This is a genomic window from Adlercreutzia muris, from assembly GCF_008831045.1.
Taxonomy (GTDB): domain Bacteria; phylum Actinomycetota; class Coriobacteriia; order Coriobacteriales; family Eggerthellaceae; genus Adlercreutzia; species Adlercreutzia muris.
Genome location: NZ_WAJS01000022.1, coordinates 1 through 48,555, shown reverse-complemented (window position 1 = coordinate 48,555; position 48,555 = coordinate 1). Strand labels below are relative to the sequence as shown.

Here is a 48,555-nt window from a genome sequence, read left to right as displayed (position 1 = left end):
ACCGCATCCCCATGCCGCAGTGTCGGTCCTGCAAGGGCCATTCTCATACTCAGCTGAACTGTTCAGCTGAGTGCGGAGGAATCCTCGCTCTGGAAGGGGCCGTTCGGCTAACCTCGCAAATTGACTCTGGCAATACCAGCAGAGGGCCTGGGCCGAGCGACTGAGAGAGCATGGCATCGTGCAGAGCATGTCGAGAAAGGGCAACTGCATCGACAACGGGGCTACCGAGCAGATCTTCGGTCATATCAAAGATGAGTTCTTCAAGGGTCGGAAATGGGCTACCTTCGAAGAGTTCAAGAAAGATCTGGACGCTTACATCGTTCATTGGAATACGAGGAGACGACAGGTTAAACTGAAAGGACTGACTCCGGAGGAATTCCGAAATCAGTCCTTAGCAGCTTAGTCCTTACTAATTCGTCCAAGTTTTGGGACGCAGTTCAGTTCGGCAGCTACGGGTCTTTTCCAAAGGGCGAAGACACCGAGGGAAAGGACCTGGCCGCACATGAGGGGAAGCCCGAGGGAAGCGTCGGGACGACAGGGGCGCCGCACAGCAGCGGACGGGTTCTACAAATCGATGATCACGGTCGAGCAGTCGGCCTGCTTGGCGGCCTTCTTCAGAACCCGCACCACCTCTGGGTGGCAGGTGAACAGAATGACCTGGCGGGTTCGGGCCAGTTCCACCAACGCCTGGGCGGCGCCGATGCGGCGGCGATCGTCGAAGTTCACGAGAATGTCGTCGGCGAGAATGGGGATAGCGCGGCCGACATTGTCGGCGCTCGTGAGCAGGGCGATGCGCAGAGCCAAGTACAGCTGCTGACATGTTCCAAGGGACAGATGGACAGGCTCGCGCGTGCATCGAGCCGCATCGGCCACCAACAGGGTTCCCCCAGAAGAGAGCTCCACCGCCGTCCAACGACCCTCGGTCATGAGAGACAGGAGACGGCTCGCCTTCGCGTACACCTCCGGCTGCTGCTTCGATTCCCAGGTGGCGATGGCCGCTTGGAGCATGCGCTTAGCGAGGAGCAGGCGGGCAAAGTCGGCCCGGGCCTCGTCAAGGCGCGTGGATACCTGCTGCACCTCGATCTTGTAGCGATCGAACGAGCCCTCAGCCTCGGCCTGGGAGAGGATGGTCGCCAACTCGCCGGCTCGCTGGTTCATGGACTCGAAGGCCTCTAGCAGCCCGGCCCGTTGACGCAAGCGGCGCTCGAGTTCGGCCTCTACCTCGGAGAGGTGGGCCTCGGGAGGAAGGCCCGCCCGAGCCGTGGCCGCCGCCCGTTCCCGGCGGATCTCGGCCAAGCGGACGCTGGCTTGAGCCGCCCGAGCTGCCGCCGCCTGCTGGCGCTGACGGCACAGCGCCGCATCGGCGCGGGCATCGCGCGCCTCGTCCAAGAGCACCCGAGCCTGGCGCAGAGAGCCATCGGCGGCCCCAAGTCCAAGCTCTTCCAGCTCCTCTGCGAGACGAATCTGAGCCTGCCGCTCCTCCGCCTGGCACGCCTCGAGCTTCTTCTTATCCTGCACCATGACCCAGTGGGCATCCTGGAAACGCTCCTTGAGCGCAGTGTCGTGCTTGCTGGGGCGGAAGAGCAAAGCGAAGCCGCCGAGGGCCAGCAATGCGGCAAATACCGTGAGCAGGAAGCCGATGGCCATATAGCTGAGGGCTCCGCGATCGCGGCCCTCGATGAACAGGGGCACGCCCAGCAGGAATAGCACGGCGGGGATGACCACGCAGAAAGCCACTTGAATGCGCCGATCTGTCCGTAAGCGCTGCTGCTCGTCGCGACCGTTCTCCGTCTCCAGCAGAGCCTCGTACACCGCTGCCGACGAGGTGTAATTCGCCCGAGCGACATCGGTGCCGTGGGCAAGACGGGCCTGCTGGGCCGCGAGGGCGTCGAGACGGTCGCGCAGGGCGCGGTCCTCGTTGGAGCTCAGACGAGCCAAGGACGCCCCCGCCCCGCACTCGCGTTCTCGCTGCTCAGAGGTTGCGGCGGCCTGAACCCCCTCAAGCCGTTCGATCTCCTGCTCCAGCTTGTCCCGTTCCCCGTCGAGAGCCTCCAGGGCCGCCCGGGCCGAGGAGAGCGATTCGATGAGCCGATTGCTCTCGTCAACCCGCTCGGCCATGGCCGCGCGTTCCGGCTCCAGCTCGTGCAGCTCGCGGTCTTGGGCGCGCCAGCGGTCGGCCTGGTCGGCGGCTTCATTCTGTCGCTCGCGCAGCTCGTTGCGCAGGGCGATCAACTGCGGAATGGACTGCGTGGCCCCAGCCGCGCGGGAGGTGAACGCCGCCAAGCGCTCGCTCACTTGGGCAAGAGCATGGGCTGGCGACGACGAGGTGCCCGAGCCGGCCGTGAGCAGCTTCGCCGTAGTGTCGGTCGTATTCCGCAAACTGCGCAACTCGTCGCTGTTCAAGGAGAACATTGTGCGGAAGGTGTCCCTGTCGATATCCTCCACCAGGGCTGCGTCCCCGTCGATACCATCGACATTGCGCGTGCGCGAGAGCGTGCGGCCGTCGGAGAAGATCAGGCTCCCGCTCCGCTCGGCACCGGCGGGCTTGTAGGTGTTCCGCCGGCCGCGGGCCTCCTCCCATCCGAACAGCACGCCGCCGACGAAGGCGGCCAGGGTGGTTTTGCCCGCTTCGTTGCCACCGTAGACGATGTTCAGATGCTCATCGAAAGGACCCACGGTCTTGTCATGGAAGCGACCAAAGCGCTCGATGCGCAGATAGCGCAGAAAGGGGGTCGTCCGCGCCATCACGCATCGCCTCCCTGCACGAGCAGGTCGAGCACCAGATCGGCGGCCTCGGCGGCGAGGCATCGAGCTTTCTTTTCGGAAAGCGCCGCTGTGAGCGGGATGTTCCGCGCGAGAAACTCCTCCTGGATGTAATCGATCTGGCCTGTCACATCAGCGGCCATGGCGTCGGCCGTGCGCAGGAATACCGCCGGGAACATGCCCTCGGCCCGCAGGGCTTCCTCGTTGAGGGGCGCTCGCGTGCGGTCGATGAGCGCATCGCAGAAGAATTCACTATAGGCATCGTTAACAGAGGACCGCACATCGTCGAGCACGCCGGGGCGGCCGAGCACCTCATGCAGACCCGAAGATCCGGTCAGCGTAATGCGAGACACCATCATCTCGCAGGAGACAGTGCCGTTCACGGCGAACAATTCCCGCATCACCTTGTCAACCAAGGCCGGAATGTTGGCGCAGTCGGACACGTCGACCTCAAGCTGCTCCCATACTACCGAGGCCGTGGGGATGAACGTCAGAGCTGGAGGACGCTGTTCAGCCAGCGTAACGACGTAGACGCCCCGCGGACCCGTTTCCCTCACATCGCGCCCTTGGATGCAGCCGGAGAACACGATGCGCGGATCGGAATCGTCGTTCGCGTAGCGACGATGGATGTGGCCGAGGGCCCAATAGTCCATGCCAGCGCGCAGTAAGGCCGCCGGGTCAGTGGGCGCTTTCACAGGATCGAGCGTCAGCCCCGTGTGCAGCACGCCCACGGCAAAAGGAGCTGCTGCGGCGCGGGGGCCGAGGGCCTTCTCGGCAGCGTCACGGGTGACGCCTGCGGCAATGTCCTCCTGGGGCGACCACACCTTGTTCGGATATCCCCGGCCGCCGATGATGGCAAGGGGTTCGCCTCCCCGCTCATAGAGAGCGAAGTCGGGCCGATCGGCGGCGAGCATCGTGGCCGATGCCGGCAATGCGAAGAAGTCCCTCTGCCACAGGCTCAGCGGATCGTGGTTTCCCGTGCATAGATAGGAGGGAATACCTGCGGCGTCGAGTTTCTTGAGGCCGTCGAAGAAGCGCAGGTAATCGCGGTAGGAGGCACGGGTGGAATCGAAGATGTCGCCGGCCACCACTACAAAGTCCACCTTGCGGGACAGCGCCGCTTCCACCACCCGATCCCAGGCGGCGGGAATGGCATCGGAAAGCCGCCGCGCCCACTCCTCCGACAGCTCCCTTAAACCGCGAAAGGGGGCACCGATATGCAAATCGGAGGCATGGATGAATGTCAGCGACGGATTCAATGGCGCTTCCTAGAAGGAGGAATCGAAACGGGAATCGTCCACGAAATCCATGAACTTGGTGAATTCCGGATTGAAGGCGAGGTCGATATCGCGCGTGGCACCATTGCGGTGCTTTGCCACGATGAGCTTTGCCGTGCCCAGATCGGGGCGGCTCTCGCTCTCGGCCTCGATTTCACTCATGGACCGATCGATGAACATGACGATGTCGGCATCCTGCTCGATGGAACCGGAGTCGCGCAGGTCGGAGAGCATGGGGCGCTTGTCCTTGCCGCGCTGCTCCACGGCGCGCGACAACTGGGACAAGGCAATGACCGGCATGTTCATTTCCTTCGCGAGAATCTTCAGTCCACGGGAGATCTCGCCAACCTGGTCGTTAGTGCTCTTGTTACGCGTGTTGGGGCCAGGCTCCATGAGCTGCAGGTAGTCTACGACGATAAGGCCCTTCTGACCCTCCTTTACGTTGCGCAGTTCCCGGCGGGCTTTGGCGCGGGCCTCCAAGATGGACAGGCCCGGTGTGTCGTCGATGTACATGTCCAATGCGGCGAGCCTCCCCGAATGCTCGGCCAGGGCGCCCCAGTCGCCGTCGGCGATCTGGCCGCTGCGCAGCTTCGAGAGCGACACGCGGGCCTCGGAGCACAAGATACGCTGCACCAGCTGTTCGGCACCCATCTCCAACGAGAAGAATGTGACGGCCACGCCGGCCTTTGCGGCATTGGTGGCCAGATTCAGAGCGAAGGACGTCTTGCCCACACCGGGACGAGCAGCCAAGATCACCAGGTCTCCCCCGCGGAACCCGTGGATCAGGTCGTCAACATCCTTGAAGCCCGTGGGAACGCCCACCACATGATTGCGCTGGTTCGCCAAAAGGGTGATCTGCTCATAGGCCTCGGCTACGAGCTCGTCCATCTTGCGGAACGTGGAGGAAACGCGCTTCTCGGTTACCTCAAGCAACATCTTCTCCGCTTCCTCAACGACTTCGTTCACATCATCGGGGGCGTCGTAGGCCAGGGCGTTGATCTGAGCGGAGGCGAACACCAAGTCGCGCAGAATGGCCTGGCGCTTCACGATCTCCACATGGCGCTCCCAGCTTGTGAGCGAGAACGTGTTGTCGGCAAGTTCCGCCAAATAGGCGCGCCCTCCCACGGCCTCCAACTGGCCCAGGGCCTTCAGGGTGTCGGCGAGGGAGATGGGGTCCACGGGAATGCGGCGACCGATCAAATTCTGGATACCCTCGAAGATGACCCGATGAGCGGGACGGAAGAAGTTCTCGGGCCGAATACGCATGACCACTTCTTCGGTCACCTCGTGATTGAGAATACAAGCAGCCAGCACCGACTGCTCGGCCTCAATATTCTGAGGAAGCTGCGCACGGGGTGCGATGACGCCTTGGCTCTGCGGGTCCTGGTCCTGGGGGGCAAACGACATAAAAAACTCTTTCTCTTAGGTCTCCTCTATTGTAGCGTGAATCTCCCCGCCCCTCTTGCGCTCTATTGTTTCACGGGAAACAAACAGGCCCCAACGATGGGTCTCAGGATAGAAAAAGGCCCTCGCGAACGAGGGCCTTTGCAGGGATCGATCAGAAAGGAGCTTACTCCTCGATCTCGGTCACCTCAGCCTCGACGGTGCCGTCCTCGGAAACCTGGCCGTCGATCTCAACGGTCTCGGGAGCCGGGGTCTCAGCAATCCCGAGAGCCTCATCAAAGGCCTCGACGGTCTCAGCGGACTCCTCATCCATGCCCTCGCCTCCGACGATCACGGTCACAATGCCCTTGATGTCGCGGTACAGGGAGACGGGAACCTCGTAGGTACCCACCATCTTGATCGGCTTGCCCAGCTCGACACGGCGCTTGTCGATCTCGACCTCGAGCTGCTCGGCGATGGCGTCGGCCACGGCCGGAGCCGTGACGGAGCCGAAGAGCACGCCCTCTTCGCCCACCTGGGCGATAACGCGCACGGTGGCGTCGTTGAGCTTCGCAGCCAGAGCGTTGGCATCGGCAATGCGGGTCTCCTCGCGCTTGGCGATGTTCTTCTTACGCTCCTCCAGCTGCTTCAGATTGCCCGGGGTAGCCTTCACAGCGTAGCCCTGAGTGAGCAGGAAGTTGTTGGCATAGCCACGGTTGACGTCGATGACGTCGCCCTCGCCGCCCTTGCCGTGGAGTTCCTTCAGAAGAATAACTTTCATGGTTCCTCCTTCGCCTAGCGGTTGCGGCGGTCGCCACGACCGCTCACCGCGGGAACGGCATAGGGCATGAGAGCCATGACGCGGGCGCGCTTGACGGCCTCCGCGATGTCGCGCTGGTGCTGAGTGCAGGCACCAGTGACGCGACGGGGCTTGATCTTGCCACGATCGGTAACATACTTGCGCAGCGTTTGAGTATCTTTGTAATCGATATACTCCACGTCGTCCTTGCAGAACTGGCAATACTTACGACGAGGCTGCTTAGCGTAATCGGCCATGTTAACCTCTTTCGTTTCGCTTAAAACGGAATGTCATCATCGTACACAGAAGAGGAGGCATCAATGACGGGGGCCGCGGGGGCAGGGACGCTATATGCAGGCGCCGGAGCAGCGTAGCTCTGGCCTCCGCCGTAGGAATCTCCGCCATAGGACGGGGCACCACCGTTGCTGTTGCGGCTCGACATGAACTCGAGCTCGTCAACGATGACCTCCAGCTTGCTGCGCTTCTGGCCATCACGCTCCCATTGGCTCCAGCGAAGCTTGCCCTCGATGGACACCTTGGTGCCCTTGGACAGATACTGGGCCAAGCTGTTGGCGCGGGCACCGAACATCGTGCAGTCCACGAAGTTCGGATAATCCTCCCATTCGCCCGTGGAGGGGTTCTTGCGGCGGTCGTTAACCGCCACGCCGAAGCTCAGCACGGCCATACCCGACTGGGTCTGGCGCAGCTCAGGATCGCGGGTCAGATTGCCGCTGATGATCACACGGTTGATGCTCATTTCTACCTCTTCTCACAGTGAGCAGCCCAGTCGGACTGCCCGGTTTCCAAACTAGTCGCGATCGGCGCGGGCCACGACCATGTGACGCATAACGGCATCGTTAATGCGCAGCACGCGATCGAGCTCGGCAATGCTCTGCGGATCAGCATGGAAATCGATGAGAGTGTAGTCGCCGTCGGACAGACCGTTGATCTCATAAGCGAGTTTGCGCTTGCCCCAGTTGTCGACGTTGTCCACAACACCGTTGCTCTCAGCGAGAGTGGTCTCGATGCGCTTCATCACGCCAGCGCGAGTCTCGTCATCGATCGTGGGGGGCACAATAAACAGCAGTTCATAAGCCTTCATCCAGCTCACCTCCTTTGGACTTTACGGCTCCGGGCTGGTGAAGGCACACGCCGGAGCAGGAATAGCCTGATTAGTCTATCAGAACACCCCGCCCCGGCCTCAAGCCGCTCGCGTCCATCACGGTAATCACACATTGCTTCGGTCGCAGTCATATCCTACCAGCCCAAAACCGCACTTATGTCGCAAGAAAGCCGCATCTCAGTCCCACCGCACACCGCCCCGCCGTCCCCGAAGACCGCCAGCAAACCGCTGCAACGACCCGACACGAACTGTCTGCATCGCCTCTTCACCAAGTAAAAGCCGCCGCCAGCAAAAGCTAGCGGCGGCCCAAGGAAATCTCTGGCGCCCCCGAGAGGACTCGAACCTCCGACGCACGGTTTAGGAAACCGACGCTCTATCCGCTGAGCTACGGGGGCGGATGCGGGCCATCATATCATGGCTGAGAGATATATCAGATTTGCTTCAGCAGTTCCATAACGAAATCGCTGTTGAGAGCCAGCTGATCGCCGTCGACATTCTCCAGTACGTCATCGGCCTCGCCGAAGAACGTCGGCTTCTTGCCCTCCATGCCCGCAAGGTGCATGGCCTGCTGGCCGTGCTTCATGGCATAGGCCGAAGCACTATCGCGCCATTCCATGGTACCATCGCCCACGGACAGCCCCACGGCCTGGCCGGCTTTGCGCACGAGGCGCTTCATACGACTCGACGCCTTCTTCGGCAGGTAGGTGCCCTCTCTGTCCATCAAGGTCAGCTCGCCGGCGCCAAGGGCCTCCAGCTCGATGATAATAGAGCCTTTGAGCTCGGCCTCGTGAGTCTCCATGAAGGCGCGCATGCCGCCATTACCGGCAAGCTCAGAGCCCAGGGCAACGAACCACACTTCCATATCGATGCGTTTGCTGTGAAACTGCTCGATGGCCGCTGCCTCGGGGGCATCGTCAAACACGAAGCCTGCGGGAAGCCCATCGGCGAAGCTGGAAACGGCCTCACGACGGGGCCGGGACTCCTCCTCATCGAACGGTTCTTCGCCGTCGGCGGTGCCTCGCGAGAAGGCTCCGCCCTCGAAGTGACGGCCGCGGCGGTGGAGAGGAGCGGCCGCGTTGGACTGGTTCTCTCCAAAGTCGGGAGAGAAGGCCGTGGTCTGCCGAGGATCGAAGTCCTCATCGTAGCCATCGAATTCATCTTCCTCGCGGAAGCTCTCCCAGCCGCCTCGCGCGGCACCCGCCTCGCGGGCATCGAAGGTGTCCTCGACGTCGAGCCATTCCTGAGGAGTGGAAGCCTCAACCTGAGCGTGGCGCCGGCGCTTGCCGAAGATGCGACCAAAGCGGCTCTTGGGCATCTCCACATAGCCGGGGCCAGCCATGGCGCCCGTCTCGGTGACCTGCTCCATGTAAGCCGAATCGTCCACGTCCTCGATATAGAGGTCATCCTCGCTGGCGGCCTCGAACATGTCGTCAGTCAGAGGGGCCGCCGCGCCCGTGGCGCCCATGGCCGAGAAAGATCCGGCCAAGTTGATGCTACCCGACAGTCCCGGGTCGGCCGCCGCCGGGACCTGGGAAAGAGACGGCAGGGCGTCGCGCAGGGCGGCCGAGTGAGGAGCAGCAGGGGGAGTCGCCGGAGAAGCGACAGAGGGCACGATCGCCGAAAGGTCGCGTACCCGGCCATCGTGGGCCGGACGCTCCTCCGCCAAAGGGGCGGCCTGGAGATGATCGTCCATGGAGATACGAGGGAGCTCCTGGGAAATGCCGATATTCGGCAGGGAGATGGCGCGGCGCTTGCGCGGAGACGAATCCGACGCTCCCTCGACCACCGGGGGAATCTCCCCCACCGAGGGAATGACGAGGCGGCGGGAACCTTCCGCAGCCTGATCAGCCGGAGTGGGAATGCCCGCCAGCGGCGAAGCACCGACGGGAGGCGCTGCGACGGTGGCGCCCGTCAACGGCCGCTGGCCCTCGCGGAGAACCACATCGGGATCATCGGCCGCCACTGCCGGAACCTGGGACAGATCCACTGCCGCGCTACGATCAAGGGGAGAAGGAATATCTGCCGGAGAGGGAGTCAGCACTTCCTCCGGCACTGCGGCGGCAACCGCAGGCGGGACGGGAGCCTCTTCGGTGGCGGGAATAGGCGTATCCGCCAAAACGGGCGCTACCGGGGCAACCTGAGGCTCCACCGACGGGGCGGCCACAGCAGCTGGGCTCTCTTCCAGCGGCGGCAGGTCAGCAATCACACCGGTCGGCTGGGCGCCGGCTGCCGCCGAAGCGGCCTGCACCGAAGCACGCATCCCGCGCATGCGGGCGCTCAACTCCTCTGTGGCGCTCTTCTGAGATTCCTCGCGGGCAGTTATCTCTTCTTCGGCGCGCTCCAAAGCGGCGGCATAGCGCGAGCGCTGCACTGGCTTCTCCACCTTCGGCTTCTTCGCCTGCTCTTGCCCCTTCTTGAACCAGTCGGGCACCGCGGGCTCGATAGCCGGCGCCGGAGCCTGAACGGGAACGATAACCGGAGAAGCGGTCGGGGGCTCTGCCTCCAAGGCCGGGGCCGGGTCGGGGCAGGCCGGTGCCGGAGCCTCCTCCTCAGGATCAGAGGCGGGAGAGGTCACAGCTTCGGTTTCGGCCACCGGCTTGCCGGAGAGCGCCGCGACCGCTGCCTTGGCAGCGGCGAGACGTTCGGCCGCCGATTCCATGGAAGAGTCCAGCTCGTCGGTGTTCGAGGGAACATCGTACACAAGCTCAGCGCCCTCGGGCACCAACCCCGCCGAGGCCGCTGCGGCAGCACCGTGGATCAGTGGTTCGTCCCCGTCGGGAATATCGCGGGAAGCAGCCACGCGAGCGGCCACATCCAGCAGCACCGCCACACCCGAGGCGTTGCAGTTCGCCCCGTCGTTGTAGGTGCTCAGCTTCTCCAGAGCGAAAGAGAGAGTCGGCAGCACCGCCACAGCCATAGCGACGGCCAGGGCAACGTTGAAGGCGATGAGGGCGCCATCGGCGGGGGTCACGATCATGCGAACGAGCAGCAGCACGGGCATGAGCACCATAGCAGCAAATTCAACCCAATACAGAAGGGGAAGCGCCGTAATGACGGCGCTGTTCAAATCGCGGCGGATCTTGCCACTGTCATAATGGGCGACGATGATGACCTTGCGCCGGCGACTCGCCTGCTTCGCCGACTTCAAGGGAACGTACTTCGCCACGACGTTCTGGCTCGCTCCCCGATTGAGCAGGCGTGAAAGTACAGGCTTGTCGAAAATCTCAGCAGCCAGGAGGAGCACACACAGAAACCCGATCACAATAGAGGCAACCGAGACTACGGAGAAGATAGTGGCCACCAGGGTCATGAGCACCGCGACTCCGCCCACAAGGGCCCGTGGAAGGGTGCTGTCGGGGTTGCACTGGAAGTCTTCCATGGTGGTGGGCAGGCCCGTTTCGGCAGAGAGCGTCTCGCTGATATAGAGAGCCGCACGCTGCTCTTCCTCGGTTCCCGCCGGACGCGGGCCGATTTCCTGAGACAAGTATGCGACGCATTCGTTTAGCTCGGCCATGTACGTTGCCTTTCCTCGTTCAAAGAGGTCTGTTGACACAATTATTACTAGTATACGCTATTGGACGCTCTGGCCCAAATAATCACGGAGAAACGTATCAGCATTACCCGCTTTGAGCCGTTCGGCCTCATAAACTGTCACCTGATCCTCAATCGATTCATAGAATCGATTGGCCACGCGTTGATCGGGATCGTCGCCCAGATCCTGGGCCAGCGCCGCGGCCTCGGCCTCAAGGGCGTTGTAGCGGTCGTTCTCCTCGGCCAGAGCCTCCTTATCGCGATCGAGATAGGCCTGGTCGGAGGCGAGGGCGGCCTGCTGCGCCTCAAGGCGCTTCTCCACATAGGCGATGAAAGAGTCCAGATCGAGGCCGGGATAAGCACCTTGAGCCTTGGTGAAGAGCTCTCGGGCGTCATTCAGCTGCGTTACGGCCTCGTCGCTCTCCTCCATCGAGGCGCGCACATTGGCCTCGGACATCTCGCGCAGCAGTGCCGTCGCCTCCCGAGCAGCAGCGTCAGCGTTGATGACGGCCCTCCATCCTCCCTGGCAATCGAGGAACGCCTCGGTGGCCATGAGAGATTGCTCGATGATAGCCACGCCAGCATCGAGCATGTTCAGGCGCGCCCGGGCCGCGGTCACAGCCTGATGGGCTGCCTCCTCGGCATTGTTATCGGCGAGGGTCGGGCGCATCGATTCAATGGCGGCCAACGACTCTTCCAACTGAGCCCGCGAAGGGGCAATATCGGTGACGACGCGGCGGTAGCCCTCCGACAGATCCTCGAAAGAAGGGGCATGCTGGCCGGCGGCTGACGGAGAAAGGCGCTTTCTGTCGTATTGGGCCATGACCAACTCGTCGAAGGGAATCAATGTCTCATCGCAACTGGTGATAACGCTGATGTTATCGTTCAGCGAGGAGCGAAAGCCCTGCTGCTGGGTGCGCATAGAGATGAGCGTTTGCCCGAGGGTGAGGGCCAGGGCCAAGAGCACACAAACGACCACGACCACGGGAACGATGCGAAAAGCCCGGCGATCCACCTCTGCCGCGGCAGCCGAGGCGAACGATGATGCCGAGGACCGCGCGGGGGCCGCACCTTCGGGAATGACGATGGACTGGCTTCGGGCCGGGGTGGCGCGGGGCTTCTTCCCCCGCCCGAGCGTAAACAGCGGAACCCTCCCCGCGCCGGCGCCCTCTCGTCGATCCCGTTCGGCGGCATCCCGGGCCTCGCGGGCCGCATCAAGCACGCTGAAGGAAATCTCGTTCGAGGAGCCGTGGGTGTGACTCTTGATATGAAGCGCGTGCTGGGCCTTCTTCTTCGCCATGGGTAAAGCTCCACTAGTGGGCACTGCGCTCAATTTCGGCCACGATTTCGGCGGCCGAGCAGAAACGGATGTTCTGACTGGGAAGCGAGCGAAGGAAGGTCTTGCCGTAACCCTTGGTCACGAGGCGCTTGTCCGCCAGGATGAGGATGCCGCTATCCGTGGCCTTGCGAATGAGGCGGCCTGCAGCCTGCTTGGTCTCTAAGACGGCGGCGGGCAGAACATAGCGGCGCCACGCGGCGTCATCGCGAGCGGCCCGTTCGCAGGAGAGGGGGTCAGTGGGCTTGGAAAACGGCAGCTTGGGGATGACGACCCCCTTAAGCGTCGCGCCCGGGGCATCAAAACCTTCCCAGAAGCTCTTGAGAGCGAACAGCGACAGATGCTCATCGGCAAGGAAATCGTCGCGCAGGCCCTTCACGGAAACGCCCCACTTCTGGCAGACCAGGCGCAGATCGTCCTCCTTCAGGGCCGGTTGCACTTCTTCGAAGCACCGCTCCATCTCGCGACGATTGGTGAACAGCGTGAGCATGGACCCCCGTTGAGCTTTATGAGCAGCGACAAGCAGGTTCTGAAGAGCACCAAGATAGGAGGCTTCGTTGGGCTCTGGCATGTCGTTAACGACATAGACAATCATGCGGTTGTCGAAATCATAGCTCGAGGGAAGCATGAGTTCGTCAGTGCGGGAGCAATCACTCGTGTTGAGGCCCATGGCGCTGGCGAAACTGGTAAAGCCCCCGTCTACGGTCAATGTGGCCGAAGCGTAGACCACCGCATGGGTGTTCGCGTAGAACGTCTCATCTAGGGTGCTGCCCACATTGAGCAGCAGGGCCTCCAGCTTGTCCTGGGGACGATCGTTTTTCCGCGTGAGACTGGCGGCATACACGTACTGGGGCGGACACTGGACGCAGATCACGTCCACAGCGGCGATAATCTCCTTCAATTCCATGGCGATGGAGGCGATCTCCCGCTGAATGACCGCAGCTCCCTCGATGTCATCCAGGTAACCCACCAGTTCCTGACAGGCCGTGACCATCTTCTCGGCCTCCGCGGCCATAGCCTTCCCCAACCGCGAAATGTTCTGGAAGACAGAGCCGGCACGGATCTCGTCGTTGAGCCAAAGATCCACTGTCTCATAGCCCTTCGAGCGGCGGTTCGCATCGTAGAACAGCAGTTCGGGCAGGGCGGCGCAGAAGGCCTCGGCTGCCGATCCGAAAGCCTGCCCCGCGCTGCGGGCTTTGGCGGTGAGAGCATAGAACAGCGTTGCGGAGGATTCGTTCCCCGGCATAATGACCGTGCGCTCCGCCCGCACGAACACGTTGCGGCGCGCCTCGTCGGTGGCTACGCGGCGGACAAGCGAAAGGATGTCCTCCTCGGCCAGGTCCATGGAGAAGGCGCGGCGGGCCTCGTTCTCGGCCCCATGGGCCTCGTCCACCACCCAGTAGCGAATGGGCGGCAACAATCCTCCGTCGGCGGCGAGATCGCAGAACAGGAGGCTGTGGTTGGTCACGACGATGTTCGATGCCTCAGCCCGGCGCCTGGCACCGTGGACGAAGCAGCTCGTTCCGAAGAACGGGCACTTGCGGCGAAGGCAATCGTGGCTCGTCGTGGTGATGGACCATCGCGGCAGGAGGCGATAATCGATCTTGAGGTTGTCGATATCGTCGTAGGTCGTCTGGCTGATGAACGAGAGCAGGCCGGCAAGGGCCGGAGCTTGATGCTGCTCTCCCTTCCCCACCGTGCGCATGCGCGGGCCGTCCACAACAATGCGCTCCACCTTGCGCAGGCAGGGGTAATGGGAGAAACCCTTGAGCGATGCATAGGTGAGGCCGCCGCCGAGGGCCTCGGCCAAGGCCGGCAACTCGTGGTAGACGAGCTGGTCGAGCAGGGCGTTGGTCTTCGTAGCCACGCCGATGTTGATATCGTTATCCCGCGCCATGATAGCGGCGGGCAGCAGGTAGGCCATGGATTTTCCCACGCCCGTACCCGCTTCTACCATAAGGTTAGTAGAACGGGCAAACGAGCTGCGCACCGCCTCGGCCATGGACACCTGCTCATTGCGCTGCTCGTAGTCGTCGTACAGCGAGCCGATAAGCCCCGTCTCGGTGAACGCCTGCGCTACGGCTTCGGCCGTGGGGAACACCAGGGAACGGGCGGGATCGGCAACAATATCCGCCGCATCTACGAGGGGTCGGTGGTCGATGGCTCCGACTCGATCGCGCCGCAGGCTCCTCAGGGAAAACGGCAGGGGCTTTTCTCCTCCTGAAGCGCATTGCTCGGCGAAGTACTGGAACACCACAACTGTGGGCCACTGTTCCGGCGTGGCCATGGAGGCAATCTCGCGCAGCAACATGGGAGGCATGGCCTCCACACCGGCCAGGAGGATGCGCAGCAGCGCGCACGTGGCGGCCACATCCTCATCGGCTCGGTGGGTAGAGCGCGGGGCGCCGAACGCCTTCACCAAGTCGATGAGACGATGGGATTTCATACGGGGCAGAGCAATGCGCGATAGGTCAAGGGAGTCGACCCAAGTATTCTCAAGCAGCGGGTAACCAGCAGGATGTTTCGTCGTGAAGTTGCGATCAAACTCCGCATTGTGGGCTACCACCACGGCGTCTCCCACAAACTCCACGAGCGATGCCAGGGCTTCGGCGGGGGTGGGGGCCTCGGCCACATCCTCATCGTGAATATCGGTCAAATGGGCGACTTCATCGGGAATGGGCTTGCCAGGGTTCACGAAGGTGATGAACCACTCGACGATCTGGCCGCCTTCCATGCGGGCGGCGGCAATTTGGGTGAGCTCGTCATGGTTAAGAGAGAAACCAGTGGTCTCGGTATCGAGCACTACCACATTACCGTCGAAGGGGCCAAAATGGCCAGTACGGGCCCGCTCCGGCAGGCTCTCGTAGAGGGCGACCACCTCAGGGGGCGTTCCATCGGTAATGAAGTTCTTCAGCTGGCCCTCAAGAGGAGTAGTGTCTCGTGTCATAGCGTTGCCCTACCTTCGCGGCGCACCCCTGATGCCGAAAAAAAGGAACCTCGTCCAAGCGAGCGTTCCACAGATGATCGGCCTCGGTTATGGTGTGTACTCAATAGCTTTCGGTATTGTAGCAGCCAGCGCAGGGAGAACGTCATGGAACGGTATTTTGGTACATATCAAACATTTCAAACGGCGTCCCGCAAGGACGCCGCGGCCCTGCTCGGCTCGGACAATCTCGTCGGGGATCAGTACGCTATCGAGTGCACCATCGAAAGCGGGGTCCAGAAAGCCTGGCTCGTCAATCGCTTCGGATCTCGCATCGGGTACTTCGGCCCCGACTTCTCGCGCCAGCTGAGCCTTCTGCGCGCCCAGGATCTCACCTTGGTCGGCATCCTCTCCTTCGTGGCCTTCTCCGAGCAGCCAGAGCCCGGTGAGTACTGGGGGGAGGCGGCGGTCATCGCCTACGATGCCCGCGATCAGAAGGCCTTCACCTGCTTTGTGGAAGGTGTCGGAATCCTTATAGGCAAGGGGATTCGCCCCGCACTGGCCTTCGATGGGGCCGCCGTTGAGCGAATTGTCGAAACCCAGGGCGCATGGCTCCCCACGGATCGCGTTCCCTTGCCAGAAAAAAAGAAGGGTATGGCCATTCTCAAGCGGCAAAGATCGATAACCGATAGCCTCGTCGAAAAGGGCCGCCAGGGAAACAAGGGCTGCTACCTTCTCAGTTGGGCGTTCCTCCTTGCCCTGGTGGGCTCCCTCATCTTCGGGTTGAAGGCCTGCGGGCTCTTCTAGCGGGTCGCCGCCTCAAGGGCACTGACGATCAGGCGTGTGCACAGCTCGGGAAACTCGATGCCGGCGGCGCGGGCCGCATCAGGGAGCAGCGAGGTGCTCGTCATGCCGGGGATGGTATTCGTCTCCAAAATCCATGGCGTTCCCTCCTCATCGAGGATGAAGTCGGAGCGAGAGACGCCAGTGCACTCAAGGGCGCGATGGGCGGCCACGGCCATGGCCTGAACACGCTGGGTCAGGGCCTCGTCGAGAGGCGCGGGGCAAATGTGCTGAGAGCCGCCCGGGGCGTACTTGGAATCAAAATCGTAGAACTCGCCCCGGGGCACAATCTCAATGATCGGCAGCGCATAGGGCTCATCGTTGCCGAGAACCGCCACGGTCAGCTCGGTGCCCTTGATGAAGCGCTCCACAACCACCAGGCTATCAATCTTGAACACCTCTTCGATGGCCTCTCGGATAGACTCCTCCCCCTCAACGATATAAATACCGAGGGCACTTCCCTCAGTTGCGGGCTTGACAACACAGGTGCCGTCCATAACTTGGGCGATTGTCTCAACATCATAGGAGCACCCCCGCTCAAGAGAGAAGAATGGGGCCGTCGCAATACCCTCACGGGCATAGAAGACCTTCGATTTCGCCTTGTTCATAGCCGTAGCGCTCGACCACACGCCTGGGCCTGTATAGGGAAGGCCGATCACCTCCAGAAACCCTTGAAGCTGGCCGTCCTCCCCTCCTTTACCATGGAGGCAGAGAAAGGCCACATCGAAGTTGCCGTCAATGAGCGCCTTCAAATCATCTTTGGAGGCAGGGTCCAATTCCGTCACCGCAAACCCTGCCTGGCGCAGCGCTTCGCCAGCCCCTTTGCCGGACGCGAGGGAGATCTCGCGCTCGCCACTCGTTCCTCCTGCAAGCAGAGCGACGCGACAAGTAGCCGGATCCAAAGTAACAGCCATGATCGGACACCTTTCAAGACGATGAATATCTGAGGGGAAGTATATCAGAGCAGGTGCATTGTCTATAATGGCCCCTATGAATAACGAACTTATGACACTCACCCTTCCCGAGCTCACCGGTCTCATTGAAGCCTGGGGGTTCCCCCGATTCCGAGCCAAACAGGTACACGAATGGATTCATCGGCACCATTGCACTTCTTTTGACGCCATGAGCAATGTGCCGGCCCCCCTTCGCCAGCGGCTGGCACAGGAATATCCCTTTGAGGAATTCTCCCCTGTCGACCGACAGGTCTCCATTGATGGAACGCGCAAATACGTGTTCAAACTTAACGACGGATGTCTTGTCGAAACTGTCGGCATGCCAACCCATCGCCAAGACGGAATCATCGAGCGGTTATCGGTTTGCGTCTCCTCTCAGGTGGGCTGTCCCATGGCCTGCGCATTCTGTGCAACAGGGCGCGAGGGGCTCACCCGCAACCTGCAAGCAGGGGAGATTGTCCAGCAAATTGCTACCGTTCAAAAGGACTTCGAAGCCCGCGTGAGCAACGTTGTTGTCATGGGCCAGGGAGAACCATTTCTGAACTACGATGAAGTGCTTTCAGCACTGCGTATGGTTAACAGCGCTGACGACCTTCATATCGGCGCGCGCCATATCACGATTTCCACCTGCGGCATCATCTCCGGCATCGAGCGCCTCAGCGACGAGCCTGAGCAATTCACTCTAGCTATTTCGCTTCACTCGGCAGTACAGTCAACCCGCGACGAACTCATGCCGAAAGTCTCCCAACAACCCCTGCCGCTGCTCAAAACGGCCCTTAAGAACTATACCCAGAAAACCGGGCGGCGCGTCTCCCTCGAATACCTCCTCATTAAGAACGTCAATGACTCCGAAGAGCAGCTGCTTGCACTTCTCGATCTATGTCGCGGACTCCTCTGCCATATCAATCTTCTGCCCATGAATCCCGTGGAGGGGGCTCCCTTCCAGCCAGCAGCTGAGAAAACCGTTCGACACTGGATGAGAACGCTCGAAGCCGAGGGCGTTGAAATAAGCATGAGAAAGTCTCGTGGAAGTGATATCGACGGTGCCTGTGGGCAGCTGAAGAACCGTATTGTTTCACGTGAAACATGATCACTCACAACTCGATATGTTATGTAAAGCAGTTTTCGCGAGCTTCCCATAGGGGCTCCAGGAAGCAAAATTCTTCCAATATCGAGGAGACCCACTCAGATCGACCTTAAGGCGCCTCAATCGGAAGTGGGCGCGCTCGATACAGAGCAGGGGATTTCGAAAATAAAAAGAAAGGGTGTTTCACGTGAAACACCCTTTCTTTCTTTTCTCAGTCCCGATAGAGAGGTTACTCCTCAATGGCTGAAGACTCTTCCTTCATGCCAAGAATCTCATCGAAGAGGCGCTGCAGATCTTCCTCATCCTTGAACTCGATCTCAATCTTGTTCTTGCCCTTGGAAGATTTGACGCGAACATTGGTCTTGAGGGTCTCACGCAGTGTCTTGGCAACTGATTTGAACACGGGTGGAGTTGCGGGACGAGTCGAAGTAGGAGAGGAGTCTTTCTTTCCTGAAAGCAAGCGGGCAAGGCTCTCGGCCTCACGCACGGTCATATTCCCCTCAACGATCTTCTCGGTAAGTTTCGCGCGTCCTTCGGGTGTGGATACCGAGAGAATAGCCCGGGCATGGCCGGCTGTGATCTTCTCCTCGTAGAGCAACTGCTGAGCCTCTTCGGGGAGATCGAGCAAGCGAAGAGCGTTAGCCACAGTGGATCGCCCTTTTGAAACCGCCTGGGCAACCTCGGCTTGAGTCATCGAACGACGCTCCATGAGGCGGCGGTATCCATAGGCCTCCTCAATGGGATTCAAGTCGCTTCGCTGGATATTCTCAATCAGAGCCAGCTCCAGTGCGAGGTTATCATCAGCCTCTTTGATGCGGATCGGCACTTTTTTGAGGCCCGCGGCCTTGGAGGCCTGCCAGCGTCGCTCACCAGCAATAATCTGATAGGTACCATCGCCCATCTGCCGAACAAGAATCGGTTGAAGTAAGCCGTCCTTTTCGATGGAAGCAGCCAGCTCCTCGATCTCTTCTTTCTTGAACTGTGTTCGGGGCTGGTCGGGATTAGGGAAGATACTATCAAGACTCACTTCATCGGTCGTCCTCGTCTCCGCTGTTTCTCGGACAAGAGCGGGCACGAAAGCGCTCACCTCCCGAGGAATCGGCTCGGAGAGAACAGTATCGGCTCCTTCTTCGCTCACAACAACACGAGAAGCCGGTCGAGAAGACGCCGGCACCTCCTCGATATCCTCAACCTGAACGGTCAGTCGCTGGCCTTCGGGAGCTGGAGCAGCAGGGGCAGGAGCCTCATAGGAACCAGGGAGGAGAGAACTGAGACCTCGGCCCAATCCACCACGTCGTTCTGGCTTAGCCACGGGCAATCACTTCCTTCGCAAGTTCAATATAGGACAGGGAGCCACGACCACGAGGATCGTACTGGGTAATAGGCTGCCCGAAACTGGGGGCTTCGGAAAGTTTTACCGTACGGGGAATAGGGGTGGAGAACACGAGACGCCCGAAGTACTCTCGAACTTCATCGGCAACCTGCTTCGAGAGGATCGTACGGCTGTCATACATCGTCAAGAGAATGCCGTAAATATCAAGAGACGGATTCAAACGGCTTTTGACACGTTTCATTGATTCAAGAAGTTTTGTCACGCCCTCAAGGGCATAGAACTCGCACTGGATGGGAATAAGCAGCTTGTCGGCGGCCACCATCGCATTCACTGTGAGCAAACCCAAGGCCGGAGGGCAGTCGATAATAACGAAGTCGTACTTTCCCCGCATAGAGCCGATGGCGTCCTTCAGACGGTTCTCGCGGGCCATCTCAGAAACCAACTCCACTTCAGCGCCAGCAAGATTGATCGTTGCCGGCGCCACATCGAGACCTTCAGCCACATCAGGAATGATGACATCCTCCAATGGGGCGTCATTCAGGAGCACGTCATAAATGCACTGCTGGATAAGACCCTTCTCAATACCGAGACCGCTGGAGCAATTCCCTTGCGGATCGAGGTCAATGAGAAGAACCTGCTTACCCATCTCGCCCAGAGCGGCAGCAAGATTAATGGCCGTCGTTGACTTGCCGACGCCTCCCTTTTGATTGATGATGCCGATCACGCGCGTATGCCCAATCACATGTTTGACGGGAGCCTTATCCTTGTAGCTCTTAAGCGGCTGAACAGGTTCAGAATGATATGTCGCGGGAGCCACTTCCCGCATCGACACCTCAAGTTCATCGGGATCAGGTTCGCGATAAGTAGCATCCGCCTGGGCTTCACGTTGTTCCTGAGACTGAGGGGCGCGAGCCCCGGCGATAGTCTGATTCTGTTTACTGTCCCGTTTAAGACCATCAAAAAATCCCACAGGAACCTCCTTCCTTAGCTGCAGCACAGTATAGCATCGGCCCCACATCACAGGACCGCTGATTCACAGGAGCGGCGAGTTAATCGTGATGTTTCACGTGAAACATCACGAACGTGGTTTCAAGGGGTTCTTCTGAGCCATTCCAACACGGCGAGGAAGCTTGACCTTACCACAGCCGACTTTCTCAAATACGAGAATAGAGCGTTCCGTCTCCCCATCACTGAGTACGAGTTCCCGTCGAGAGACAAGCCTCATGCCGACCAAATTCTCCACCGCACGAGCCTCTTCCAACTCCTCGTCGTCTACATGGGCCTTATAGCATATCAGTTGCCCTCCCTTGCTCAGCAAAGGCGAGGCGAGCTCTAGAAGAGATACGAGGCGCGAGAGTGCGCGGGCCGTGAGAACCGAGAAAGAACCAGGACGATCCAGGGCCAACTCCTCAATACGGCCGTCATAGGTACTTATCTGATCGCTCAAGCCAAGCTCATCGAGGACACCAGATACGAGGGCCATCTTTTTTTTGACTGAGTCGATCAACACCGTCATACGGCCCGTGGCAAGGGCCAAGGGAACACCAGGGAACCCTCCACCTGAGCCAAGATCGCCATAGAGTCCTTCAGGAGCGGCCTCTATCTCAGGAAGTCCAGCGAGAGAGTCTTCAATATGGAGAATCTCCGCCTCTGTCTGAGAGGCGATACGCGTGAGATTCGTTGTCTTATTGACCTCGAGAATGGCATCAAGGTATTGATGGGTCAAATCACGACACTCTGACGAAGTCATAGAATCCCAGGCCTCCAAGGTTAGAAACGGTAATGAGACATTGTAAAGGAAAAGGGCGGGAATTCCCGCCCTTTCACCGCTGTTCAATGAAATTCGCGGTAACTACAGGGGAACTACCACAACGTGACGAGCAGAGCCCTCTCCCTCGGACACCGTCTCAACGCGATCGTCATCGCGAAGAGCGATGTGAATGATACGGCGTTCATAGGGAGTCATCGGACGCAAGCCCACTTTACGATGCTGGCCAACTGCTCGGTTGGCAGAGGAGTGGGCAATCGATTCCAGCTTCTGGCGCTGACGATTCTTGTATCCCTCGACATCAACCACAACCGGATAGCGGAACCCAATGGTGCGGATGGTAATCATGGACACGATGAACTGCAGAGCATCAAGAGTCTTGCCGTGACGCCCAATCAGGACAGCCATATCGTCACCACTGATATCGAGGATGAGCTCTCCCTCATCACCCTCGTACTCGTCGATGGTTACATCGCCCACATTGAAGTACTGGAGGATATCCTGCAATGCAGCGATGGCCGTATCGGCAATGTTGTCCAGCATCTCATCGGTAACCACCAGCTCATTAGAGTCGGACGGAGTATCGGCAGCCGCCTCATCCGAAACGTCGGGAGCATCGCTCTCCGACATCGTAGCCTCCACAGCTTCGACGAATTCCTCGGTCATCAGGAGCTCCTTTTCTCTTCGCAGGGTTCCGCAACGAACTCTTCTATTCCGCGGACAAATAAAGAGAGTGTTTCACGTGAAACACTCTCTTAAGACAACGATTCTTAGCGCTTCTTCTTAGGACGCTTTTTCTTTTCCTTGCGCACCACATCAACTTCGACGGGCTTGACCACAAGGGCTTCTTCCTCTTCGCGCTTCTTGTCCTGCGCTCGGCAACGGGCAAGGGTCAGCTGATTCTGTGCGATACCAATCACAGAACTGGCTCCCCAGAACAGAAGCACACCGGCAGGAGACCCCCACGAAATCCAGAGCATCATAATCGACATGATGCCGCCCATCATAAGCGTCTGGTTCTTCTGCTGGGTGTTCTCAGTCTTCAACTGCTGAAGCACCATGGGAAGAAACGTCGCACCGGCAAACACTACCATTAGAATCAAGTAAGGGAAAAAGGTGCCGAAACCCTCGGCGAAAGCCCCCGAGGGGGTCTGCACGAGATTGGGGACCAGATTGTAAAACGAATAGCTGTCGTCACCGATACGATCCCCCATCTCGCGCAGTACCTGGAATAGGGCAATAAAGATGGGCATCTGCAGCAGCATCGGAAGACATCCAGCGAGCGGATTAAACTTCATCTCCGCGTAAATCTTCTGCATCTCCTGGGATTGGCGCGTGGGATCATCGGGGAACCGCTCCTTGAGCGCCTGAATTTTCGGCTGGACCTTCTGCATGGCGTAGTTCGACTTCGCCTGCTTGTGCATCAGGGGAGCTACGATGATACGGAAGATAATCGTAACGATGATGATAGCCAGGCCCCAGTCGTGGCAGAAGTCAAAGAAGAACTGGATAACATCGAAGATCCAGTCCTTAAATATATCCCACATACGCAACCCTTCTCAAGTCGGCCGCGGTAGCCTCATGGCACGGGATCGTATCCATGAGGGCCGCCCGGACGGCATTTCAGTATCCGTTTCGCCGTGAGGACAAACCCCTTGCGAAACCCATAGCGCCTAAAGGCGGTGAGCCCGTATTCAGAGCAGGTGGGAACGAAGCGGCAGGCAGGAGGCAGGAGTGGCGAGATGGCCATGCGATAGAACATAATGATCCCAATGGCCACGAGGGCCGGCATGCGCTTAATGAAGACAGCGATCCGCCTCATCATTGCCCCTTTCCCATGGCGAGCCAAGGTACGCCGCTGCGCCAGTGCAAGCCCTGAGCACGTCCCCATAGGAGGCTCGGCAGAGCGATGCGCGGGCGAGGAACACCACATCCTTGTCCGGCCACGGCCCTCCCAAATCTCGACAGAGAGCCCTCAGTCGCCGCTTAGCCCGGTTGCGCCAAACGGCGTTCCCCAGCTTCTTCCCAGCAATAAAAGCAACACGACCAGGGAGGTCGTGTTGCACGTCTTCAGCTCGGGTTGACATCGGGGAATGCTCCCCGACGATCAGCGTGAGATAGGGAGTTTTCAGACGCCGACCGGTTGAGAAGAGCTGGGAGATTTCAGTGCTGGACTTGATGGTATCCACGCCTGGGCACTCCTAGACGGTGAGACGCTTGCGCCCCTTAGCACGACGGGAAGCGAGAACAGCGCGGCCGCCCTTGGTGGACATGCGGGCACGGAAGCCGTGGCACTTGGCGCGCTTGCGTTTGTTCGGTTGATAGGTGCGTTTCATTGTTTTCTTTCCCTTTCATGGTTCAAAGAATAGCTTTCCGATTATATACCACAGAGAGAGGCTGTCAACGGGGAACTCTTAGGAAAACGCGAAGACTGTCGGTGGGATTGCCCTGCCTCGCGGAGAGACGGGGTTTTGGCGAGGGAGGAATCGAGCAGGGCTACAGGATTGCTTTTGTGAGAATGCAGGTTGTCTCGAAGGAACCTTCAGATGCAACGACAGTCCGCTGAGAGCGATCTGCGGCAAAATGACGGGTGAGGCAATAGGACGATTCAGCAATCCGCCCCGGTTCTTCTATATTCTTTCCCTTCGTCATTACAATAAACCTGGTGGATTAGTCGAGAACCCTAGATAATCCCTGATCACAGCCATGAAATTCCCACGGGAAACTGGTTCATTTCCTGTAGGGGAAATTGGCCCTATACTGCTCTCCCGGGCCTCTTAACGTCGGCGCTTGTGGAAAAAGGAGGGGTTATACCCGCGATATCCCCTGCAATCCCCCAGTTTTGCACTTAGGATTCCCGAATGATCTTCATGAGTCTCTCCACGTCGCTTTGAACCTCCATGTTGTCCTCGAGCATCGCCTCAACGGTTCGGGTGGAGTGAATAACGGTCGAGTGGTCCCGGTTGAACTTCTTCCCGATATCTCCCTGGGGCATGTCAAGCATCTGACGGCAGAGGTACACGGCGATATGACGGGGATGCACGATGGTGCGGCTGCGAGCCGGGCCGACGAGATCGCTATGGCTTACCTTGTAATATTCCTCCACCGCCCGCTGGATGTCCTCAACGGTGACAGTGCGCGACAGTCCACCGGAGAAGTGGTTCTCCAGGAGGGACCGTACTTCCTCCACGGTGACGTCACCACGTTCGCCCATGGAAGTCTGATAAAAGGCCACCTTGGTAATGGCGCTCTTCAGCTCACGAATGTTCGACCCCGAGATCTCAGCAATATAGAGCTGCACGTCGTTGGAAAGGGCCAAATGCCCAAATCCCTCACTGCGACAGAGCTCGTCGGTAAAGGACTTGACAATACCAAGCTTGGTCTCGATGTCGGGCGGCTGGATGTCGACGGGGGAGCCGGCAGCGAAGCGAGATTGGTAGCGCTCGTCGAGGCCGATGCTCTTGGGGGCGCGATCGGCTGACAGCACTACCTGGCTACCGCGGCTCGTAAGGGTGTTAAGCAGTTGGAACACGATATCGAGGGTACGCTCTTTGCCTTGGAACTTCTGGACGTCGTCGATGAACAGCACGTCGGCTTCCTCGTAGAAGGTTTTGAAGTTCTTGAAACTGCTCTTTTCCCGATCATGGGCGGCACTGGCTTCGGCGTACTCGTTGGTGATGCTGTCGGCATCCACAAAGACGGTGCGGAGGTGCGGGTAGGTTTCCCCGATGTAGTTCTGGATGGCCCGCATGAGATGGGTCTTTCCCAGGCCGCTCTTGCCATAGATGAACAAGGGGTTGAGGGCGCTCCGGCCCGGCTGTTCGGCCACCTGCACGGCCATTTGGTAGGCAAGACGATTCGACGAGCCGATGACGAAATTGCTGAATGTGTAGGCTGAGCAGGGATTTGAGGTTCCCACCGCTCCCGCCGGCGGCTGGGGTCGGTAATGGTCCTCGGCCCCAGCATCGGCGGTTGGGGCGGCGGGGTGTTCGGTTCCATGCACCCCGCCCGCGCCCGCTGCCGGGGTGCCATTTACGGGAGCACCGCCGCCAGCATCGCCCCAGGGCGGCATCGTCGGAGTTGCGGGGGCATTCGCTGTTGCGGCCGGATCGGAGGATGAGGGGTTTCCCAAAGCTCCCGGGTTCGCTGCGGGAGGGTTTCCGGGCCACGGCGCCGGGTAGGCGTTCGTGGGGGAGAGAGCTGCGGCCAGGGGATTTGCTGGAGTCCCGGCGCCCGCAGCCGGGGTCACCGCAGGGAAGGACGCTGGGGCCGTGGCCCCGGGCGATCCCGGCACGCTCATCGGGGCCGCCGCAGGGGCGGGGGCCCCCGAGGGGGAAGACCCCGCCGCGGCAGCGGCCTTGCGGGCCTCTTGCCCCGGATCAATGGCGATGGCCACGGTGAACGGAATGCCGCACAGGTCGAGTAGAGCCCGCTGGATGGGCTCTACATAGTGTTGCTCCACCCAAGACTTGATGAAGTCGTTGTCGGCGGTGAGCATAAGGAAGGAGTCGCTCATGGCTTGGGGCTCAAGTCGCGAGAAGAAGGCGGTGACCTGGGAAGCGTCCATGTCGGGGTAGCTCATGACCTGGGTGCAGATGGTGTGCCACTGTTGATTGAGTTTCTCGCTGTCCATAGTGCTTCCTTGCGGTCCTCTCGCGGGGTTGAGTGGGAAAAGGGCGGTTGTTCTAACTGGGGCGCTGAGGTCTTTTGGGGCTACAGGAGCCCGGGGATCACTTGGGCGCCGTAGGGGGTGAGGGTGTACTTTTGACCGTCTTTCGTCACGAGGCTCTTGTCGCGCAACTCGTTGAAGTTATTCGTTACGGTCGAGGGCTTTGCGCCAAGACGGCGACAGATATCGGCGTTGCCGAGGCTCCCTTCGACGGCGAGAAGGCGCAGCATCTCCTGCTGAATCTTATTAAGCCGCAGGGTGGAAGCCCCGGCTACGGGCGCCACGGCCGGGTAGGGCATGGCCTGGGCCAGGGGCGCGCCCACGGGGGCCGCGGCGTAAGTGCCGGGTAGGGGCTGGCCGGCCATGGCCCCGTAGGGGCTCGCGGCCGGTGCCGGGGCGGGGGCATAGCCGTAGCCATAGGGCTGCGCCGCCGCTGGTGCGGCTACGGCCGCGCCCGGCACTCCCGGGGCGACTCCGTAGGTTGGTGCCGTTGCGGCAGCGCCCTCCACGCCTCCCGGGTAGGGACTCGCTTGGGGCATGGCTCCGTAAGGATTGACCTCGATATAGTCGTCCTCCTCCTCATCGGCCCCCGCGAGGCTTATGGTGACGACGGCCCCGGTTCCCAGGTTGTCCTCGATGGTGATGGTGCCGTGGGACGATTCCAGGTACTCGCGCACGATGGGCAGCCCCGACCCAACGCCGCGGATGTAGTTGCGCATGGGCTCAACCGCCGAGGAGAACCCGGGCATCTGAGCCTTTTCCTTGGAGGGGATGCCGGGCCCGTGGTCGGCGAACACAATAGTGTTGCCCTGATCGCGAATGGTGACGAGCACGCCCTTGAACTGGGCGTGGATAAAATTCTCGGACACTTCCCGGATAACCGTGTAGGGGATGGATCCGCCTGCGCCCCGTGCCTGCTCGTACACGCTGGAGGCGAGGGCCTCGATGTAGGCCCCGGTGGCCGCCGGTTGAATTTCGATGACCCGCGGCGCGCTGAGCAGGTCGTCGTAGAGCGCAATACGACCGACGGTTTCGACGAAGGTGTAGTCGAAGGGCTTCGCTTCAGGGGCGGTGTCCGGCTGGGCGGCGTGTGTCTCCATGGTGTTCGATCTCGTTCCGTGCGATTCGGCTTTTATTCAGTGGATTCGGAAGAAATTGGCTGCCATTGTACCTTGTTTTTGAAATGATGAGGCCAGACTGGAGGGGCTTTTTAGGACAACGGGTGGAAATCCACTTTGTGTTCAGTATTTGTTGAAAACTTCCAATTTCCTCACCTGCACTTTTCACCTAATTCAGAGTTATTAACGGAAAGTTCAGCAAAAGTGGAAAACAGTGAATTTTTGGGAACAAAATTCATTGGCCTTCAAAGATGGAAAAGTTGAAAACTTTCTTGACAGAGAGCCTCGATCGCTCTTATCGGCCCACTCTTTTCTTTGTGCGGGTGCGTTGACCTCGTTCAGCTAAAAGGGATGAGGGGTACTCCCATTACATGGCCTTTATAGGCTTTAATCTGACATAAAGCCAGTTCAAGTACATAATACTATGACTGTTTAGGTGGAGCTAAACGCCCTGTCGGTTTCCCTGTTGCTGCTTTTTTTTTGGGGTTTTCACCGCGGTGCAAAAGAGGTTTTCCACCAAGTTTGCTGGGGAAAAGACAGGTTTTCCACTTTATCCACCGCCGTTGCGCTCTGGAAAGTGCATAATCATCTCGCGGGGAAAGGTCGGGCGCCTGTGGTTCCGCCGAAGAAGCGCTCCGCTTTGCCCTTTTAGGGGAAGTCTGGCGTTATAATGCTCAAACCTTGCTTTTACATATCATCCGCCTGAGGGCGGTGAGCGACCCGTCAGTCGAGGAAAGGGTTTCCATTGAAGCTGAGCATTAATCGTACCGAACTCGCCAATGCGCTCTCCATCGTTCTGAAGGGCGTTTCCACCCGTTCCACCCTGCCGGTTCTATCGGGTATTCTCATTGAGGCCACGGGGGACAAGATCATCCTCCAAGCTACCGATCTGGAGCTGTCCATTCAATATTCCGTCGCCGCGCTCATTGAGGAAGAGGGCCGTGCCGTTGTTCCGGGCAAGCTGTTCTCAGAGATTGTGAAGAACCTGCCCGATGCGGCCGTTCACGTGGAAGCCACCGACGAGCAGGCTTTCATCACCTGCGATACCTCCTCTTTCTCCATTCGCGCTTTGAACGCCGAGGACTTCCCCGGCTTCCCCCGGGTTGAGACGCACCAGCGCATCGAGATTCCCTTCCAGCAGTTCTCCACCATGGTGAAGCGCGTGTCCCGCGTTGTGTCAAAGGATGAGAGCCGGGCCATTCTCACAGGCGTGCTCATCACTCTGGAGAACGGCGTGCTGCGCATGGTGGCCACCGACTCCTACCGCCTTGCCATTACCGACGCTCCTCTGGAGGAGACGGCGGCCGATGAGTTCCAAGCGGTCATTTCTGGCTCTTTCCTGTCGGAAATCGCCTCGCTGCCCAAGACCGAATCGCCAGTGTCGCTGGCCCTGGCCGACAACCAGATCGTGGTGACCTGCGAGGATACCGTGTTCATCAACCGTCGTATCGAGGGGAACTTCCCCAATTACAAGCAGCTGCTCCCCGACACCTACGCTACCCGCGCTACCCTAGAAGTGGACAAGCTCGTAGCCAGCGTGCGACGCGCCTCGTTGCTCGGCTCCAACGCCTCGCCGGTGCGCTTCGACCTGAACGCCGCTTCCCAGACTGCCCAGATTACCGCAGCATCTCAAGATGTGGGCAGCGCTCAAGAGATTCTCCCTTGCACAGTGGAAGGCGAGGATGTGGAAATCGCCTTCAACTACGCCTACGTGCTCGATGGCCTGGGGTCTATCGCCACGGATGAGGTGTACCTGGAGGTGCTCTCTTCGTTGAAGCCCGGTATTTTCCGTGCCCTGGAGCCTGAGAACTTCCTGTATCTCGTCATGCCCGTGCGCATTTCCTAGACCCGATGTTTCACGTGGAACGTTTTTGACGCTGCGCATCGAACAACTGGCCTTCCGTAATTTTCGGAGTTACGAATCAGCATTGTTGACGTCCCTCGGGGATTTGACTGTGCTCGTGGGGGAGAACGCCATGGGCAAGACTAACATCATAGAGGGCGTCCAATTGCTCACCGCCCTCACTTCCTTTCGTCATGCCACCATTGATCAGCTGATTCGTCATGGTTGTGAGGGAGCCCGCCTGCAGGCTCAGGTGAGTGATGGGAATCGCGAGCTTTCCCTCGATCTGGCTCTCGACGGCAAGGTGAGGAAATACCGCCTGAACGGAAAGGCGAAGCACCCGGCCGACTTGAAGGGCCTGGTGCCGTCGGTGATCTTCACGCCCGATGATCTTGATCTAGTGAAGGGCCCCACCGCCGGACGACGCACCGCTTTGGATACCCTGGGATCTCAAGTGAACAAGAACTATTATGTGGTGCGCCGCGATTACGAGAAGGTGATCCGCCATAAGAACCGCTTGCTCAAGGAAGAGGCGGCGCCGCCTCTTCTCGAGGCCATCAACGAGATGGTGGTGACTGCGGGTGCGCAGCTCGCCTGCTATCGCGCCGCCCTCTTTGCGCGGCTCCAGCCTTCCATTGCGGAAAAGTATCGTCAGATCTCTCGGGGTCGCGAGCGCTTAACGGCGTACTATACGCCCTCGTGGGCTCGTTCGGGAAAGGAGCCGATAACCCCGTATCCGGGGGCTTTTCCCTTGATGACCTTCACGCGCGACGAGGCACGGGAAGCTCTGGCGCGATCCCTCTATGAACGCGCCGCCGAAGAGCGTCGTCGGGGCCGATCCCTTGTGGGACCCCACGGTGACGCCATTGGGTTCTTCCTCGATGATCAAGATGCTTCTCTGTTCGGAAGTCAGGGCCAGCAGCGCTCCATCGTGCTCTCATACAAGCTCGCTGAGGCCGCGGTAGTGGAAGAGCTCTTGCAGCAGAAACCGGTGCTTCTTCTGGATGATGTGATGAGCGAGCTTGATGGTGCCCGCCGCGAAGCCCTGGTAGATGCCATGGAGGGAGGTTGCCAGACCTTTATCACCACGGCGAATCTCGCCTACTTCGACCAGGGTATGCTCAGTCGGGCTCAAGTTGTTGAGCTTCCCCTGTCGGTCTAGTGCTTCACTATGAATTCGGGGGCTCCTTAGTTTTTAGTTTGGCGCCCCGACCCCTGATCCTGCCCTGTTGTTTTGCCTGCACCTTTCCTGAGAAGTCCTGGCGCCCCTAGAACTTCGATTTTCGAAAATGTGATATTTTCCCCATAAAATTCCAAAAGTACCCCTGAGAGGCCGTTAAAACAGCCATTTTCAGACCTCGCAAAACCACAGGCCACTATCCCATGCTATAATCGACGCTCAGTCAGCGCTCGCATCGGGCGCATTTTCTATGTAGAGCGAAGGAGTGTCAGTGGCACAAAAACCAGATCATTACGACGGTTCTGACATTCAAGTCCTTGAAGGGCTTGAAGCCGTTCGCAAACGCCCCGGCATGTACATCGGCTCCACCGGCCCCCGCGGCCTGCATCACCTGGTTTACGAGGTGGTCGACAACGCCGTGGACGAGGCCCTGGCCGGTTACTGCGACACCATCGAGGTGTGGATCCATCCCGACAATTCCATCTCGGTCAACGACAACGGCCGCGGTATTCCCGTGGACAAGCATCCCAAGGAGAAAATCCCCACTGTTGAGGTGGTGCTCACCATCCTGCACGCCGGCGGCAAGTTCGGCGGCGAGGGCTACAAGGTGTCTGGCGGCCTGCACGGCGTGGGTGTGTCGGTCGTGAATGCCCTGTCCACCAAGGTGGAGGTGCAGGTGCGCCGCGACGGGAAGACCTATGAGATTGACTTCGACCACGGCAAGACCAACAACAAGCTGCACGAGGTGGGCCCGGCGAAGAATACCGGCACCAAGGTGACCTTCTGGCCCGACCCAGCCATCTTCACCGAGACCACGACCTATGACTACGACACCCTGGCGGCCCGTTTCCGCGAGATGTCGTTCCTCAACAAGGGTTTGAAGATCATCCTCCACGACGAGCGCGTGACCGATGCCGACGGCAACCCCCGCACCGAGGTCTTCCAGGCTCTCGGCGGCATTGTGGACTTCGTGAAGTTCATCAACGATGGCAAGGAGACCCTGAACAAGCCCATCTACTTCGAGGCCGAGAATGCCGACGGTACCGTGGAGGTGGCCCTGCAGTGGTCCAGCTCCTATTCCACCAACTCGGTCATGGCCTTCGCCAACAACATCAACACTCACGAGGGCGGTACGCACATGGACGGCTTCAAGCAGGCCATCACCCGTACCATCAACGACTACGCCCGCGCTAAGGGACTGCTGAAGGAGAAGGACAACAACCTCTCTGGCGAAGACGCCCGCGAGGGTCTGGCCGCCATCATCTCGGTGAAGCTCCATGATCCGCAGTTCGAGGGCCAGACCAAGACCAAGCTCGGCAACACCGAAATTCGCCCCCTGGTGCAGAACGCCGTGACCCAGGGCCTCGCCGAGTATTTGGAGGAGAATCCCACCCCGGCCAAGCGCATCATCGGCAAGGCCACCCAGGCCCTGAAGGCCCGCGAGGCTGCTCGCAAGGCCCGCGAGATGACCCGCCGCAAGAACGTGCTCGACTCGTTCAGCATGCCCGGCAAGCTGGCCGACTGCGCCAGCAAGGATGCCTCCCAGTCCGAAATCTTCATTGTAGAGGGCGACTCGGCAGGCGGCTCCGCGAAGCAGGCCCGCGACCGTAAGTTCCAGGCTATCCTGCCCCTGCGCGGCAAGATCCTGAACGTGGAGCGCGCCGGTCTGCATCGCTCGCTGTCTTCCGAGACCATCAGCTCCCTCATCACCGCTATCGGCACCAACATCGGCGAAGACTTCGACGCCGAGAAGGCCCGCTACCACCGCATCATCATCATGACCGATGCCGACGTGGACGGCGCGCACATCCGCTGCCTGCTGCTTACGTTCTTCTACCGCTATATGCCCGAGCTCATCAATCTCGGCTACATTTACATCGCCCAGCCGCCCATCTTTGGTCTGAAGAAGAAGAACTCCCGCAGCACCAAGGTGGAGCGCTATATCTACGACGAGAAGGCCCTGTCCGCCACGCTCGCCGAGTACGACGACCCGGGCAAGTTCGACGTGCAGCGCTATAAGGGCCTCGGCGAGATGGACCCGGAGCAGCTGTGGGAGACCACCATGGAGCCGGCCACCCGCACGCTTCTGCAGGTGAACATCGATGACGCCGTGGAAGCCGAGCGCGTGGTAAGCGAGCTCATGGGCGACCAGGTGGAGCCCCGCAAGGAGTTCATCCAGAAGCACGCCCGCGACGTCCGCTTCCTGGACATTTAAGGAGAACCTAAATGGCAGATTTTGAAGACGAGAACTTCGACGCCGATGAGCAGTCCGGGGTAGAGGCCGCCGAAGAGGACGCGCTGTACTTGGCTGAAGAGGTCGACACCGATGACGAGGGCGATGAGGATGCCGAGATCGCCTCGGCCTCTTCCACCTTGGACGAGGAGCACGCCGTTTCCGAGGAGGAGCGGGCCCGCTCTATGATGGTGGATATGCCCAACCCCCACGGCTCCATCATCGAGGGGGCCAACGGCGGCGAGGGCACCACGGTGCGCGCGGCGTTTCTCGGCAAGGAGATGCAGACCTCCTTCCTGGAATACTCCATGTCGGTTATCGTGTCCCGCGCCCTGCCCGACGTGCGTGACGGCCTGAAGCCGGTGCACCGCCGCATTCTGTACGCCATGAACGAATCGGGTTACACGCCGAGCAAGCCGCACATGAAATCGGCCCGTACCGTCGGCGACGTGATCGGCAAGTACCATCCCCATGGCGACAGCGCCGTGTACGACACCATGGTGCGCCTGGCCCAGCCCTTTAGCCTGCGCCTGCCGCTGATCGACGGTCACGGCAACTTCGGCTCCATCGACGGCGATAGTGCCGCCGCCATGCGTTACACCGAGGCCCGCCTGGACAAGCCGGCCATGGAGCTGCTGCGCGATTTGGACAAGGAAACCGTTGATTTCCAGCCCAACTACGACGAGAGCTTGCAAGAGCCCACGGTGCTGCCGGCCCGTTTCCCGAACCTGCTGGTCAACGGCTCCAACGGCATCGCCGTCGGTATGGCCACGAACATCCCGCCCCACAACCTGGGCGAGACCATCGATGCCACCTGCCTCATGATCGATAATCCGGAGTGCACCACCGAGGAGCTCATGGCCGTCATGCCCGGTCCCGACTTCCCCACCGGCGGCCTCATCATGGGCAAGAAGGGCATCCTGGATGCCTACGAGACTGGTCACGGCAACATGACCATCCGCGCCAAGTGCGAGATCGAGGAGAAGAAGAACGGCCGCTCCTCTATTGTGGTGAAGGAAATTCCCTATCAGGTGAACCGCAAGCGCCTGCTGGAGAAGCTCGGCGAGCTCGTGCGCGATAAGAAGCTGCCCGAGATCAGCAACATCCACGACGCGGCCGACCGCAAGGGCATCGATATCATCATCGATTTGAAGTCCAACGCCATTCCCCAGGTGGTGCTGAACAAGCTGTACAAGCACACCCAGCTGCAGGTGGGCTTCGGCGCCAACATGCTGGCCCTGGTGAACGGCACCCCGCGCGTGCTGTCGCTCAAGGAGATCCTCCACTACTACATTGAGCATCAGAAGGACGTCGTCACCCGCCGCACCCGCTACGAGCTGGCCAAGGCCGAGGAGCGCGAGCACATCCTCGAGGGCTACATCATCGCGCTGGATAACATCGACGAGGTCATCCAGATCATCCGCTCGTCCCAGACGGACAAGGAAGCCGCCGCGCGCCTGACCGAGCGCTTTGGGCTCTCCGAGAAGCAAACCAACGCCATCTTGGAGATGCGTCTGCGCCGCCTGACCGGCCTGGAGCGCGAGAAGATCGAGGAAGAGCTGGCCGAGCTGCGCGAGAAGATCGCCTACTACAAGCGCATCCTGTCCGACGAGAGCCTGCTGAAGCAGGTCATCAAGGACGAGCTGCTGGAGATCAAGAAGAAGTACGGCACCCCGCGCCGCACCCGCATCACCGGCGAGGCGAAGGATATTGAGGTGGAAGACCTCATCGCCGAGGAGAACATGGTCGTCACCATGACCAAGGCCGGCTACATCAAGCGCCTGCCCGTGAGCACCTACCGCCAGCAGAAGCGCGGCGGCAAGGGCATGCAGGGCGTGAACTTGAAGGATGCCGACTTTGTGGAGCACTTGTTTGTGGCCTCCACCCACTCCTACATGCTGTTCTTCTCCACCAAGGGCAAGGTGTATCGCCTGAAGGTGTACGAGATTCCCGAGGCCAGTCGCCATGCCCGCGGCACGGCCATTGTGAACCTGCTGCCTTTGGAGAAAGGCGAGTCTATCAGCGCCGTCATCGCCACGAAGGACTTCCCCGCCGAGGAGTTCCTCATGTTCGCCACGGCTCAGGGCAACGTGAAGAAGACCTCCATGGACCAGTACGACCGCACTCGCCGCGACGGGCTCATCGCCATCAACTTGAAGGACGATGACGAGCTCATCTCGGTGAAGCGTGTGGCTAAGGGCGAGAAGGTCATCATGGTGTCCTCCGCCGGCAAGGCCATCCTCTGGGATGAGTCCGAGGCCCGCGCCATGGGCCGCGGAACCATGGGCGTGCGCGGCATGAACGTGCCCGCCGATGCCCACGTACTCGGCATGGAAATTGCCCGCCCCGGCACCGACCTGTTCGTCATTACCGAGAAGGGCTATGGCAAGCGCACGAAGATCGAGGAATACCCCGAGCACCATCGCGGTGGCCAGGGCGTGTACACCATCACCATGACCCACAAGAAGGGCCTGCTCGCAGTCATGAAGATCGTCGGCGCCGATGACGAGATCATGATCGTGTCCGAGGAGGGCGTCATCGTGCGCACCCCGGTGAAGGGCATTTCCGAGCTTGGCCGTTCCACCCAGGGTGTGAAGGTGATGAACGTGGCCGACAAGGACAAGGTCTGCGCCGTGGCCATTTCCTCCACAGGCAAGAAGAAGGCCAAGAAGGCCGGCGAGGTGGACGAGAACCAGCTCGACCTGCTGGACGAGGAGAGCACCGACGGATCCTTGGCCATCGACGACATCGACGGCGACGAGGGAGACGGCGCTGCCGAGGTCGCGGTGGAAGAGATCGCCGAGGACGAAGAGTAACTGGGTCGATTGCCGTCGTTGTGTCGCGAGGGGGGCAGGCCTGCGGGGCTGCCCCCTCTCTTCTTTCAGGTGGCTACGGGCCCTCGATACCGAAGTCGTCAGGGGAGACATGGTCCAGGAAGGTCTTGAAGGCCGCTAGCTCCTCTTCCGGCCGTTCCTCTTTGAAGATAAACGGAAAAGAGGCAGCATCTAGCACGCGCTCCTCGATGTAGAGAGGGGCGTCTTGGCGCAGGGCTAGGGCAACGGCGTCGCTCGGCCGCGCATCGAGGGTAACGAGGCGGCCTCCCTGGCTCAAAATGAGGCGGGATCGGAATACCGGGCCCTTCACGCCGCAGATGACCACGGAATCGATGCGGGCATCAAGATTAGTGAGCGCGTCGAGGAAGAGATCATGAGTCATCGGTCGTTCGAGTTTCACCTGCTCCAAGGCCATGCCGATTTGCGCTGCCTCCGAGGGTCCGATCCATATGGGTACGATACGGGCCTTCCCCGCCGGCGCGTCTTCCACAGGTTGGAGCACGAGCACCGAAGGTTGCAGTGGGTTCGCCATGATGAGCGTGAGCACTTTCAAGGGAATCACGGCAGGCTCCTTTCAGAGAAAACGGCGCAATGGTATTGTCTCACGAGTGAGTTTTCCGGGGCTCAAGATAATTTTTCCAATTCGGTTAAATTTTTCCTTGACCCCACTATGATTTCATCGTAAGATAGTCAAGCACTTTTTCAAGGGCCCGTAGCTCAGTTGGTTAGAGCGCACGCCTGATAAGCGTGAGGTCGCTGGTTCAAATCCATTCGGGCCCACCATTACTTTGCGATAAACGCTCCACCGTGAGCCGAGTTAGCCGGTGGAGCGTTTATTATATTCTGAGGCAGTTTTCCGAACATGCCACCTAGCAAGGTAAGGGAGAAAGAGAAGCCACGGGGCATTAGCTCAGCTGGGAGAGCGCGGGCTTTGCAAGCCTGAGGTCAGGGGTTCGATCCCCCTATGCTCCACCAATAACTTCAGAAACCGGGTCATACCATATGGCCCGGTTTCTCGTATGTGAGCATTTCTGAGATCGAACTCGGTGCGGAGAGAATAGCCTCTGGACTGCTTTCTGTCTTCAAATCCTAAAGTTTATACGGTCATTACCCTGTCATATTAATGTCATCTTGTCGTAAACTCTAAATTTGCGGCTCTTTTGCCTATGATAGGTGTGTTAAAGAAGCCCCTGAGCCAGAAAGAGCCATCGGCGATCGATTGACAAGTAGACAGTAAGGAAGTCTCAGAGATACAATAGATGATCGGAAACATCTGAGACAGAGGCGGTTTTCCCGCCCGCGAGAGAGGGTAAGAGGGCAAGCTGAGGACGCTTGCTTATAAGAGGAGCGGTGAGATATGAAGGCGATAACTCAAAATATGGGATATGAGTTCTCGAAGGCAAGGAAAGTGGTTGCCTCCGTGGTCGCTGCGGCGATGATTGTCTCTTTCGGCAACTTTGCCCTAGGATCTCCTTCTAAGGCCCTCGCCGAAGACGGCACCGTGGAGGTTCGCTTCCAGGTGGCCGACGGCATGACGGTTGCCGTGGGAGCCGATCGGTTCGCCTCTGACATGGATGCGGTGTACGAGGCTCCCGTCGACACCGACTTGACCTTCTCCGTCGACGCTCCCGCCCATACGGCCATTGAGGTGACCTATGAGGCAGAGGGAGGCGATCCCGTTTCCCGTGCCATGGGGTCCAAGCAGCCGTCCGATAATCTGATTATCGGAGAGCCGTCCCTAGAGGACGGCTCTCAAGAAACCTCCCCTGCCCCTTCCTCCGACGAAGGTGGAGAGGAGAATTCGGCACACGAAGGATCGGGCCCTGCGCCCTCGCCCGTCGCTCCCGATGCGCCGGCGGCCGACACTCCGGTTGAGGGGGATGTCCCGAATGTCGACGAGGCAGCTCACGAGGCTGATAGCGCGGAGGTCTTGGGAGATTCCGAAGCCGTAGGATCCTCGGCCGCCGAGGCAGTTCCCCTGGCGGAAACCGGAGAAAATGCCGTTGAGGAGGTTCTCCCCGACGAGTACCCGCCAATGGCCGCTGCCCCCGCCTCCCAGGAGGACGAGGAGCTGGTGGTGGCAACGACTGTCGAGCCGGCTGCCGATGGGTCTTACACGATTCCCCTCGCCGTGTTGGCTGAAGCCGCTGATCGGGGGGCCGTCGTTGTGGTGAGTGTCGAGCCTGCACCCGGAGCCTCCACATGGGACGATGTTGCTAAAGCGCTGTCGGAGGGCGACGAGGGAGCCGTGAAGCTGGCCGCAAATATCGAAGAGGCCATTAGCCCGGTTGAGGTGAAGGGTACCAAGACCCTCGATCTGAATGGCCACACCATTGCAGTGGATGAGATTGACACGCTGTTCACCGTGAACGCAGGTGCGACGCTCACCATTACGGACACCAACGATGATGCCGCCCCGGTGAAGCGTGCCGCCCGGGGGGAGAAGATTCCCAGCCCTGTGGATGATCGCGAGGGCTTCGAGGCCATGATCGGCAAGAAAGCCGAGTACAATGCCGATGCGCAGACTCTGCGGTATTTCATCACGAGCTCGTATGCCAATCGTCCCGCAAAGGGCGAGACCACTGAATATCTGTACCAGTATGATCTCGATCTCTCGGGAGCGGGGTCCATTAAGGCCCGCCAGGCCGTGAATTTGGTGCAGGTGAGTGGCGGCACGCTTAATATCGAGGGCGGCCGCCTGACCATGGAGCAGGGCGATCATGTGGTGGCAGCCCAGGAGGGCACCATCACCATGACCGATGGATGCATCGTGGGATCAACAGGAGCCGACGGCGCCGCCATCAACGCCAAGAAGGCCACGGTGAAAATTACCGACCAGGCCATTATTGCGGGCAATACGGCCCGAGGTGACGGCAACGGCGGTGCGCTGTGGGTGGATAACACCCAGTTGACTGTGGCCGGTGATGCGCTGATCGCGGGCAATCGCGCCGGCGAGGAAGTGTTCAACGACACGACCCCTGGCGGTATGGCCCAGGTGCGCAACGGCGGCGGCATCTACGCCAACGCCTCATCTACGGTGACTCTTGCCGATAACGCTGTGCTCGCGGGCAATACGGCCCAGGCTGACGGCGGTGCTGTCTATGTGCAGGGGCGCCTGAGGAACAACGGAAGCCAGGCCAAAAGCGTGCTTACGGTGAAGGACTCCGCCTTGGTAACCAACAACCGCTCGGAAAACGACAAGTCGGCCATTCACCCCTCGGTGCGCCCCGACACGAACGAGGGTGTGAATTGGAAGCAGCTCGGCGGTGGCGGTGGCGGTATCTTCTCTATGGATGAGACGGTTATCGCCGGTGCCTCTCTGACGGGCAATTACGCTTCCGATGGCGGTGGCGGTCTGCTTATGGCCTCCTATGCCCTTTATTCCGGCACCACGTGGATCGACCAGTACATCTACCCTCTGCTGAAAGTGGAATCCGGTGTTTTCGCTTCCAATTATGCCGGTACGAGCGAGGGTGGCGCCATTAACGCCATGCCCGACAAGGCTAGCTATATCAAGGGTGGCTATATCACGAACAATATGACCGCGACGAAGTTTGATTACGGTGGAGGCGGCCTGTTCCTCCCCTCGGCCACTCATGGCAAGGAGACGGGACTCACCGTGCGCTACCCCATCGTCACCGGCAACACCGCTCACGGTTTCGGCGGCGGCGTGGGCGTGTGCACTAACGGCGTCGTGGTCACCGCTGATGCGGCCATCTTCGACAATACGGCTGATCAGGCCAATGCGACGACTAATCCCAACGAATACGGTGACCAGTGGGCCCTTGATCCGACCTATGGCCTGAAAATTGACCCCCACGCGGCCGATGATTTCTTCTGCGCCAAGGAAAGCACGGTGTTCAATGCCATGCTCGGAGGCGGCTACCACCGCTGGACGGGCTACACCAGCGGCACCGTGTCCTATATTCCCGATATGACCTACAAGGGCACGCTGAGTGCTACCCGCACAGGTGGGTGGGCCAACAAAGCCGTCAGCATGATCATCGATGGCAAGGATCTGACCTCATCGGGAATTCCCAACGTGATTATGAAGAACAAGGCCGAAGGGATAGTGGAGATTTACGTTCCCGATGCCCACGCCGGCTCCGATGGCTTCCTCGAGGGCTACTACGCCACCGTTAAGGTGGCAACGGGGAATAGCAGTGCCGACGGCACCGTGGCCGGTGAAGTGACCGCGTGCAAGAAAGTCGAGAGCGATAGCCCTGGCTTCAAGAAATACGAGCTTACCGTCGATCAGAGCGCTCCCGCACCGGACCAGCGCCAGGAAGTCTCCTTCGATGACAACCCCCAAACGCTGGTTGCCGAGACGCGCACCGATGAGAAGAAGGAGTACCCCGTCTATCACCTGACCGACCCGAACACGTTCCCCCAGACCGCCGAGGCTGTGCTCCAGGCGGATCGCTTCACAGCCCTGAAAGCAAACCCGACCCCGGCCGATAAGGAAGCGGCCATGGGCATGGCGGTGCTGTACTTCACGGGTAATTACTCCAACACCAATGGCGGGGCCATCGCCTGCAACGACCGCATTGTGGTGGGCCGCGATCCCGAGGTTCCCGGCGATCCCGAGGTTCCCGGCAACCCCGACGAGCCCGAGAAGCGCGGTGCTCTGCAGCTTGTGAAAAATCTGAACAACTTCGAAGCGGCTAACGGCGTGGCCACGGCGGTATTCCAGGTGACGGGCTATGTCGATCAGGCTGCGGCGGCCAACAAGGTAGACGATCTGGTGATTTACCAGAACACCGTGAGCATGACCTTTGGTGCTGGCGAGAATCAGACGAAGGTGGAGTTGCTGTCCGACCTTCCCGAGGGTTACTACCTTATCGAGGAGCTGTACTACAGCGGTGACAACTTCGACGGCACCCCCAATCGCGAGATTGTGGCCGTGGAGGGGGCTGTTCCCGGAGAGGAAGCCGATATTCCCGTCACAGAGGTTACCTTCGACAACACCTATACCGATGAGAGTTACGGCACGGGCGTGGTGAACCGTTACGCTCCGGGCGAGAACGGCTTTACCTACACACCCATGCCCACGACGGAAGAGGGGAGGTAGTCATGGGGAAGCAATCCCTTGCCAAGCGTGTTGCCCTGACGGTGTCCGCAGCCCTGGTTATCTCTCTGGGCGTGGCGGCTGGCACGGCTTGGGCCTACTACACCGATACGACCAAAGCCGCTGGCATGATCCAGTTCAAGTACAATCCGAACCCGCCCGAGACCGAGGTGAACGAAACCCCCGACGGCGCGAACAAGGTTATCTCTGTCACCAACACCGGCGATGTTGACGCCATGGTGCGCGTGAAAGTGTTCGACCCGCAGATCGACGGCGTGGAGCTTACCTTCGAGGCTGCGCCGGGTTGGACCCAGGCGGTGAGCGACAACGACGAGGGTTGGTGGTACTACACCGAGCCCGTGGCCCCCAAAGCCTCCACCCCGGCTTTGAAGGCTCTCGTAACGGTGGACACCGAGAAGGTCGCCCATGGTTTCGATGTGGCCGTGGTGCAGCAGTGCACGAGTGCCCGCGCCTTTGAGGCGGGACAGCCGCTGCTGGGCACCTTTGCCGATGGCGAAAAGTACCTGACCGCCCAGGATGGTGAGTAGCCCATGTTGAAGACGCTGAAGACTCTTGATTTGCAGACGCGCATCATGCTGATTGCGCTTTCCGCTGGGCTTGTGGTGTGTCTCGTCATGATGACGGTGAGCCCGGCCCGCTCTGCCCTGGTGTTCCAGAGCGACGACTACGTGGCTGAGATCCAGCAGACCCATATTGGCGTGACGCTGACTGAGAACGGCGTGGACGTGGACCCCGATGCGAAGGGCGTCGGCAAGCTGCTCGATCAGGATGCGGGTTGGCAGATTGTGAACGCCTCCACCGGCGCCGTCGAGGAGTTCATGGCCCCCGGTCAGGTGTATCGGGAATTCCTCTCGGTGAAGAACGTGTCGGCTGATATGGACGAGTACGTGCGCCTGACGGTGCGCAAATACTGGGCTGCGGGTGAGAACGGCGAACCCCAGAAGAGCGCCACCTTGGATCCGGCCCTCATCGAGCTGGTGCTCGACGATGAGTTCGATGAAAACTGGGTGCGCTCGGATGCGGAATGCACTGACGAGCGCGAGGTGTACTACTACCGCCCCGTGCTGGAGAAGAACACCGCTGCCGCCCCGGCTGTAGCCGGTATCCGTGTGAGCGATGCCATCAAGAATGTGAAGCAAGATTACTCCAACTGCTATCTGGCCCTGTCGGCCCAGGTTGATTCCGTACAGGTGAACAACGCCGCCGCAGCCGCCAAGAGCGCTTGGGGTGTGGATGTGCAAGCGCTGGGCCTCGATCAATGGTCCGATGAGACGGCTGGGGAATAATGGGGTGATCCGATGTATAGCCTGACGAAAACACGCCCATCACTCCGGTATCTCACTGCGCTGCTGCTGGCGCTCATGGTTGCCTCGGCCCTGTCTCTCTTGACGGCTGCTCCGGCTTTCGCCAAAACTTACGATGAGGCCTGGACTGTGGAATTCACTGGCACCGAGATGAAGGACGATGGCACGGCGAACATCACCAAGACCCTTGGCTCCATGCAGCCGGGAGACAGCGCCCGCTTCACCATTGAGATGAAGGAGGGCTCCCAGGGTTCTGCCGACTGGTACATGCGCAACAAGGTGCTGACTACCATGGAGGAGTCCATGGCCAACGCCAACGAGCGTTCCGGTGGCTCCTACAGTTACAAGCTCACCTATATCACGCCCAAGAACGAGGAGAAGGTGATTCTCACCAACGAGGTGGTTTCAGGCGAAGTGGAGGGCGACGGAACTGAGACCCGTGGTCTGTTCGATGCCACCGAGGCGACGGGGGAATGGTTCTACCTGGACACCTTGGCTGCTGATGCCCGGGCCTATATGGTGCTGGAGGTGGCCATTGATGGCGAGACCCACGGCAACACCTACTTCGACACCGATGCCAGCGTGCAGCTGGCCTTCGCGGCCGAGCCTTCTGATGAAGAGGGAACGAAGGGAGAGGCCGACCCCCCGAGCGGCGATCCGAAGGACGACCCCAAGCAGAAAAATTCTCCCAAGAGCGGGGATACCAAGAAGTCTGGCGGCAAATTGTCCCAGACCGGCGACATGCTGCCCTTGGGTATTATCGTGGCCGTTGCCGTCGTGGCCGCAGGGGTAGTGGTTGTAGCGGCGGTACGCAGCCGCAAGAGGAACGACAAGGAGGGCGACGCCCGATGAAGAATATGAAGAAGTGGAGCCGTCTCATGGGGACGATGGGCGCTGCAGCGCTGCTGACCGTCTCTTTGTCGGTACCTGCGGCTTTTGCCGACGATGCCCCTGCTCCCGCCGCGCAGGCCATGACCTCCTATGAGGGCACGACCTACACGGTTACGTTGTACAGCGGTAATCAGGGCGTCTTTGCCGATGGGCAGACCAAGCATGTCTTCGAGGGGCAAGCGCCCGGCGAGTCGCTTTCCTTCGACGGCGTGACTCTGGAAGTACCGGCAGACAGCAAGTACTATGCCAAGGGCGTGCGCCTGGCCGGGCTCGACAACGAGCGTTCCGACAAGAACCGCGGGGGAGAGAACCTCGCGGGCGCGAATACCCCCATGGTCGCCTATGTGGCCGCCGACGGTGCCCTGGCGGGCTCGGTGCCTGTGACGGAAGATGCCGACTACGTGGTGGCCTATGGCATCATGGCCAATCGCGTGGCCTTCACGGTGAACTACGTGGACGCCTCTGACGGCAGCCAACTTGCCGAGCCCCAGACCTTCTTCGGCGACATCGGCGATGTGCCCGCTACGGCGCCTGTGTACATTGAAAACTATGTGCCCCACGCAACGCTCATCGACATTGTGTTGGGAGAGGATGAGACGAGAAACGTCATCACCTATCGCTACACGCGCCTGGCCGAGGGTACGACGACCGAGCCCCAGCCCAATGGTCCGGTAGATGTAGTTGCCCCCGACGGCTCGCGGGTTGAAGGGGCCTACACGACCAATCCGACGGACGATGTGGCCCAGCGCGCCCCGGCCAACCCCATTGAGGCGACCACGCCGGGGACTGGCGGCACGGCTGAGGGAGTTGGCACCCCAACCCCCGTACAGCCCATCAGCGCGGCGGTGCCGCTCACGACCGATGCGGGTACCGAGGTGCTGGCCGACGATGGCACGCCCCTTGCAACTCCGGGCACTGAGACCATCAACGATGATGAGACGGCCCTTGCGAGCGGCAAAGCGGCAGCACCGGGCTCCGAGGCCGGGCTGTCTGCTCAGACCTCCTGGGTTCCCTGGGCCGTGGCAGCCGCTGTATTGGCCTGCGCCATTGCCTTCATTCTCGTGCGAGGCCTGCGCAAAGCCAAGGAAGATCAGGCTGAGTCTTCGGCTGCTTAAGGGTTCTGCGGCGTTCTGGAAGGGGAGGATGGGTTTTCGCGCCCGTCCTCCCCTTTGTTCTATGCCGCACTGAAGCCGATGCGTGGTACATTGAACCCATGGCGAAACATCCAGTGGACATAGCCCCCTCCGAACCGCGCGATGCTTTTTCCCGCGCGGTGGAGCGCCGTTTGGCGTGGATGCGCCGCATTGCCCGCCTGTGCTCGGCTCTCGGAGCCGCGCTGTTGCTCGCCTTGGCTTTTGTGGGCATCGGCTCTTCGGTGATTCCGCGGGTCATGGGCATGCAGCCCTATGCCATTATTTCCGGATCTATGGAGCCGGCCTATCCCACGGGCAGCCTTGTGTACGCCGACCCTGTTGAGGGATCGTCTCTTCAGGCAGGCGATGTGGTCGCCTTCTGGGAGGAAGAGGAGGTCATCATCCACCGGGTGAAGGAGGTGGATGACCAAGCGGGGCATCTGGTTACCAAAGGTGATGCAAATGAAGATGTCGATCTGCGACCTGTCCCCTTCCAAAACGTCCTTGGTCGCGTGGTGTTCTCGGTGCCCGTCGTAGGGTATTTTCTCATGGCCCTCGGCACCACAGCGGGCCTGTTGGTCTTGGGTTGGGTTGTGATCATGGCCGTGGCCCTGTGCGTGGTGGGAACCATTTTGGGCAGTCTTGCCGACCGCCGCGAGGCGGAGCGGTAGGGTTCCTTCTCCTCATTTCCCACGCCCGCGGTTCTTGGCCGGAGGAGTCGGGCAACCGCTCGCCAGTGATTTTGTTATCTCATATCAGAACTTACCTAGTCATTACCCTGTCAAAGTTGCCTTTCTCTTTGTTCTGCCATAAATGAACGATTATCGGTAAAAAGCCAGATCAAAATTAAAAAATTCCGCGCCGTTCAGCCTTATAGCTGACTTCTTTTCTTATTGATCGCTTGTTCGCACAGGGGGAGGTGATACTCTGATTCTGTTCATGAGGTTACCTAACGGTAACAAGTGGCAGTCGGGGGGCTTAAGGAGGGAAATCCCGACACGGTTCATTCTGTTAAATGTCCGGCTCCATGCCGGTGTTTAAAGCAGCTGTAACGAAGTAGTCAGGGCAAAAAAGAGAAGGTAGGGTGAGGAGTATGCGGGCCATCGCGCGCTTCATGGATGCGCGGAACACCGCCGAGGGCAAATTCCTGTCGGTTTTGCTGTCGGTGCTGCTGGTGTTCTCGTTTTTGAACGTGACCATGTTCACCGATCTCGCGAACGCCGACGATGAGGTCGCTCTCGGAGCGGCCACGGAAATCGTCGCCGAGATCGAGGATGACGGCGAGGTTGAGGAAGCCGAGGAGGCACCGGAGGCACCGGAATCTCCGGAGGCCGACGCGCCCGAGGCCCCGGCCGACGAGCCAGCGGAAGAGCCGAGCGATCCTGTCGGCGATGATGCAATCGAGCCTGTCCCCAGCGCCCCGAGCGAGAGCGATCCTGTAGAGGAAGTGACCTGCGAGGGCGACTCTGGGTCGGAGGGCGACGCGGTCGAGGCGCCCGCGGCGGCCGATGATGCCCGTGCTGCCGAGCTGAACCTCAACGCTGTGGGCGAGAGGGGTAAAAAGCCGGAGCTTTCGGAGCAGAACGTGTACGTGTATCTGCAACTTACGGGCGATGGGGTGGACGAATTTGTCAAAGACCTCAGCATCAAGCCGAATGGTCACGGCTACTACACTATCGGTGTCATCAAAGCGATGCTCCCCACTCCTACCAAGAGCATGCTGTCAACGGATAATGCTGAGAACAATTATATCGGCGATTACGGTGAGGCCGTCAGGGCGGCGCTCAGGAGCGGTATTGACCGATGGGCGGACAATGCCGGTGTGGATATCTCCGGCATTCCCCCTGAGCAGTGGAATAAGCTGATTGTCTCCAACGGCGCCGACCGCTACGTGAATAGCGGCACTTACACGTGGCACCTCGACGGCTATATGAAAGTCGAGAATGCCATCAACTACGAAGTTCGCCATATCAATGAAGATGGCAATGAGATCGAGCAGTCGGAAAGCGGCACCACGCGTGTGGGAACGAAGATCACCGCGGAGAACCACCGTCGGTCCATCGATGGCTATACCTATTCGTCGGAAAAGACCCAAGCTGCCAATGGCGGTAACGAATTCATCGAAATTGCCCGCGGCAAGGACAATGTGCTCACGCTGGTGTATGAGCGGAACACCTACGACGTGACGTTTGACCCGGGTGAGCAGGGTACCTTCGCCCCTCAGGTGACCAAGGGCATCGAGCATGGAGCGGCCACGCCCGCCCCGCCCGTCCCCACCGGAGCGCCCGGTTATCGCTTTATGGGGTGGGACCCCGCCGTGGCCGACCAGGTGACGAAAGATGCGACTTACGTGGCCCAGTGGGCTCGTGAGTATCGGGTTGTCTATGAGTGGACGGGTCTTCCCGCCGATAAGGTCTTCTACGACGAGGCGGGCCGTGAGGTGACTCCCACGCTGCCCGTCGATGCGAGCACCTATACCAAGGGCGAGTCTTACCAGGTCAAGGAGGCTGCCGTCACTAAGGTCTACACCCATGACGAGTTCGGCAATCGGAATGCAACGTACCGGCTGTCCTCGTGGTATGACCCGGAAAACGGAATTATGCCCGAAGCTGACGTGACGGTCACTGCGACATGGGAGGCAACGCCCATCAGCGTTCCCACGTGGAATATCACCTATCAGTGGAAGGGCGATGCTCCGGCCGCCGCGAAGCTGCCTGTTGATTCCAAGACCTACCGAAACAACGAGCCGTTCGAGGTGGAAGCGAACTTCTTCAAGGGGTGCACCGTCAACGAAACCGATGCCTACGGCAATACGACGGGTGTGTGGACCTTCAACGGCTGGGATACTGAGAGCGGAAGGATAACGGACGATCTGACCATTGGCGGCTCGTGGTCCTATAAGCCTCAGGATGTGCCTCGGTACAACGTGTTCTACCAGTGGACGGGCCTGCCCAAGGGCGAGGCGTTCTACAATGCCGCCGGCAACGAGGCGGCCCCTATGCTGCCGCTGAATCTTGGCGGCCTGGTCAAGGGCCAGCCGTTCACGGTCGATGCCGCGCTGCCGGGCACCGAGCTGTTCACCCATGACGAGTTCGGCAATGTGAACGCCCGATATACGCTGGGCAACTGGAACCTCACCGGCGAGCAGACCATGGGCGAGGGAGATGTGGCCATTACCGCTCAGTGGACCCGTGAGAAAATTTCCGTTCCTAAGGTTGAAGTGCGCTACGTCTACACCAACGGAATGAACGGCACTCCTCAACATGCCCCTCAGCCGCCGAAGAACAAGACCTACGTGCTGAACCAGCCTCTCGATTCGGTTGCCGTGCCGACCCTGGAGGGCTGGGAGTTCTCCGGTTGGTCCATTGATGCCAACGAGGGATACACCATCACGACCGAAGACGTGCGAGCCGGCGTCGTGGAGATCACCGGCACGTGGACTCCCCTCACGGAGGGCCTTGATGCCGTGGGTTATCGAGGCGTGTACGACGGCGCGCCTCATAACGTTGCGGCCCTCGGGCTTCTGCCCGATGACGAGGTGTTCTACAGGATCGGCGGCCTTGTTGCGCAGAACCGGTTCACGAACGCTACTGTGACCTCCTCGAACCCCCAGGGCACCATCGTCGAGGTCGTTGCCGTGCGCGATGGCGTCGAGATTTGGTCGAAGAACGTTTCCGTGGCCATCGCCAAGCGCCCGGTGAAGATCAAGGGCGAGGGTTGGGCCGCGCCGCAGGTCTACACGGGCGAGGAATATGCTACGACTGCCTATACCGCCGAACAGCGCAACGGCGATCGGGGCTTGGTGAGCCATGCGAAGGTGAGCGGTCTGACCTATGATCTGGCTGGAACTGCGGCTGGTAGCTACACCGGCTCCTTCGGCGGCCAGGTTCTCATTAAACTGGGCACCGGCGAGAATGTGACGGGCAACTATGAGGTCGAGTTGGTGCACGGCGGCCTGACCATTGAGGCGAAGAACCTGACCGACCCCGATGTGAACCCCGAAGAGCCGACCGAGGCTGCGTTCACGGTCCAGTACGAATCGACGAAGGTATACAACGGCACCGAGCAGAAGCCCGAGGCCTCCGATATCCTGGTGACCGATCATGAGACGGGCTTCCAGCTGGTTCCCGGCGTTGACTACGGGGTCTACTATCGCCCTGCGAATGGCGTTGCCACCACTCCGGCCGATTTCGTGAACGCGGGGGAAACTACCATCGTCGTGTACGGCATGGGCAACTATCAGGGTCAGTTCGAACTGCCCTACGAGATTATCCCGGCTCCCCTGACCGTTTCCGCCGCCTATGCCAGCAAGGTGTTCGGCGAGGACGATCCGGAGTTCACTTGGACTGTCGAGGGGCTGTTCAGCCAGAATGGTGTCTTGGACGCTATGGGAGCGGTGACGGTCTCCCGTTCCACCGGTGAGGAGAACGCGGGCCTCTATGAAGATGAGCTCGTTCCGGCGGTGGCCGAGGAGGATCGCAACTCGAACTATACCTACGAGTTCGTTCCGGCCGATTTCCGCATCTTGCAGGACGACGAGAACGATGTCGTGATCGACGGCATTAACGACGTGGCTTCCCAGAGCATCGTAAAGACCTACGATGGCGAAGTGGTGGCCATCGAGGCGACGGCCGCCCGTCCCGAGGGATCTACGCTGGAGTACTCGGTCGATGGCGGCGAGTGGGGCGCGGAGGTTCCGACCTTCCTGAACGCTGGCGTTTACGAGGTTGCCGTGCGCGCTACCAACCCGAATTACGAGACGGTGGAGAAGACGGTTACGGTAGTGATCAACCGCGCGCCGGTGACGGTGACCGCCGTGGCGTCGGGCAAGTACTTCGGCGCTGCCGACCCCTCCCTGACTGCAACGGTGACTGGCTTGGTTGCAGGCGAGAGTGAGAGCCTGATTGACTATGTCGTGGCCCGCGAGGCCGGCGAGGCCGTGGGCGAGTACGCTATCGTTCCGGCTGGTCTGGCCATCCAGGGCAACTACGCGGTAACCTACGAGACGGCTCCCTTCACGATTGCCGCCGCCCCGGTGGCTCCCCCGACGGTCACGCCGAACCCGGTGAATCCGCCGACGGTGCCCACGGTGCCCACGGTGCCGACGCCCGCTCCGGGCCCGGCTGCCCCGGCCGCCACGCC

35 protein-coding genes, 3 tRNA genes and 1 pseudogene are annotated in these 48,555 nt (G+C 60.1%); 16 read left to right on the top strand and 23 right to left on the bottom strand.

Annotated features, from left to right (window positions below):
* Positions 1-127: 127 nt before the first annotated feature.
* Positions 128-403: pseudogene (locus F8D48_RS07895) on the top strand (transposase); the annotation flags it as partial.
* A gap of 161 nt (positions 404-564) precedes the next feature.
* Here F8D48_RS07895 and F8D48_RS07890 read toward each other — a convergent pair.
* From F8D48_RS07890 to F8D48_RS07840, 11 genes are all read right to left on the bottom strand, one after another.
* Positions 565-2,745 (bottom strand): ATP-binding protein, encoded by a 2,181-nt coding sequence (locus F8D48_RS07890; protein WP_151431013.1) that lies wholly within the window; start codon positions 2,743-2,745, stop codon positions 565-567.
* Entirely contained in the window at positions 2,745-4,022 is a 1,278-nt protein-coding gene (locus F8D48_RS07885; RefSeq protein ID WP_151431007.1) for a metallophosphoesterase family protein, read from the bottom strand. Before F8D48_RS07885 ends, F8D48_RS07890 begins: the two co-directional genes overlap by 1 nt.
* 9 nt (positions 4,023-4,031) lie before the next feature.
* Complete coding sequence (gene dnaB / locus F8D48_RS07880; protein ID WP_151431005.1) at positions 4,032-5,447, bottom strand: replicative DNA helicase; 1,416 nt, start codon at positions 5,445-5,447, stop codon at positions 4,032-4,034.
* Between the two features lie 163 nt (positions 5,448-5,610).
* Entirely contained in the window at positions 5,611-6,204 is a 594-nt protein-coding gene (rplI, locus tag F8D48_RS07875) for a 50S ribosomal protein L9 (RefSeq protein ID WP_151431003.1), read from the bottom strand.
* A gap of 14 nt (positions 6,205-6,218) precedes the next feature.
* A complete protein-coding gene (gene rpsR / locus F8D48_RS07870) occupies positions 6,219-6,479 on the bottom strand; it encodes a 30S ribosomal protein S18 (RefSeq protein ID WP_135970729.1) in 261 nt (86 codons plus the stop codon).
* Positions 6,480-6,499: 20 nt separating this feature from the next.
* Positions 6,500-6,979: a single-stranded DNA-binding protein gene (locus F8D48_RS07865; RefSeq protein WP_151431001.1), complete on the bottom strand. Its 480-nt coding sequence runs from the start codon at positions 6,977-6,979 to the stop codon at positions 6,500-6,502.
* Positions 6,980-7,030: 51 nt separating this feature from the next.
* Positions 7,031-7,324, bottom strand: a complete 294-nt coding sequence (gene rpsF / locus F8D48_RS07860; RefSeq protein WP_135970749.1) for a 30S ribosomal protein S6 — start codon at positions 7,322-7,324, stop codon at positions 7,031-7,033.
* 340 nt (positions 7,325-7,664) lie between these two features.
* A tRNA-Arg gene (locus F8D48_RS07855) sits at positions 7,665-7,740 on the bottom strand.
* Positions 7,741-7,775: 35 nt separating this feature from the next.
* Positions 7,776-10,859 (bottom strand): aminopeptidase, encoded by a 3,084-nt coding sequence (locus tag F8D48_RS07850; RefSeq protein WP_151430999.1) that lies wholly within the window; start codon positions 10,857-10,859, stop codon positions 7,776-7,778.
* 57 nt (positions 10,860-10,916) lie between these two features.
* A complete protein-coding gene (locus F8D48_RS07845; protein WP_151430997.1) occupies positions 10,917-12,176 on the bottom strand; it encodes a hypothetical protein in 1,260 nt (419 codons plus the stop codon).
* Positions 12,177-12,189: 13 nt separating this feature from the next.
* Positions 12,190-15,159, bottom strand: coding sequence for a helicase C-terminal domain-containing protein (locus tag F8D48_RS07840; RefSeq protein WP_151430995.1), 2,970 nt, complete (start codon positions 15,157-15,159; stop codon positions 12,190-12,192).
* Positions 15,160-15,303: 144 nt separating this feature from the next.
* Between F8D48_RS07840 and F8D48_RS07835 the strand changes: the two genes are divergently transcribed.
* Entirely contained in the window at positions 15,304-15,942 is a 639-nt protein-coding gene (locus F8D48_RS07835) for a hypothetical protein (protein WP_151430993.1), read from the top strand.
* On the opposite strand, the gene F8D48_RS07830 is transcribed toward F8D48_RS07835, so the two are convergent.
* The gene (locus F8D48_RS07830; RefSeq protein ID WP_151430991.1) at positions 15,939-16,892 is read right to left on the bottom strand and encodes a D-alanine--D-alanine ligase family protein; all 954 of its coding nucleotides are present in this window, start codon (positions 16,890-16,892) and stop codon (positions 15,939-15,941) included. The genes F8D48_RS07835 and F8D48_RS07830 overlap by 4 nt on opposite strands.
* 76 nt (positions 16,893-16,968) lie before the next feature.
* Between F8D48_RS07830 and rlmN the strand changes: the two genes are divergently transcribed.
* Positions 16,969-18,021: a dual-specificity RNA methyltransferase RlmN gene (rlmN, locus tag F8D48_RS07825; protein ID WP_201757671.1), complete on the top strand. Its 1,053-nt coding sequence runs from the start codon at positions 16,969-16,971 to the stop codon at positions 18,019-18,021.
* 226 nt (positions 18,022-18,247) lie between these two features.
* Here rlmN and F8D48_RS07820 read toward each other — a convergent pair whose 3' ends face one another.
* The 10 genes from F8D48_RS07820 to F8D48_RS07775 form a co-directional block, all read right to left on the bottom strand.
* The gene (locus F8D48_RS07820; RefSeq protein ID WP_151430986.1) at positions 18,248-19,330 is read right to left on the bottom strand and encodes a ParB/RepB/Spo0J family partition protein; all 1,083 of its coding nucleotides are present in this window, start codon (positions 19,328-19,330) and stop codon (positions 18,248-18,250) included.
* On the bottom strand, positions 19,323-20,177 hold the full coding sequence (locus tag F8D48_RS07815) for a ParA family protein (protein ID WP_240806278.1): 855 nt from the start codon (positions 20,175-20,177) through the stop codon (positions 19,323-19,325). The genes F8D48_RS07820 and F8D48_RS07815 overlap by 8 nt, the downstream gene beginning before the upstream one ends.
* A 249-nt stretch (positions 20,178-20,426) precedes the next feature.
* Complete coding sequence (rsmG, locus tag F8D48_RS07810) at positions 20,427-21,077, bottom strand: 16S rRNA (guanine(527)-N(7))-methyltransferase RsmG (RefSeq protein ID WP_240806276.1); 651 nt, start codon at positions 21,075-21,077, stop codon at positions 20,427-20,429.
* Positions 21,078-21,203: 126 nt separating this feature from the next.
* Complete coding sequence (locus F8D48_RS07805; protein ID WP_205717357.1) at positions 21,204-21,785, bottom strand: Jag family protein; 582 nt, start codon at positions 21,783-21,785, stop codon at positions 21,204-21,206.
* Positions 21,786-21,889: 104 nt separating this feature from the next.
* Positions 21,890-22,666 carry a YidC/Oxa1 family membrane protein insertase gene (locus F8D48_RS07800; protein ID WP_135970739.1) on the bottom strand — a complete coding sequence of 259 codons (777 nt, stop codon included), beginning with the start codon at positions 22,664-22,666 and terminating at the stop codon, positions 21,890-21,892.
* Positions 22,667-22,698: 32 nt separating this feature from the next.
* Entirely contained in the window at positions 22,699-22,911 is a 213-nt protein-coding gene (gene yidD, locus F8D48_RS07795) for a membrane protein insertion efficiency factor YidD (RefSeq protein WP_321194137.1), read from the bottom strand.
* A 4-nt stretch (positions 22,912-22,915) separates the two neighbouring features.
* Positions 22,916-23,308, bottom strand: a complete 393-nt coding sequence (gene rnpA / locus F8D48_RS07790) for a ribonuclease P protein component (protein ID WP_151430982.1) — start codon at positions 23,306-23,308, stop codon at positions 22,916-22,918.
* Positions 23,309-23,320: 12 nt separating this feature from the next.
* Positions 23,321-23,455, bottom strand: a complete 135-nt coding sequence (rpmH, locus tag F8D48_RS07785) for a 50S ribosomal protein L34 (RefSeq protein ID WP_016310113.1) — start codon at positions 23,453-23,455, stop codon at positions 23,321-23,323.
* 512 nt (positions 23,456-23,967) lie between these two features.
* Positions 23,968-25,752 carry a chromosomal replication initiator protein DnaA gene (dnaA, locus tag F8D48_RS07780; protein WP_151430980.1) on the bottom strand — a complete coding sequence of 595 codons (1,785 nt, stop codon included), beginning with the start codon at positions 25,750-25,752 and terminating at the stop codon, positions 23,968-23,970.
* 80 nt (positions 25,753-25,832) lie between these two features.
* Entirely contained in the window at positions 25,833-26,888 is a 1,056-nt protein-coding gene (locus F8D48_RS07775) for an ATP-binding protein (protein ID WP_135970743.1), read from the bottom strand.
* A 763-nt stretch (positions 26,889-27,651) separates the two neighbouring features.
* On the opposite strand from F8D48_RS07775, the gene dnaN reads away from it, so the two are divergent.
* From dnaN to gyrA, 4 genes are all read left to right on the top strand, one after another.
* Entirely contained in the window at positions 27,652-28,752 is a 1,101-nt protein-coding gene (dnaN, locus tag F8D48_RS07770; RefSeq protein WP_151430977.1) for a DNA polymerase III subunit beta, read from the top strand.
* Between the two features lie 25 nt (positions 28,753-28,777).
* Positions 28,778-29,911 (top strand): DNA replication/repair protein RecF, encoded by a 1,134-nt coding sequence (recF, locus tag F8D48_RS07765; protein WP_151430975.1) that lies wholly within the window; start codon positions 28,778-28,780, stop codon positions 29,909-29,911.
* A gap of 289 nt (positions 29,912-30,200) precedes the next feature.
* Entirely contained in the window at positions 30,201-32,144 is a 1,944-nt protein-coding gene (gene gyrB / locus F8D48_RS07760) for a DNA topoisomerase (ATP-hydrolyzing) subunit B (RefSeq protein ID WP_151430973.1), read from the top strand.
* 215 nt (positions 32,145-32,359) lie between these two features.
* Positions 32,360-34,978 carry a DNA gyrase subunit A gene (gene gyrA / locus F8D48_RS07755; protein WP_201757675.1) on the top strand — a complete coding sequence of 873 codons (2,619 nt, stop codon included), beginning with the start codon at positions 32,360-32,362 and terminating at the stop codon, positions 34,976-34,978.
* Between the two features lie 73 nt (positions 34,979-35,051).
* On the opposite strand, the gene F8D48_RS07750 is transcribed toward gyrA, so the two are convergent.
* On the bottom strand, positions 35,052-35,558 hold the full coding sequence (locus F8D48_RS07750; protein WP_151430969.1) for a bifunctional nuclease family protein: 507 nt from the start codon (positions 35,556-35,558) through the stop codon (positions 35,052-35,054).
* Positions 35,559-35,702: 144 nt separating this feature from the next.
* Between F8D48_RS07750 and F8D48_RS07745 the strand changes: the two genes are divergently transcribed.
* The 9 genes from F8D48_RS07745 to F8D48_RS07705 form a co-directional block, all read left to right on the top strand.
* Positions 35,703-35,779: transfer RNA gene (locus F8D48_RS07745), tRNA-Ile, on the top strand.
* Positions 35,780-35,895: 116 nt separating this feature from the next.
* A tRNA-Ala gene (locus tag F8D48_RS07740) sits at positions 35,896-35,971 on the top strand.
* Between the two features lie 403 nt (positions 35,972-36,374).
* The gene (locus tag F8D48_RS07735) at positions 36,375-40,067 is read left to right on the top strand and encodes a hypothetical protein (RefSeq protein ID WP_170272774.1); all 3,693 of its coding nucleotides are present in this window, start codon (positions 36,375-36,377) and stop codon (positions 40,065-40,067) included.
* A 2-nt stretch (positions 40,068-40,069) separates the two neighbouring features.
* Complete coding sequence (locus tag F8D48_RS07730; RefSeq protein ID WP_151430965.1) at positions 40,070-40,612, top strand: SipW-dependent-type signal peptide-containing protein; 543 nt, start codon at positions 40,070-40,072, stop codon at positions 40,610-40,612.
* A 3-nt stretch (positions 40,613-40,615) separates the two neighbouring features.
* Positions 40,616-41,371 (top strand): hypothetical protein, encoded by a 756-nt coding sequence (locus F8D48_RS07725; protein ID WP_151430963.1) that lies wholly within the window; start codon positions 40,616-40,618, stop codon positions 41,369-41,371.
* Positions 41,372-41,383: 12 nt separating this feature from the next.
* The gene (locus F8D48_RS07720) at positions 41,384-42,241 is read left to right on the top strand and encodes a hypothetical protein (RefSeq protein WP_151430961.1); all 858 of its coding nucleotides are present in this window, start codon (positions 41,384-41,386) and stop codon (positions 42,239-42,241) included.
* A complete protein-coding gene (locus F8D48_RS07715) occupies positions 42,238-43,395 on the top strand; it encodes a MucBP domain-containing protein (protein WP_151430959.1) in 1,158 nt (385 codons plus the stop codon). The genes F8D48_RS07720 and F8D48_RS07715 overlap by 4 nt, the downstream gene beginning before the upstream one ends.
* A gap of 98 nt (positions 43,396-43,493) precedes the next feature.
* On the top strand, positions 43,494-44,084 hold the full coding sequence (locus F8D48_RS07710; RefSeq protein WP_151430957.1) for a signal peptidase I: 591 nt from the start codon (positions 43,494-43,496) through the stop codon (positions 44,082-44,084).
* Positions 44,085-44,506: 422 nt separating this feature from the next.
* Positions 44,507-48,555: MBG domain-containing protein (locus F8D48_RS07705; protein ID WP_240806277.1), on the top strand; the 4,049-nt coding region annotated here is incomplete at its 3' end.

Coding starts and splice junctions, on each gene's coding strand:
- F8D48_RS07890 (WP_151431013.1), bottom strand. CDS start 2,745: ATGGCGCGGACGACCCCCTTTCTGCGCTATCTGCGCATCGAGCGCTTT.
- dnaB (WP_151431005.1), bottom strand. CDS start 5,447: ATGTCGTTTGCCCCCCAGGACCAGGACCCGCAGAGCCAAGGCGTCATC.
- rplI (WP_151431003.1), bottom strand. CDS start 6,204: ATGAAAGTTATTCTTCTGAAGGAACTCCACGGCAAGGGCGGCGAGGGC.
- rpsR (WP_135970729.1), bottom strand. CDS start 6,479: ATGGCCGATTACGCTAAGCAGCCTCGTCGTAAGTATTGCCAGTTCTGC.
- F8D48_RS07865 (WP_151431001.1), bottom strand. CDS start 6,979: ATGAGCATCAACCGTGTGATCATCAGCGGCAATCTGACCCGCGATCCT.
- rpsF (WP_135970749.1), bottom strand. CDS start 7,324: ATGAAGGCTTATGAACTGCTGTTTATTGTGCCCCCCACGATCGATGAC.
- F8D48_RS07850 (WP_151430999.1), bottom strand. CDS start 10,859: ATGGCCGAGCTAAACGAATGCGTCGCATACTTGTCTCAGGAAATCGGC.
- F8D48_RS07845 (WP_151430997.1), bottom strand. CDS start 12,176: ATGGCGAAGAAGAAGGCCCAGCACGCGCTTCATATCAAGAGTCACACC.
- F8D48_RS07840 (WP_151430995.1), bottom strand. CDS start 15,159: ATGACACGAGACACTACTCCTCTTGAGGGCCAGCTGAAGAACTTCATT.
- F8D48_RS07835 (WP_151430993.1), top strand. CDS start 15,304: ATGGAACGGTATTTTGGTACATATCAAACATTTCAAACGGCGTCCCGC.
- F8D48_RS07830 (WP_151430991.1), bottom strand. CDS start 16,892: ATGGCTGTTACTTTGGATCCGGCTACTTGTCGCGTCGCTCTGCTTGCA.
- rlmN (WP_201757671.1), top strand. CDS start 16,969: ATGAATAACGAACTTATGACACTCACCCTTCCCGAGCTCACCGGTCTC.
- F8D48_RS07815 (WP_240806278.1), bottom strand. CDS start 20,177: ATGCGGGAAGTGGCTCCCGCGACATATCATTCTGAACCTGTTCAGCCG.
- F8D48_RS07805 (WP_205717357.1), bottom strand. CDS start 21,785: ATGACCGAGGAATTCGTCGAAGCTGTGGAGGCTACGATGTCGGAGAGC.
- F8D48_RS07800 (WP_135970739.1), bottom strand. CDS start 22,666: ATGTGGGATATATTTAAGGACTGGATCTTCGATGTTATCCAGTTCTTC.
- yidD (WP_321194137.1), bottom strand. CDS start 22,911: ATGCCGGCCCTCGTGGCCATTGGGATCATTATGTTCTATCGCATGGCC.
- rpmH (WP_016310113.1), bottom strand. CDS start 23,455: ATGAAACGCACCTATCAACCGAACAAACGCAAGCGCGCCAAGTGCCAC.
- dnaA (WP_151430980.1), bottom strand. CDS start 25,752: ATGGACAGCGAGAAACTCAATCAACAGTGGCACACCATCTGCACCCAG.
- F8D48_RS07775 (WP_135970743.1), bottom strand. CDS start 26,888: ATGGAGACACACGCCGCCCAGCCGGACACCGCCCCTGAAGCGAAGCCC.
- gyrA (WP_201757675.1), top strand. CDS start 32,360: ATGCCCAACCCCCACGGCTCCATCATCGAGGGGGCCAACGGCGGCGAG.
- F8D48_RS07735 (WP_170272774.1), top strand. CDS start 36,375: ATGGGATATGAGTTCTCGAAGGCAAGGAAAGTGGTTGCCTCCGTGGTC.
- F8D48_RS07730 (WP_151430965.1), top strand. CDS start 40,070: ATGGGGAAGCAATCCCTTGCCAAGCGTGTTGCCCTGACGGTGTCCGCA.
- F8D48_RS07725 (WP_151430963.1), top strand. CDS start 40,616: ATGTTGAAGACGCTGAAGACTCTTGATTTGCAGACGCGCATCATGCTG.
- F8D48_RS07720 (WP_151430961.1), top strand. CDS start 41,384: ATGTATAGCCTGACGAAAACACGCCCATCACTCCGGTATCTCACTGCG.
- F8D48_RS07715 (WP_151430959.1), top strand. CDS start 42,238: ATGAAGAATATGAAGAAGTGGAGCCGTCTCATGGGGACGATGGGCGCT.
- F8D48_RS07710 (WP_151430957.1), top strand. CDS start 43,494: ATGGCGAAACATCCAGTGGACATAGCCCCCTCCGAACCGCGCGATGCT.